The organism is Curtobacterium sp. MCLR17_040 (genome assembly GCF_003234735.1).
Lineage (GTDB): Bacteria > Actinomycetota > Actinomycetes > Actinomycetales > Microbacteriaceae > Curtobacterium > Curtobacterium flaccumfaciens.
This window is the reverse complement of the sequence record NZ_QKTE01000014.1, coordinates 54,725-101,871: the sequence shown is the minus strand read 5'-3', so window position 1 is coordinate 101,871 and position 47,147 is coordinate 54,725. Positions and strand designations below refer to the sequence as shown.

General features: G+C 68.8%; 38 protein-coding genes and 1 rRNA gene (1 of these 39 cut by a window edge). 16 read left to right on the top strand and 23 right to left on the bottom strand.

Features of this window, described 5'->3' with window-relative positions:
* The 4 genes from rrf to DEJ01_RS12725 all read left to right on the top strand — a co-directional run.
* Positions 1-104: ribosomal RNA gene (gene rrf, locus DEJ01_RS12740) — 5S ribosomal RNA — on the top strand; the annotation flags it as partial.
* Positions 105-232: 128 nt separating this feature from the next.
* The gene (locus DEJ01_RS12735; protein ID WP_111055610.1) at positions 233-1,363 is read left to right on the top strand and encodes an ROK family transcriptional regulator; all 1,131 of its coding nucleotides are present in this window, start codon (positions 233-235) and stop codon (positions 1,361-1,363) included.
* A gap of 105 nt (positions 1,364-1,468) precedes the next feature.
* On the top strand, positions 1,469-3,484 hold the full coding sequence (locus DEJ01_RS12730) for a beta-galactosidase (RefSeq protein WP_111093193.1): 2,016 nt from the start codon (positions 1,469-1,471) through the stop codon (positions 3,482-3,484).
* Entirely contained in the window at positions 3,481-5,640 is a 2,160-nt protein-coding gene (locus DEJ01_RS12725; protein ID WP_258375713.1) for an alpha-galactosidase, read from the top strand. The genes DEJ01_RS12730 and DEJ01_RS12725 overlap by 4 nt, the downstream gene beginning before the upstream one ends.
* 491 nt (positions 5,641-6,131) lie before the next feature.
* Here the strand turns inward: DEJ01_RS12725 and DEJ01_RS12715 are convergent, their stop codons facing one another.
* A complete protein-coding gene (locus DEJ01_RS12715; protein ID WP_111093191.1) occupies positions 6,132-8,681 on the bottom strand; it encodes a glycoside hydrolase family 2 protein in 2,550 nt (849 codons plus the stop codon).
* A gap of 116 nt (positions 8,682-8,797) precedes the next feature.
* On the opposite strand from DEJ01_RS12715, the gene DEJ01_RS12710 reads away from it, so the two are divergent.
* The 6 genes from DEJ01_RS12710 to DEJ01_RS12690 are packed head-to-tail and all read left to right on the top strand — an operon-like array spanning position 8,798 to position 16,540.
* On the top strand, positions 8,798-10,483 hold the full coding sequence (locus tag DEJ01_RS12710) for an ABC transporter substrate-binding protein (RefSeq protein WP_111093190.1): 1,686 nt from the start codon (positions 8,798-8,800) through the stop codon (positions 10,481-10,483).
* Positions 10,484-10,517: 34 nt separating this feature from the next.
* Positions 10,518-11,507 carry an ABC transporter permease gene (locus DEJ01_RS12705; protein ID WP_071247140.1) on the top strand — a complete coding sequence of 330 codons (990 nt, stop codon included), beginning with the start codon at positions 10,518-10,520 and terminating at the stop codon, positions 11,505-11,507.
* Positions 11,508-11,521: 14 nt separating this feature from the next.
* On the top strand, positions 11,522-12,562 hold the full coding sequence (locus DEJ01_RS18210; RefSeq protein WP_181438446.1) for an ABC transporter permease: 1,041 nt from the start codon (positions 11,522-11,524) through the stop codon (positions 12,560-12,562).
* Positions 12,559-13,515: an ABC transporter ATP-binding protein gene (locus DEJ01_RS18205; RefSeq protein WP_111031005.1), complete on the top strand. Its 957-nt coding sequence runs from the start codon at positions 12,559-12,561 to the stop codon at positions 13,513-13,515. The genes DEJ01_RS18210 and DEJ01_RS18205 overlap by 4 nt, the downstream gene beginning before the upstream one ends.
* Positions 13,512-14,405 carry an ABC transporter ATP-binding protein gene (locus DEJ01_RS12695; RefSeq protein ID WP_111023915.1) on the top strand — a complete coding sequence of 298 codons (894 nt, stop codon included), beginning with the start codon at positions 13,512-13,514 and terminating at the stop codon, positions 14,403-14,405. The genes DEJ01_RS18205 and DEJ01_RS12695 overlap by 4 nt, the downstream gene beginning before the upstream one ends.
* The gene (locus tag DEJ01_RS12690; protein ID WP_111093189.1) at positions 14,402-16,540 is read left to right on the top strand and encodes a glycoside hydrolase family 36 protein; all 2,139 of its coding nucleotides are present in this window, start codon (positions 14,402-14,404) and stop codon (positions 16,538-16,540) included. Before DEJ01_RS12695 ends, DEJ01_RS12690 begins: the two co-directional genes overlap by 4 nt.
* A 205-nt stretch (positions 16,541-16,745) precedes the next feature.
* On the opposite strand, the gene DEJ01_RS12685 is transcribed toward DEJ01_RS12690, so the two are convergent.
* From DEJ01_RS12685 to DEJ01_RS12660, 6 genes are all read right to left on the bottom strand, one after another.
* A complete protein-coding gene (locus DEJ01_RS12685; RefSeq protein ID WP_111093188.1) occupies positions 16,746-18,350 on the bottom strand; it encodes an MFS transporter in 1,605 nt (534 codons plus the stop codon).
* 79 nt (positions 18,351-18,429) lie between these two features.
* Positions 18,430-19,062 carry a response regulator transcription factor gene (locus tag DEJ01_RS12680; protein WP_111093187.1) on the bottom strand — a complete coding sequence of 211 codons (633 nt, stop codon included), beginning with the start codon at positions 19,060-19,062 and terminating at the stop codon, positions 18,430-18,432.
* Positions 19,059-20,261, bottom strand: a complete 1,203-nt coding sequence (locus tag DEJ01_RS12675) for a sensor histidine kinase (protein WP_181438445.1) — start codon at positions 20,259-20,261, stop codon at positions 19,059-19,061. The genes DEJ01_RS12680 and DEJ01_RS12675 overlap by 4 nt, the downstream gene beginning before the upstream one ends.
* A gap of 29 nt (positions 20,262-20,290) precedes the next feature.
* Complete coding sequence (locus DEJ01_RS12670) at positions 20,291-21,088, bottom strand: ABC transporter permease (protein ID WP_111093185.1); 798 nt, start codon at positions 21,086-21,088, stop codon at positions 20,291-20,293.
* Positions 21,085-21,924: an ABC transporter ATP-binding protein gene (locus DEJ01_RS12665; RefSeq protein ID WP_181438444.1), complete on the bottom strand. Its 840-nt coding sequence runs from the start codon at positions 21,922-21,924 to the stop codon at positions 21,085-21,087. The genes DEJ01_RS12670 and DEJ01_RS12665 overlap by 4 nt, the downstream gene beginning before the upstream one ends.
* Positions 21,925-22,088: 164 nt before the next feature.
* Entirely contained in the window at positions 22,089-22,661 is a 573-nt protein-coding gene (locus DEJ01_RS12660) for a hypothetical protein (RefSeq protein ID WP_111093183.1), read from the bottom strand.
* Between the two features lie 139 nt (positions 22,662-22,800).
* Here DEJ01_RS12660 and DEJ01_RS12655 point away from each other — a divergent pair, with 139 nt between their 5' ends.
* Positions 22,801-23,733 carry an NADP-dependent oxidoreductase gene (locus DEJ01_RS12655; RefSeq protein WP_111093182.1) on the top strand — a complete coding sequence of 311 codons (933 nt, stop codon included), beginning with the start codon at positions 22,801-22,803 and terminating at the stop codon, positions 23,731-23,733.
* A 91-nt stretch (positions 23,734-23,824) separates the two neighbouring features.
* Positions 23,825-24,028 carry an HTH domain-containing protein gene (locus DEJ01_RS12650; RefSeq protein ID WP_042541158.1) on the top strand — a complete coding sequence of 68 codons (204 nt, stop codon included), beginning with the start codon at positions 23,825-23,827 and terminating at the stop codon, positions 24,026-24,028.
* Between the two features lie 105 nt (positions 24,029-24,133).
* Here DEJ01_RS12650 and DEJ01_RS12645 read toward each other — a convergent pair whose 3' ends face one another.
* Positions 24,134-25,399 (bottom strand): hypothetical protein, encoded by a 1,266-nt coding sequence (locus DEJ01_RS12645; RefSeq protein WP_111093181.1) that lies wholly within the window; start codon positions 25,397-25,399, stop codon positions 24,134-24,136.
* 138 nt (positions 25,400-25,537) lie between these two features.
* On the opposite strand from DEJ01_RS12645, the gene DEJ01_RS12640 reads away from it, so the two are divergent.
* Positions 25,538-27,664, top strand: coding sequence for an AAA family ATPase (locus DEJ01_RS12640; RefSeq protein ID WP_181438443.1), 2,127 nt, complete (start codon positions 25,538-25,540; stop codon positions 27,662-27,664).
* The gene (locus tag DEJ01_RS12635; RefSeq protein ID WP_146247615.1) at positions 27,645-28,838 is read left to right on the top strand and encodes an McrC family protein; all 1,194 of its coding nucleotides are present in this window, start codon (positions 27,645-27,647) and stop codon (positions 28,836-28,838) included. The genes DEJ01_RS12640 and DEJ01_RS12635 overlap by 20 nt, the downstream gene beginning before the upstream one ends.
* A gap of 1,164 nt (positions 28,839-30,002) precedes the next feature.
* On the opposite strand, the gene DEJ01_RS12630 is transcribed toward DEJ01_RS12635, so the two are convergent.
* The 14 genes from DEJ01_RS12630 to DEJ01_RS12570 all read right to left on the bottom strand — a co-directional run bounded on the left by DEJ01_RS12630 (position 30,003) and on the right by DEJ01_RS12570 (position 43,055).
* A complete protein-coding gene (locus DEJ01_RS12630; protein WP_111093179.1) occupies positions 30,003-30,182 on the bottom strand; it encodes a hypothetical protein in 180 nt (59 codons plus the stop codon).
* 366 nt (positions 30,183-30,548) lie between these two features.
* Positions 30,549-31,691 (bottom strand): DNA methyltransferase, encoded by a 1,143-nt coding sequence (locus DEJ01_RS18580; RefSeq protein ID WP_181438442.1) that lies wholly within the window; start codon positions 31,689-31,691, stop codon positions 30,549-30,551.
* Complete coding sequence (locus tag DEJ01_RS17935; protein ID WP_146247614.1) at positions 31,681-32,886, bottom strand: site-specific DNA-methyltransferase; 1,206 nt, start codon at positions 32,884-32,886, stop codon at positions 31,681-31,683. The genes DEJ01_RS18580 and DEJ01_RS17935 overlap by 11 nt, the downstream gene beginning before the upstream one ends.
* Before the next feature lie 889 nt (positions 32,887-33,775).
* Complete coding sequence (locus DEJ01_RS12615; protein WP_111093176.1) at positions 33,776-35,284, bottom strand: PTS transporter subunit EIIC; 1,509 nt, start codon at positions 35,282-35,284, stop codon at positions 33,776-33,778.
* A 44-nt stretch (positions 35,285-35,328) separates the two neighbouring features.
* Positions 35,329-36,252, bottom strand: a complete 924-nt coding sequence (gene murQ, locus DEJ01_RS12610) for an N-acetylmuramic acid 6-phosphate etherase (protein ID WP_111093175.1) — start codon at positions 36,250-36,252, stop codon at positions 35,329-35,331.
* A gap of 8 nt (positions 36,253-36,260) precedes the next feature.
* Positions 36,261-37,166: a MurR/RpiR family transcriptional regulator gene (locus DEJ01_RS12605; protein WP_181438441.1), complete on the bottom strand. Its 906-nt coding sequence runs from the start codon at positions 37,164-37,166 to the stop codon at positions 36,261-36,263.
* A gap of 56 nt (positions 37,167-37,222) precedes the next feature.
* Complete coding sequence (locus tag DEJ01_RS17930) at positions 37,223-37,810, bottom strand: hypothetical protein (RefSeq protein WP_146247613.1); 588 nt, start codon at positions 37,808-37,810, stop codon at positions 37,223-37,225.
* A complete protein-coding gene (locus DEJ01_RS12600) occupies positions 37,807-39,099 on the bottom strand; it encodes a hypothetical protein (protein WP_111093173.1) in 1,293 nt (430 codons plus the stop codon). The genes DEJ01_RS17930 and DEJ01_RS12600 overlap by 4 nt, the downstream gene beginning before the upstream one ends.
* Positions 39,099-39,842, bottom strand: coding sequence for an ATP-binding cassette domain-containing protein (locus DEJ01_RS12595; protein ID WP_220038691.1), 744 nt, complete (start codon positions 39,840-39,842; stop codon positions 39,099-39,101). The genes DEJ01_RS12600 and DEJ01_RS12595 overlap by 1 nt, the downstream gene beginning before the upstream one ends.
* Positions 39,843-39,929: 87 nt before the next feature.
* Positions 39,930-40,544, bottom strand: coding sequence for a hypothetical protein (locus DEJ01_RS12590; RefSeq protein WP_111093172.1), 615 nt, complete (start codon positions 40,542-40,544; stop codon positions 39,930-39,932).
* Positions 40,541-41,143, bottom strand: a complete 603-nt coding sequence (locus DEJ01_RS12585) for a hypothetical protein (protein ID WP_111093171.1) — start codon at positions 41,141-41,143, stop codon at positions 40,541-40,543. The genes DEJ01_RS12590 and DEJ01_RS12585 overlap by 4 nt, the downstream gene beginning before the upstream one ends.
* Positions 41,144-41,246: 103 nt before the next feature.
* Positions 41,247-41,726, bottom strand: a complete 480-nt coding sequence (locus DEJ01_RS12580; RefSeq protein WP_111093170.1) for a DUF4395 domain-containing protein — start codon at positions 41,724-41,726, stop codon at positions 41,247-41,249.
* Positions 41,723-42,211: a thioredoxin family protein gene (locus DEJ01_RS12575; protein ID WP_111055039.1), complete on the bottom strand. Its 489-nt coding sequence runs from the start codon at positions 42,209-42,211 to the stop codon at positions 41,723-41,725. The genes DEJ01_RS12580 and DEJ01_RS12575 overlap by 4 nt, the downstream gene beginning before the upstream one ends.
* Before the next feature lie 91 nt (positions 42,212-42,302).
* Positions 42,303-43,055, bottom strand: coding sequence for a hypothetical protein (locus DEJ01_RS12570; RefSeq protein WP_111093169.1), 753 nt, complete (start codon positions 43,053-43,055; stop codon positions 42,303-42,305).
* A 91-nt stretch (positions 43,056-43,146) separates the two neighbouring features.
* Here DEJ01_RS12570 and DEJ01_RS12565 point away from each other — a divergent pair, with 91 nt between their 5' ends.
* Positions 43,147-43,374 carry a DUF1653 domain-containing protein gene (locus DEJ01_RS12565; protein ID WP_258375712.1) on the top strand — a complete coding sequence of 76 codons (228 nt, stop codon included), beginning with the start codon at positions 43,147-43,149 and terminating at the stop codon, positions 43,372-43,374.
* 18 nt (positions 43,375-43,392) lie between these two features.
* Here DEJ01_RS12565 and DEJ01_RS12560 read toward each other — a convergent pair whose 3' ends face one another.
* Positions 43,393-45,456 (bottom strand): nuclease-related domain-containing DEAD/DEAH box helicase, encoded by a 2,064-nt coding sequence (locus DEJ01_RS12560; protein ID WP_181438440.1) that lies wholly within the window; start codon positions 45,454-45,456, stop codon positions 43,393-43,395.
* A 326-nt stretch (positions 45,457-45,782) separates the two neighbouring features.
* Between DEJ01_RS12560 and DEJ01_RS12555 the strand changes: the two genes are divergently transcribed.
* On the top strand, positions 45,783-47,147 hold the 5' portion of the coding sequence (locus tag DEJ01_RS12555) for a TM0106 family RecB-like putative nuclease (protein WP_111093167.1). It continues 2,145 nt past the right edge of the window; 1,365 of the gene's 3,510 nt are visible here — the first part of the coding sequence; its start codon is at positions 45,783-45,785; the stop codon falls past the right edge of the window.

Genomic DNA, 47,147 nt, shown 5'->3' with positions numbered 1-47,147 from the left:
GCGAGAGGGAAACGCCCGGTCACATTCCGAACCCGGAAGCTAAGCCTCTCAGCGCCGATGGTACTGCAAGGGGGACCTTGTGGGAGAGTAGGACGCCGCCGGACTTAACGTGGAAGAACCAGGGAACCCCTGACCATTCGTGGTCAGGGGTTTTCTGCGTTCTGCGGCCCGTTCCGGGCCCTTGTCGACGGGGACCGGTCAGGCCGTAGGATCAGCCGACGACGGAGGAACGATGACCGAAGCCTGGCCGGCCCTGCCCGACGGCTCCCGACTGGCGTTGCGGGAGATCCTCATCCACGGGGTGCTCTCCCGTGCAGAGATCGCTCGGTCACTCGGGCTCTCACGGGCGAGCCTCACGCGGGCGATGCGCATCCTCGTGTCACAGCGGCTCGTGGTCGAGGTCGGGACTGACGTGCGCGGTGCCACCGGTCGTCCGTCGGAGCTCCTGCAGGTGAGCAGTGGGCAGTGGGAGTTCCTCGGCGTCAAGCTCACGAAGGACCGCCTGTACGCCGCGGTCACGGACCTGGGCGGACGGGTCCTCGCCCTGCACGAAGAGGCGATCGACGACACCGCCGCCGAGTCCCTCGCGGAGCAGATCGCCCTGGTGCTCGAGCGGCTCCGGGATGCGCACCCGGCCATCTGTGCGATCGGGGTCTCGCTGCCCGGAGACGTCATGGTCCGCGCGGGGGAGTCCGTCGTCGCGGCGTCGGTGTTCCTCGGGTGGCACGAGGTGCCGTTCGCCCGGATGCTCGAGGAGCGGACGGGCATCGCCACGTTCACCGCGAACGACGTCCACGCGCTGACGGCGAAGGAGCACTGGTTCGGTGCGGGCGCCGGCCGTGGGTCGATGGTGCTCGTGACGGTCGGTGAGGGCCTCGGCCTCGGGCTCATCGCGAACGGGCAGGTCTCCACCGGGGAGCACGGGCGACTGGGGCGCATCGGGCACCTTCCCGTCCTCGGAGGCGGTCCGGACTGTGGCCTCGGTCACGCCGGGTGCGCCTCGAGCTACCTTCCCAGCCCGGTCATCGTGCGGAACGCCGGCCACGAGGGGAAGACCTACGACCAGGTGGTCGAGCTCGCGCGGGACGGCGACGAGGGTGCCCTCGCTGCGTTCGAGGATGCCGGCCGCGCCCTCGGGGTCCTGCTCGCCACCGCGGTGCACATCGCGGACCCCTCGGCGGTCGTCCTGACGGGCGACGGGCTGCCCGTGTACGACCTGGCGCGGGCGACCGTCGACGAGTCGATGCGAGCCGCACTGGCGCCGTACACCGAGCCGGTGACGGTGGAGGTACAGCCGTTCGAGTTCTCGGAGTGGGCACGCGCCGGGGCGGTCCTCGCCATCCGTCGGCTGCTGGGGGAGTGAGCGGCCGAGGCATCAGGCAGAGGTCTCGGCGCGTTAGTTACACACGTTGACAAACACGGACGCAGACGGGAGGCTTGAGCGGTCCACACCATCGAAGGAGATGCCGTGACCGCAGCCCCCACCGTCCCGTGGCCGACCGACGGCCTGTCGTTCGGCGGCGACTACAGCCCCGAGCAGTGGCCCCGGGAGACCTGGCTCGAGGACGTTCGCCTGATGCGTGAGGTCGGCGTGAACCTGGTCACCGTCGGGGTGTTCTCGTGGGCACTGCTCGAGCGGTCGCCGGGGGACTTCACGTGGGAGTGGCTCGACGACGTCCTCGCGCTGCTGCACGAGCACGGCATCGCGGTGGACCTCGCGACGCCGACCGCTGCACCGCCGAACTGGCTGCTGACCGCACACCCGGAGATCCTCCCGGTGGACGCCACGGAGCGGCGAGAGCGACCGGGTGGACGACTCGGGTGGTGCCCGGCCTCCGAGCTGTTCCGGGAGTACGCGCTCCGCATGGTCGACGCGCTGGCCGATCGGTACGGCCGGCACCCCGCGGTGCGGCTCTGGCACGTGAGCAACGAGCTCGGCGGCGGCAACGGCCGGTGCTATTGCGAGGAGTCGGCAGCGGACTTCCGGCACTGGCTCGTCGCGAAGTACGGCGACGTCGAGGCCGCGAACGACGCGTGGGGCACGGCCTTCTGGGGGCACACGTACACCTCGTTCGACGAGGTCTCGCCGCCACGGGGTGTGGGCGGGGCACCGAACCCCGGGCTCGCGCTGGACTTCGAGCGGTACTCGTCCGACGCCCTGCTCCGCCAGTACGACGCCGAGAAGGCCGTGATCGAGCAGCACTCGGACGTGCCGGTCACGACGAACTTCATGGTGGGCGCCGGGTCGCAGGTCGTCGACTACGCCGGGTGGGCCAAGCACGTGGCGATCGTCGCGAACGACCACTACACGCTCGTCGACGACACCCGCCGCGAGCAGGACCTCGCGCTGGCCGGTGACCGGATGCGCGGGATGTCGGCGGACCGCCGCCCCTGGCTGCTGATGGAGCACTCGACGGGCGGCCCGAGCTGGCAGCAGCGCAACCGCGCCAAGGAACCCGCGGAGCTCGTCCGGAACGCCCTGGCGCACGTCGCGCACGGGTCCGACGGGGCGCTGTTCTTCCAGTGGCGGGCCTCCACCGCGGGTGCGGAGCAGTTCCACTCCGCGATGCTCCCGCACGCCGGCACCCGCACACGCATCTGGGGCGAGGTGCTCGCTCTTGGCCGGGCGCTGCAGGCCCTCGCACCCGTGCAGGGCACCCGCGTCGAGCCGGCCCGGGTCGCGATCGTCGTGGACGAGGCCTCCGGCTGGGCTGTGCAGTCGGGGCTCAAGCCGCACCGGGGCCTGCGCTACGGCCGGGAGCTCCGCGCCTGGCACCGCGCGTTCCACGACCGGCAGGTGCTGACGGACGTGGTCCCCGCCGACGCCGACCTGGACGGCTACGACGTGGTCGTCGTGCCGACGATGCTCATCGTCGACGACGCGACCGCCGCGCGGTTGTCCGCCGTGGTGGACCGCGGCGCGACCCTGATCGTCACGTACCTGTCCGGCGTCGCCGACGAGACAGCCCGCATCCGCACCGGCGGCTACCCGGGCGCGTTCCGCGAGGTGCTCGGCGCCTGGAGCGAGGAGTTCACCCCGCTCCAGCGCGATGAACGCTGGACCCTCGACGACGGCGAGGTCGTCACCGACTGGGCCGAGGCGGTCGTCCTCGAGGACGCCGAGTCCGTGCTCCGCTACACCGACGGCCCGCTCGCGGGCCGGCCCGCCGTCACGCGCCGCGCCGTCGGCGGCGGCGCCTGGTACGTGTCCGCGATGCTCGCGGACGACAGCATCCAACGGCTCGTGGACGGGGTGATCGCGGAGCGGGGGATCCTGCGGACGGTCACCGGGCCTCCCGGCCTGGAGGCGGTGCGTCGCGTCGGCGACGACGGTTCCGCCTTCCTGTTCCTCGTCAACCACCGTGCTGACGACGTCACGGTCGTCGCGTCCGGCACGGACCTGCTCGACGGGTCCGGCCACGGGCCGGACACCGTCGTGCCGGCCGGACGCGTCCGCGTGCTGCGCGAGGAGCGGGTCTCGTGACCGTCGTGGAGCGCGAGTCGACAGCCGTCGGTGCCGGCGATCGACGTGTGTACGTGCTGCGATCGGCCGGGGTGTCGCTGGTGCTGGCGTCCGCGGCGGACGGGCTGCCCGAGGTGCTGCACTGGGGTCGGGACGTCGGGCCCGTCGCGCCGGACGATGCGGCCGACCTGCTGCTCGCACTCGGCCGGCCGCTCGGGCCGAGTGCGCTCGACGCGCGGTGGCCCCTCACGGTGCTGCCGACCGAGCGCGACGGGTGGGAGGGGCGACCGGGGATCGCGGGGCACGTGGACGGGATGCCGCTCGTGCCGCGGTGGCTCGACGTGGTGGTGATCGGTGACGACGAGCGGATCGTCGTGACCGCCGAGTCGGACTCGTTGGCGCTCCGGAGCGAGTTCGCGCTCGACTCCGCGGGGGTGCTGCGGGTGCGGCACACGGTGACGAACACCCACGCCGAGCCCGTGCACGTGCAGGCGCTCGAGGCGACACTGCCGGTGGGGGAGCGGATCACCGAGGTGCTCGACCTGGGCGGACGGTGGACCCGTGAGCGCACCCCGCAGCGCCGGGCAGCGACCGCCGGGAGCCACGCGCGCGAGAGCCGTCGCGGGCGGACCGGCCACGACTCGCCGACGTTGCTCGTGCTCGGGACGCCCGGGTTCTCAGACGCCGAGGGTGAGCTGTGGGCGGTGCACCTGGCCTGGAGCGCCGACTCCGTGTACCGGTACGACCAGCTCGCCGAGGCGAGACCATTGCTCGGTGCCGGAGAACTGCTGCGCGCCGGCGAGGTCGTGCTCGGCGAGGGGCAGTCGTTCACCGCCCCCGACGCCGTGTTCGTGTGGAGCGACACCGGGATCGACGGGCTGTCCGACCGGCTGCACGACTCGTTGCGCAGCCGCCCGGGGCACCCGCGACGACCCCGGCCCGTGGTGCTCAACACGTGGGAGGCCGTCTACTACCGGCAGGAGCTCGAGCCCCTGGTGGCGCTGGCCGAGACGGCGGCGGACATCGGCGTCGAGCGGTTCGTGCTCGACGACGGGTGGTTCCTCGGCCGGCGGTCGGACTCGACCTCGCTCGGGGACTGGCGCGTCGACCCGTCGGTGTGGCCGGACGGGCTGGCACCGCTCGTCGACCGGGTGCGTGCGCTCGGCATGGAGTTCGGGCTGTGGTTCGAGCCCGAGATGGTCAGCCCGGTGTCCGAGCTGGCGGAGGCCCACCCCGAGTGGATGCTGCAGCGCCCCGAGGACGACGTCCGCACGTGGCGGAACCAGTACGTGCTCGACATGGCGAACCCCCTGGCCCGGCACCACGTGCTCGAGAGCATGTCCCGCGTGATCGGCGAGCACCACGTCGACTTCGTGAAGTGGGACCAGAACCGGGACATCGTGCACGCGGTGCACGCGGGACGCGCCGGCATCGACGCGCACACCCGCGGCGTGTACGCGTTGATGGACGAGCTGCGTGCGCGGCACCCGTGGCTCGAGATCGAGGCGTGCGCGAGCGGCGGTGCCCGGATCGACCTCGGCGTGCTCGAGCGCACCGACCGGGTGTGGCCGTCGGACTCGAACGACGCCTTCGAGCGACTGCCGATCCAGCGGTGGACCGAGGCACTGCTCCCGCTCGAGCTGATCGGCTCGCACGTCGGGCCGGAGATCTCGCACACCACGGGCCGGCACCTCGACCTGGACTTCCGGATGGCGGTGTCGCTGTTCGGCTCGGCCGGCATCGAGACCGACATCACGAAGCTGTCGCCCGAGGAGCTCGACCGGCTCCGGGCCTGGACGGCGCTGTACCGACGGGAGCGCGGGCTGCTGCACTCCGGGCGGCTGCGGCACCTGGACCTCGGAGACCCGGGAACGGTGGCGACGTCGGTCGTGGCCACCGACCGTTCGCGGGCGCTGGTGCGGGTGGCGCGGACGGAGACGGGGCCGAGGTCGTTGCCGGTGCCGCTCCGGGTGCGCGGACTCGACCGGTCGCGGCGCTACCGGCTCGCCCCGGTGACCGGGCTCGCTGTCCCGCGCGGGCTCGACATGGTGCCGCCGGAGTGGCTCGTGCGCGGACACCTGGAGCTGACCGGCGCCGTGCTCGAGGACGTCGGCGCGCGGCTCCCGCTGCTCGCACCCGCGACCGCGATCGTGCTGGAGCTCCGCACGATCGACTGAGCGCCGTCAGCCGCGCTGTTTCGGCGGGGGAAGCGTTTCCTGATCGGCGACGTGACGGTTCTGGTTCGCGATCCTCGGCGATCGTGAACCAGAACCGTCACGCGTCGAGAGGAAATGTCCGTCCCGGGGCGCTCGGCGGGGTGCCGCGCGGTGAACGAGGCGGCGGTGCGGGACGGCCGCTCCGTCCGTGGGCTGCGGTGTTGCGGGCTGCGGGCTGCGGGCTGCGGGCTGCGGTATTGCGGGTGGGAGTGGTGCCGGTGCGAGCGACGGTGCTGCCGGGTGCCGGGTGCCGGGTGCCGGGTGCCGGGTGCCGGGTGCCGGGTGCGGGGTGGCGGTGCTGCGGGTGGTGCGGTGTGGGTGGCGGTGGTGCGGGTGCAGCGGAGGTGTGCGGGCGTGCTCGGGTGACGGTTCCGGTTCGCGAACCCGGGGGATCGTGAACCGGAACCGTCAGCGGCGCGAGGGAACGTCGCCGTCCCCCTAGGGCGCCCGGGTCAGGGGAGGAGCGAACCTGCGTGGCGGAGGACGAGCGGGTGGACGAGCTCCTGTGCAGCGATGCCCGGCGCGCCTGTCACCGTGAAGGTCACCGACTCGCCGGGGAGCAGGGACACCAGGCCGTCGTCGACGCGGGCGGCCGAATCGACGCGGTCGGGGAACAGCGAGACGTCGCGCGCGTACGCCGTCGCCGTCACGGTGACCGTCGCGCCGTCCTCCGTCGCCGACACCACCGTGGACAGGGGCGAGGGCTCGAGTGCCTGGTCGACGACCTCGGCGAAGTCGTGCACGGTGCGGGTGCCGGCTCCCGTGACGACGAGGACCTCGGAACCGGGGTCGCCCGGCACCGCGAGCGACGACGGCAGCTGCACCCGGTCGGCATCGGCGGGAGCGGCCGCGAGCGTGAACGACGACGACTCGAGCACGGTGCCGTCGAACGCGACGCGGGAGACCGTGACCTCGTCCGCGACCGGCGCCCCGGACGCATTGACGAGGACGACGTCGAGGCCTCCGTCGCCGTCGTCACCCTGGGCACCGGACGACGGCTGGACGGTGAGCAGCACGGGCTGGTAGGCCTGCCGGACGGCGTACCAGACGGGCTTCCGGATGCCGGCGTGGTCGACCAGGGCCCAGGACACCACGGGCCAGTCGTCGTTGAGCTGCCAGACGACCATGCCGGTGTTGTCGGGCGTGCGGGAGCGGAACCACTCCATGCCGAAGCGGATCGCGTGCGCCTGGTTGAGCTGCGCGGCGAAGTGCCAGTCCTCGATGGAGGTCGGCTCGGGCAGGTGCCCCCGCATGCCGTCGGCGAGCTTCCGGTTGCCCTGGTCGGCCTTCTGGTGCACGAGCATCTCGTGGCCGTCCGGGTCGAGGGGCTCGTCGTGCACCACCGCGGTCAGGGTCGACCACGCCGGCGGGCCCTGGAACCCGAACTCGGCGACGAACCGCGGCTCCCAGTCGGCGTAGGCGCGGTAGTCGAGCCGGTTCCACACGTCCCAGATGTGCACGCTGCCGTTCCGCTGGTCGTTCGGCGTCAGGTACTCGTCGAACGAGAACGGGCTGCCCGGCGTGTACGGCCGGGTCGGGTCCAGCTCGGCGACGACCGACGGCAGCAGGGATCGGTAGTAGCCGTTGCCCCAGGTCCGGCCGACGAGCGACGGCCGCCAGCCCCACTCGGCGTAGGCGACGAGGTTCTCGTTGTTGCCGTTCCACACCACGAGTGACGGGTGCGGGCTGAGTCGGGTGACGGCCTCGCGGACCTCGGGCTCGACCTCGTCGGCGAGCCAGGGCTCCTCGGCGTAGGCGGCACAGGCGAACAGGAAGTCCTGCCACACCAGGACGCCGAGCTCGTCACACCGGTCGTACAGGTCGTCGGACTCGTAGATGCCGCCGCCCCAGATGCGGAGCAGGTTCATGTTCGAGTCGATCGCGTCCTGGATCCGGTCCGCGTACCGCTCGGGCGTCATCTCGGTCAGGTACGCGTGGTCGGGGATCCAGTTCGCCCCGCGCACCATGACCGGACGGCCGTTCACGCGGAGCAGGAACGGCGCGCCGCCGGCGTCGGCAGCGGTGTCGAGCGTGACGGTGCGGAAGCCGACGCGGCCGGTCCACACGTCGTCGCCGACCTCGACCCGGACGTCGTACAGCGGCTGGTCGCCCTCGCCGCGGGGCCACCAGACGTCGACGTCGGGGACCTCGAGGCGGACGGTCGCGGCGCCGTCGACGACGGGACGTGCGCCGACGACCCGGCCGGCGGTGTCGGAACCGGTGTGTCCTGCGGACGCGGGGTGCGGGGCCAGGGTGATCCGGGCCTCCAGGCCGGTGCCCGCGGAACCGTCCGCGGACGCGACGGGCGCGCTGCCGATCGCCTGCGAGAAGGACCCGGTGGAGCCGGCGTGCTCGACGTCGACGTGGGCCGTCAGCACCCCGGTGGTGCCGTCGAGGTCGACGAGCGGGCGGACGGCCGCGATGCGGACGCCGCTCCAGGACTCGATGCCGATCGACTTCCAGATGCCGCTCGTGGCGACGTCGACGCCCCAGTCCCACCCGAAGTTCGACGCGTTCTTGCGGAGTGCGTTGTAGGGGTGGTGGTTGACGTGCGGCAGCTCGCCGCCGTGCAGGGCGGACAGACGCTCGGCGGCGGGGACGGGCGCGTCGAACGTGACGACGAGCTCGTTCGTACCCGGTCGGAGCAGGTGCCCGACGGGGAACCGGTACGAGCGGTGCTGGTTGGCGGTGGTCGCGACGATGATGCCGTTGAGCTCGATCGTGGCGAGGGTGTCGAGACCCTCGGCGACGAGGTCGTGGCGGGTCTCGTCCGGTGCGGTCCACTCGAACGTGCGGCGGTAGCGCCAGACGGTGTCACCGATCCACTGGGTGGCGGCCTCACCGTCGCCGTCGAACGGGTCGGGGATCCGGCCGGCCCGCAGCAGGTCGGTGTGCACGCAGCCGGGGACCTGCGCCTCGACCGGTTCGCGGTGCTCCGCCGACTGCTCGGGCCCGGTCACCGCCTCGAGGGTCCACGTGCCGTCCAGGGTGGTCCGCTCCATTGCGTCTCCTCATCGTTACGGGGCCGTGACCCGACCCCTTGACCGCCTTAGTTTACGCGTGTAACAATCACGCTCACAACGTGGACCCTGCGACGACGCAGACCGAGAGGACAACGATGTTCAACCCAACCCGTTCACGGCTCGCCATCGGCGGCGCCGTTCTCCTCGCAGCCGGCCTCGCGCTCAGCGGCTGCAGCTCCAGCGGCACCGCCAGCACGAACGACGCCGCTGCCTCGACCCTGGTGGCGTACACCGGCCAGTCCGGCGACTACCAGATCAACTTCAACCCGTGGTCGCCGTCCAACATCGGCGGCGTCGGCACGATCTACGAGTCGCTCTTCTTCATCACCAACGTCAACACGAAGGACCCGAAGCCACTGCTCGGCAAGTCCTACGAGTGGAACGACGACGGCACGCAGCTCACCATCACGCTGCGCGACGGAGCCACCTGGAGCGACGGCGAGCCCTTCACCTCGAAGGACGTCGTGTTCACGCTCGACATGCTCAAGAAGCAGAAGGCCCTGAACTCGATCGGCTACGACGGAACCGCGAAGGCCGACGGCGACGACAAGGTGGTCGTCTCGTTCGACAAGCCGTCGTTCGTGCTCGGCCCGAACCTGCTCGGCAAGACCTGGATCGTGCCCGAGCACCTGTGGAAGGACATCGACCCGACCACCGACGTCGTGCGCGAGCCCGTCGGCACCGGCCCGTACACGCTCGGCACCTTCAAGGCGCAGGCGTTCACCCTCGAGGCGAACAAGAAGTACTGGGACGGCGCCCCGGCCGTGAAGACCATCCGCTACCTGTCGCTCTCCGGCAACACCGCCGGCGCCGACGCGCTGAAGCAGGGGTCGATCGACTGGCAGACCGGCCCGGTGCCGAACATGGACGACATCCCCGCCAACTACAACGGCTACGACGGCATCACCGTCGGCCAGAACCAGATGGCCCTGCTGACCTGCGCGAACACCGACCTGGGCTGCGCCGGCCCGCAGACCGACCCGGCCGTCCGCCACGCGATCGCCGACGCCATCAACCGCAAGCAGCTCAACTCGCTGGCGTTCGAGAACACCGCGAGCGAGATCTCGCCGACCTTCGCGCTCACCACGACGCAGAAGGACACCATCTCGAAGGACATCGAGCCGGCCGTGATGCCGGAGACCGCCGACACCGACGCGGCCGCCTCGACCCTCGAGGACGCCGGGTGGGAGAAGGGCTCCGACGGCATCTACGCCAAGGACGGCAAGAAGCTGTCGCTCACGGTCGAGGTCGTCACCGGGTGGACCGACTACATCACCGCGATCGACACGATGACGCAGCAGCTCAAGGCCGCGGGCATCGAGCTCAAGGCGCAGCAGTCGTCGTGGAACGAGTGGACCGACAAGAAGACCAAGGGCAACTTCGAGCTCGCGATCGACTCGCTCGGCCAGGGCCCGACGGCGAACCCGTACTACCTGTACAACAACTACTTCACGACGGCGAACACCGCGAAGGTCGGCGAAGCGGCCCCGATGAACATCTCGCGGTACAGCAACCCCGACGTCGACAAGGCCATCGCGAAGCTCGCCACGATCAACCCCGAGGACACCGCGGCGACCCAGCCCGAGCTCGACACGATCCAGGAGCACATCGTCGAGGACCTGCCCTACATCCCCGTGATGACCGGCGGCACGACGAGCGAGTTCCACGCGGCGAAGTTCACCGGCTGGCCGACGGAGGACGACCTGTACGCGTTCCCGGCGGTCTGGGCGAGCCCGGACAACGCCGAGATCTTCAAGGCGCTCAAGCCGGCGAAGGGCTGACACCGATGGGATCGCGACCGAGGAGCACTCGACGATGACCTACTTCCTGCGCAAGATCGGCTTCTACGTCGTCGCACTGTGGGCGGCCCTGACGCTGAACTTCATCATCCCCAGGCTCCTGCCCGGCAACCCGGTGGACATCCTGCTCGCCAAGCTCCAGCAGCGCGGCGGCCAGGTGACCCCGGCGACCCGGGAGGCGTACGAGCTGCTCCTCGGTGGCGATTCCTCGGAGCCGCTCATCTCCCAGTACGGCCACTACCTGGTCAACGTGTTCCGCGGTGACCTCGGCGTGTCCGTCAGTTACTTCCCGGCACCCGTCACCGAGGTGATCGGCAGTTCGCTGCCGTGGACCATCGCCCTGGTCGGCATCGCCACCATCGTGGCCGCGATCATCGGCGTCGGCCTCGGGGCCTTCGTCGGGTGGCGGCCCGGCACCTGGCTCGACTCGTTCGTGCCGGCCACCACCCTGCTCGCCGCGGTGCCGTACTTCTGGCTCGCGCTGATCCTGGTGTACTTCTTCGCCACCGGGCTCCACCTGTTCCCGGCGCAGGGCGGCTACGACGTCATCCTGACGCCCGGGTTCAACTGGGACTTCATCGTCTCGGCGGTGCAGTACGGGGTGCTGCCGGCGGTGACGATCGTGCTCGCGTCACTCGGCGGCTGGCTGCTCGGCATGCGCAACATGATGGTGTCGACGCTGTCCGAGGACTACATCACCACCGCGCAGGCGAAGGGCCTGTCCGACGGCAAGATCCTGCGGAACTACGCCGCCCGGAACGCCGTGCTGCCGTCCGTCGCCGGGTTCGCGATCTCCCTCGGGTTCATCGTGTCCGGCTCCGTCGTCACCGAGCAGGTGTTCTCGTACCCGGGCATCGGGTCGAAGCTGCTGTCCGCCGTGACGAACAACGACTACGCGCTCATGCAGGGGATCTTCCTGTTCATCACCCTGGCGGTCCTCGGCGCGAACCTCGTCGTCGACCTGCTGTACGGACTGATCGACCCGCGCACGCGGGCCCGGAGCTAGGGGAGGAGACGACCATGACCAACATCCAGCAGGAGACCGAGCCCACCATCGGCGCACTGACCGAGGAGGCCGACAGCACCACGTCGATCGCCACCCGCCGCGCGTCGAAGGGCGGCATCCGTCGGTTCCTCCCGACCCTCACCCCCTGGCTCGTCACGGGCATCGCGCTCGTCGCCGGCGTCACGCTGTTCGGGGTGATCGGACCGCTGCTCGTCGGCGACCCGACCACCATCCGCGACACCGGTCTGCAGGGACCGAGCGGCTCGAACGTCCTCGGCACCACCCAGACCGGTCAGGACGTCCTGGCGCAGCTCGCCTTCGCCACCCGGGGCAGCCTGCAGATCGGCCTCATCGTCGGCGTCCTCGCCACGGTGCTGTCCGCGTTCTTCGGCATCCTCGGCGCGTACCTGGGCGGGATCATGGACGAGGCGTTCTCGCTGTTCTCGAACGTGTTCCTCGTCATCCCCGGCCTGCCGCTCGTCATCGTCATCTCCGGCCTGGTGCCGCGTGAGGCCCGCGGGCTCTGGACCATCGCCGTCGTCCTGGCGATCACGTCGTGGGCCGGGTCCGCCCGGGTGCTGCGCGCGCAGACGATGTCGATCCGCAACCGCGACTACGTGTCCGCCGCCCGTGTCGCCGGCGAACGGCCCTGGCGGGTCATCGCCGTCGAGATCCTGCCGAACCTGCTGCCGGTGCTCGCGTCGCAGTTCGTGTTCGCGGTGATCGCCGCGATCCTCGGAGAGGCGGGGCTTTCGTTCCTCGGGCTCGGGGCGTCGAACTCGTCGACGCTCGGCACCATGCTCTTCTACGCCCAGAACGGCTTCGCGCTGGCGAACGGCGCCTGGTGGTGGTTCGTGCCGCCGGGCCTGCTCATCGCCCTGCTCGGCATGGGCCTGTCCCTGGTGAACTTCTCGATCGACGAGGTCATCAACCCGCGACTCGCGAACGTGCGTGCGCAGGGACGGCGCGACCGTCGTGCGAAGCGTGCGGCCCGCTCGGGAGGCCCGACCCGCGTCGCCACCGCCGGTCACGACACGAAGGGGGTCGCCCGATGAGCGCCACCGACACCGCACGACCGGTCACCTCCGGCGCCACGGGCGACGGCCGCCGCCCGGCCGTGCTGACCATCGACCACCTCGACGTCGTGTACGAGACCGAGCACCCCGTGCACGCCGTGAAGGACGTCTCGCTCACCCTGGCGCCCGGCGAGATCCTCGGACTCGCGGGGGAGTCGGGCTGCGGCAAGACGACCCTGGCGTACGCCATCACCCGGCTGCACCGGCCGCCGGCGAAGGTCACGTCGGGCAGCATCACGTTCCACGACCGCGACGGCACCGACGTCGACCTGCTCGGCCTGCCGCACGAGCAACTCCGGGCGGTGCGGTGGTCGAAGCTGTCGATGGTGTTCCAGGGGGCGATGAACGCGCTCAACCCGGTCACCACGATCCGCGCCCAGCTCGACGACGCCCTGGTCGAACACCGCAAGGGCCTGCCGCGCAAGGAACGACGGGCCATTGCCGAGGACGCCCTGCGCCGCGTCGGCGTCGACCCGTCCCGCATCACCGCGTACCCGCACGAGCTGTCCGGCGGCATGCGGCAGCGCGTCATGATCGCGATGGCGATGCTGCTCGAACCGCAGATCATGATCATGGACGAACCGACCACCGCGCTCGACGTCGTGGTGCAGCGGGAGATCCTGCGCGAGATCGTCCGACTGCGCGACGAGCTCGGGTTCGCCGTCGTGTTCATCACGCACGACCTGCCGCTGCTGCTCGAGATCAGCGACCGGATCGCGATCATGCTCCGCGGCGAGGTCGTCGAGTGCGACCGCGCCAGCGTGATCCAGCACGACCCGCAGCACCCGTACACGCGGAAGCTGCTGCAGTCGTTCCCGAGCCTGTCCGGAGCCCGCGGCGCGTTCATCCGCACCGGGGTCGAGGACGGCGCCGAACCCGAGACCGACACCCGGGCCGTCGTGGTCCAGGCAGCACAGGAGACGGACCGATGACCAGTGTGACCGTCAGCCACCTCGGCAAGGACTTCCACACCCGCAAGGGCCTGAAGCGCACCACCCTGCGGGCCGTCGACGACGTGTCGTTCGACCTGCTGCCCGGCCGGACCGTCGCACTGGTGGGGGAGTCCGGCTCGGGCAAGTCCACCATCGCGCGGATGCTCGCCAAGCTCGAGACCCGGACGCGCGGCTCGATCGACGTGCGGCTCGAGGACGGCACCCCCGTCGAGGGCAGCATGTACCGGCGGCACGTGCAGATGGTGTTCCAGGACCCGTTCGCCTCGCTCAACCCGTTCCACTCGATCGAGCACCACATCGCCCGACCGCTGCAGCTGCACCACCGGGCCCGCGGCGCCGACGAGACCGCCGACAAAGTGCGGGAACTGCTCGGCCGGGTGAACCTCGACGAGGACTTCGCGTCGCGGCGGCCGCACGAGCTCTCCGGCGGGCAGCGGCAGCGCGTCGCCATCGCCCGCGCGCTCGCCCCGGGCGCCCAGGTGCTCATCGCCGACGAACCGGTGTCGATGCTCGACGTCTCGATCCGCCTGAGCGTGCTCAACCTGCTCGGCCGGCTGCAGCGCGAGGACGAGCTCGCCGTGCTCTACATCACGCACGACCTGGCGACCGCGCGGCACTTCTCCGACGAGATCCTCGTGCTCTACCGCGGCCGGGTCGTCGAGCGGGGACCGTCGGACGCCGTCATCCTCGACCCGCACCACGACTACACCCGGCTGCTCGCCGAGGCCGCCCCCGACCCGGAGCGCACCGAGCGCCGGATCACCGCGGGGCCGCCGCTCGACCGGACGAAGATCGACAACACCACCTGCTACGACCACACGGTCGGGGACTGGGTGTCGAGCGAGCCCGCACCGGTCGGGGCGCGATGAGCGACGGGTCGACGTTCGTCGACTGGGTCACCGACGGGTTCGCGGCACGGTTCCGGGTCGGTGCGGACCAGCCTGCGGCGCTCGTGTCGTTCGTGCCGGCCGGCGGAGCGTCGGCTGGCGGAGCGCTCGCCGGTGGCACGCTCGCTGACGGGCCGGACGACCCGCAACCGCTCGTCGAGCTGACGACGATCGGGCACGGGCGGTTCCCGGGCGGTTTCCGGCACGTGGACTCCACCATCGGGGCGCGACTGCGCCCCGTGTCGCACCACGTGCGCGACGACGGGACCGACCTGTGGTTCCGGATCGTGCAGGCGGACGCGGCCACGGGCCTCCAGGCCGAGTCGGTGTTCCGGGCGCGCGCCGGCGTGCCCGCGTTCCAGACGTGGACCGAGGTGTCGGCCGAGCACGGTGAGCACGTCGTGGACTCCGTGTCGTCGTTCGCGACCGGGGCGTTCCTGACCGACTCGGGCGCCACCGTCGACGAGCTCGCCCTCGTGCACGCCGAGAACGACTGGGCAGCGGAGAGCCGGTGGCGGACGGATCCGCTGCGGTCGATCGGGCTCGCGCGGATCGACCGGGAGGCCCAGCACCACCCGCCCCGCAGCCGCGCCGTCGTGCAGAACCGCGGCTCGTGGTCGACCGGTGAGGCGCTGCCGATCGGGGTGCTGCGGGCGGAGGACGCTGTGTCGCTTCCGTACGCGCTCGTCTGGCAGGTCGAGCACAACGGGCCGTGGCTGTACGAGCTCGGGGAGACCCGACGGCACGCGTACCTGCTGCTGAGCGGCCCCACCGACCAGGAACACCAGTGGACCACCGTCGTCACACCGGAGCAGCCGTTCACCTCGGTGCCGGTGTCCGTCGGGATCGCCGGGTCGATCGACGACGCCTTCGGGGTCCTCACCCGGCAGCGACGGGCGTTCCGGCACGTGCGGGAGGCCGACCGTGCCCTGCCCCTGGTGTTCAACGACTACATGAACACGCTCATGGGCGACCCGACCACCGAGAAGCTCCTGCCGCTCATCGACGCTGCAGCCGACGCCGGAGCGGACCTGTTCTGCATCGATGCCGGCTGGTACGCCGAGGGACACTGGTGGGACACCGTCGGAGCGTGGGAGGAAGCAGCGTCGCGGTTCCCGACGGGGCTCGGGGCCGTCATCGACCACATCCGTGCGCGCGGCATGCTGGCCGGCCTCTGGCTCGAGCCCGAGGTCATCGGCATCCACTCGCCGCTGGCCGGGACCCTGCCGTCGTCCGCGTTCGTCGAGCACCACGGGGTCCGGGTCGCGGAGCACGGGCGGCACCTGCTCGACCTGCGCTCGCCGGAGGCCCGCACACACCTCGACTCGGTGGTCGACCGGCTCGTCGGGGAGCTCGGCGTGACGTTCTTCAAGATGGACAACAACACGATGACCGGGCCGTTCGCCGGGATGCTCGACCACCAGCGGGCCCTGCTCGACTGGCTCGACGCGGTGCAGGAGCGGTACCCGGCACTGCTCATCGAGAACTGCGCCTCGGGAGCGATGCGCGCCGACTGGGCCATGCTCTCGCGCCTGCACATGCAGTCGACGTCGGACCAGCAGGACCCGGTGCTGTCCGCCACGATCGCCGCCGCCGCTCCCGCCGCGATGCTGCCCGAGCAGGCCGGGAACTGGGCGTACCCGGCGCCGACGATGGACCCGGAGCTGTTCACGCTGTCGCTCGTGAACGGGGTGCTCGGCCGGATGTACCTGTCCGGGTACCTCAACGAGATGTCGTCGTCGCAGCGTGCGGTGATCGGTGACGCGATCGCCGCGCACCGGCAGGTCCTGGACGTCGTCGAGGCGTCCGTCCCGGTCTGGCCCCTCGGGCTGCCCGCCTGGGAAGACCCGTGGGTCGCGCTCGGCCTGCGCGCCGCCTCGGGCGAGCTGTACCTGTCAGTGTGGTCGCTGCCCGGTGCGTCGGCGTCGGTGTCGTTGCCGCTGCCGGCGTTCGCCGGGCAAGCGGTGGTCGTCGAGCCGCTGTTCCCGACGACACTCGGGTCGTGGTCCGTGGCGTGGGACGCCGCTTCGGGCTCGCTCGAGGTCGCGAACGGTGGATCGACCCCCACAGCGCGGGTGCTCCGCGTCCGGTCGCAGGAGGCGGACGCGGGGGCCTGAGCGGGCGCGCGTCGCGATGGCAGGGCGCGCGCTGGAGCGGACGGGAGGCACGGTGCGGGCAGGCACCGTGCCTCCGGTTTCGTCGGTGGTCGCGTCCACGGCGCGGGGGACGCGGATTCGTGTCCGCGCGGTGACGGTTCTGGTTCAGGATCCTCGGGGATCGTGAACCAGAACCGTCAGGAGCGCTGCAGAACGGGGTCTCCGGTCACGCCTGGTCCTCGTTGTCGGGGCGTCGCGGAGCCCGGAGGCGCAGGGTCGCACCGAGGCCGATGACCAGGAAGCCGGCGGCGGAGAACGCGGCGGCGCGGGTGCCGTCGGAGAACGCGTCGGCGGCGTCGGCGCGCGTGGCCCCATCGAGGCCGGAGATGGCTCCGCCGGATGACTGCACCACGGCGTCGGCGATCTTCGTCGCGGTGGCGGCCGGGGTGCCCGCGTCCTGCAGGCGGTGCTCCAGGATGCTGCCGGTCGAGGTGAACAGGACGGTGCCGAGGACGGCGATGCCGAGCGCCGAGCCGATCTGGCGCGCGGTGCTCTGGGCGCCGGACGCCTCACCGCTGCGTTCGACGGGGACGTCCTGCAGCACCACACCGGTGAGCTGGGCGGTCGCGAGCCCGACGCCGAAACCGTAGACGAACAGACACGGCACGATCGCCCACCACGGCGTCGACGACGTCACGACGAACCCGATCGCGGCGACCCCGACGATCTCGGCGCCGATGCCCATCCGGACGATCGGCAGTGCTCCGACGCGTTGCCCGACCGTGGCGGCGAACCCACTCGCGACGAACGACCCGATCGCCAGTGCGAGCAGCACGAAGCCGGTCTGCAGGGCGGAGTACCCGAGCACGTTCTGCAGCCAGAGCGGCAGCGACAGGATGATGCCGAACTCGCCGAGCGACACGATGAGCGCGGCGACGGAACCGTTCCGGAACGAGCCGATGCGGAACAGGTCGAGTGCGATCAGTGTCGAGCGTCCGGCCCGCTGCCGGCGCAGGGAACGGACCACGAAGGCGGCTCCGGCAGCGACCGCGATCACGAACGCGACCGGGATCGGGGAGACCGGGCCGTCCCACGACCACGAGCCGATGGTGAGCGGCGTCGACGACGGGGTCCACCAGCCGTAGGTGCGGCCCTCGATGAGCCCGAACACCAGGGCGGCACTCGCGATCACGGACAGTAGCGCTCCGACCAGGTCGATGCGGCCGGTGTGCCGGGCATCCCGCGACTCCCGCACGGCGACGGCGAGCCCGACGAGGATGACCGCGACGATCGGGACGTTGATGCCGAAGGCCCACCGCCACGAGAAGTCCGTCGTCAGCCAGCCGCCGAGCAGCGGGCCGACCGCGACCATGCCGCCGATCGTCGAGCCCCACACGGCGAACGCGATGCCACGCTCCCGGCCGGTGAACGTCGCGTTGAGGATCGAGAGCGTGGTGGGCAGGACCATCGCGCCGCCGATGCCCTGCAGCACGCGGGACACGACGAGGAGCTCACCGGTCGGCGAGAGCGCGGCGAGCACCGACGCCACCGCGAACACGATGACGCCGGTGGTGAGCAGGCGTCGGCGGCCGAACCGGTCGGCCACGGACCCGAAGACGAGCAGCAGGGCGGCGAACACGAGCGTGTAGCTCTCCTGCACCCACTGCACCAGGGTCGAGCCGATGTCGAGGTCGGCGACGATGCTCGGGATCGCGACGTTGACGATCGTGGAGTCGACGATGATGAGCGCCACGGCGAGGCTGATCACGACCAAGCCGAGCCAACGACGACGGTCCGGCGTGGTGGCTGGTGCTGCGGCGGGAGCGCTCATTCCGGTGGTTCCTCTCAGATGGTCAGCATGCTGACGACCTGACGCTACACCCGCTTCCGGTGACCGGCGGACCGGGGACTCACGGCAGGAGCTGGAGCTCCATCGCGCGGGTCACGGCGCGGGTGCGGTCGTTCACGCCGAGCTTCTCGAAGACGTGGCCGAGGTGGGTCTTCACCGTGGCCTCGCTGAGGAACAGCGCGCGGCCGATCGCCGGGTTGCTGTTGCCCTGAGCGACGAGGCGCAGGACGTCGAGCTCGCGCGGGGTCAGCGACGGGCCGGCCGCGGCGGGGAGCGAACCTGTTGCTCGACGGACGAGTGCTGCGGCTGCCGACGGTGCGAGCGCGGTCTCGCCCCGTGCGGTCGCCCGGACGCCGGCGAGGATCTCGGACTCGGGGGCGGCCTTGAGCAGGTAGCCGGTGGCGCCGGCCTCGATGGCGGCGAGGATCTGGTCGTCCGACTCGTACGTGGTCAGGATCAGGACGCGGACGCCGGGTTCGGCGGCGAGGATCTCCGCCGTCGCCGCATCGCCGTCGAGCACGGGCATCCGGAGGTCCATGAGCACGACGTCGGGGCGCTCGGCCAGCGTCACCGTCACCGCGGCGCGGCCGTCGCTGGCCTGGCCGACGACCTCGACGTCGTCGGCGTCCTGCAGGAGGGCCACGATGCCCGACCGGACGATCGGGTGGTCGTCGGCGACCACGACGCGGATCACCGGGTCACCTCCGCCACGGGGTCACGATCGACGGCCGGGAGGCTCGGCTCGGGTCCGGTGGGCAGGCTCGCGTCGACGACGGTGCCCTGGCCGGGGCTGCTCGTGATCGTGCAGGCACCGCCGGAGAGCGCCAACCGTTCGTGGAGGCCCCGGAGACCGTGCCCGGCCGTCGGGACGCCGGTGTCGAACCCGACGCCGTCGTCGATCACACGGACGCCGACCCGTTCGGGCGCGTGCTGCAGGACGATGCGGACGGAGTCGGCATCGGCGTGCGCACGGATGTTCGCGAGGGACTCCTGGACGACCCGGAGCAGCACGACCTGCGCATCGCGGTCGAGCGGGCCGTCGGTCGCGTCCACGGCGACGGGCGTGCCGGTCTCGCGGGTGTAGCGCTCGGCCAGGCGGTGCAGGGCCCCGGCGAGGCTGCCGCTCGTGGCACCGGCGACCCCGGCGGCGATGAGGGCGCGGGAGTCCTCGAGTGCCGCTCGTGCTGATTCTTCGAGGACCGCCAGCCGTTCGTCGAGCGCAGCACCGCGGTCGTTCGCCAGGTCCTTGCGGGCACGTTCGGTGAGCATGACGATGCCGGCGAGGTTCTGCGCGACGGTGTCGTGGATCTCGCGGGCCAGGCGCTCCCGTTCGCTCGCGACGCCGGCGCTGCGGTGGGCATCGGCGAGGGACTGCTGGGTGGCGCGGAGTTCGTCGAGGAGCTGGCGGCGCTCCTCGGACAGGCCGGCGACGCTCGAGATCCACACGCCCATCGCGCAGGCACCGATGACGCTGATGCCCTCGATGAGCAGGGAGCTGACGAGGGCGTCCGAGCCGCCGGAGACCTGCAGGCCGATGCCGCTCGCGACGCCGACCGCGACCGAGAGCAGGACGGCGGTGCGGACCCGTTCGGACTGCACCCACACGAGGGGGAACGCGATGCACTGCACGAACGCGGTACTCGGCACGACGGCGGGCAACACCAGGGCCGCGACGAGGACCAGCGGCAGGAAGGCAGCGGCGGCACGGGGGCTGTCGTAGCCGCGGTGGCCGAACACGGCGTAGGCGACGACGAGCACCACGACCGCGGTGAATGCTGGCCAGCGGGTACCCCACGGTGACCAGCCGAACACGGTGATCACGGCGGTGAGGAGCATCGTGCCCGCGAAGAAGACGTGCAACCACCGGTTGCGCATCCACGTCTCGCCGTTCATGTGCCCAGCATCCCACCAGCGGGGCGCCATCAGGCGTCCTTGCGGTTCCACCGGAACGTCAGCAGGCAGGCCACCGTGCCCAGGACCAGCCACGCTGCCAACACGAGGGCTCCGAGGCCCAGGTGCCACGCGCCTCCCGGCTCACCCGACTCGAACGCACCGGGCAGGAAGACGGACCGCATGCCGGACGCCATCCAGCGCAAGGGGAAGACGGAGGCGATGTCCTGCAACCAGCTGGGGAGCTGCGTGAAGGGCAGGTAGACGCCGGAGATGAACTGCAGCACCAGCACGATCGGGACGATGGTGGCGGTGGCTCGGCGGCCCTCGCGGGGGAGCGCCGAGACCGCGATGCCGAGGACGCAGCTGGTGGCGATGCCGAGGACCATCACCCCGGCGAAGACACCCCAGTTGCTCGCGTCGGTCGGCAGGTCGACGCCGAACACCAGGCTCGCGATCGCCAGCAGCAGTGCGGTCTGCACGAGCGTGGTGACGAGGACCATGCCGATCTTGCCGACGAAGTACGACAGGACGGGCAGCGGTGTGCCGCCGAGTCGCTTCAACGTGCCGTCGCTGCGCTCGGTGGCGATGTCGACGCCGAGGGACTGCGTGCCGGAGAGCAGGATGCCCGTCGCGACCAGGCCGGGCAGGTAGTAGGTGGCGTAGTCGACGCTGACGTCGGGGCCGGCCTGGATGTCGGCGGCGCCGGAGAACGCCACCGAGAACAGCGCCAGCATGATGATCGGGAACAGGAAGGTGAAGAAGACCGCGTCGGGAGCGCGGAAGTAGGTGCGGATCTCGTACGAGATGCGGCTGGTCGCTGTCTTCATTTCTGTCCCACCATGTCGAGGTAGACGTCCTCGAGGGACGGACGGATGACTTCGAGGTCGTGCATGAGCGTCGTGCTGCTGCGGATGAGCGCCGTCGGGTCGGTCGTGCGCTCGTCGTGGTGTCCGCCGTCGTCGTCACGCCAGCGGACCCGGGGCGTGCGGGCCTCGGCGCCGCCGATCTCGTCGATGGATGCGAGGTCGAGGAGCTTCCCGTCGGCGATGACCGCGGCCCGGTCGGCGAGCTGTGCGGCTTCGTCGAGGTAGTGCGTGGTGAGCAGGATCGTCGTGCCCTCGCGCTGCACCTGGCGGAGGAGGTCCCAGAACTGCCGGCGGGCCTCGGGATCGAAGCCCGTGGTCGGTTCGTCGAGGAACAGGACCTCGGGGCGGCCGATGATGCCGAGGGCGACGTCCACGCGGCGGCGCTGGCCACCGGAGAGTCGGGCGATGCGGGTGTTGCGCTGCGTCTCGAGCCCCGTCGCGGTGAGGAGCTCCTCGACGCTGCGGTGCTTCGGGTAGAGCGTCGCGAAGTGGTTCAGCTGCTCGGCGACGGTGACGTTCGGGGACTCCGCGCTGGTCTGCAGGACGATGCCGATGCGTGCGTTGTGGCTGCGGCTCGTCCGTGCCGGGTCGTGACCGAGGACGCGGACCTCGCCGGCGGTGCGGGAGCGGTACCCCTCGAGGATCTCGACCGTCGTGGACTTGCCGGCACCGTTGGGGCCGAGGAGGGCGAAGGTCTCGCCCCGTTCGATCGTGAAGGAGACGTCGTCCACGGCGCGTTTGCCGGTGGCGTACTGCTTGCCGAGGTGCTGGACCTCGATGGCGGGGGACTCGGGCATGGGTCCAGCTTCGCCGCCCGGTGGCCGTGGGGGATCGACCGGGGCGGTGGTCTCGGCATCGTCCGATCGGGGGATGGTGCCGGCGGGGGAGGTGGTTCGGTTTCCGGCCGGTGACGGTTCTGGTTCGCGATCGTCGGGGATCGTGAACCGGAACCGTCACCGTCTCAGTACTGCGGGCGGATCCAGTCCGTCGGCTGCACGAAGCGGGCACGGGGCAGGACCTCGTCCGGCTCGGCGGTCCGCACGCTCGTGACGATCGTGTCCTCGCCGTACTCCGACAAGCGGCGGGCGATGCCGTCGCGCTCGTCGATCACCAGTGTCGCGCGGGTCGCCGGGTTCCCGCGGTGCTCGAAGGTCACCAGGATCGAGTGCTCGCCGATGTGCTGGACCAGGATCGGGTGGAAGCTCTCGGGGCCGCGACCCCATCGGAGCATCAGGTCGGGCACGGCCATCCGGACGACGGGATCAGAGACCATGCTCCGGGCGAACGAGATCTCGTCCGGACCGTCGTCGGGGTCGTGCAGCACGCCCTCGCGGTAGGAGACCGGCTTGGCCCGCTGGCGCACGAGAGTCCAGGTCTGCGCGGCCTCGTCGATGTCGACGCGGAACTGCCAGTACTTGTGTCGGGACTCCTGGTGGACGCCCTCGAGGACGTACCGGGCGGGTCGACGGAGGGCGGCGAGCTCCTCGGCGATCGCTGGACCGTCGGACCGGGTGAGGAGTTCGTCGAGACGCACGGTGCCAGCATGGCGCACCACGTGCCGTGGACCGCACCCCCTGACGGGCGGGAGGCGCGGGGCGGGGTGGTGCCGGGCCTCCAGGCCGTGGGGTGGTCGCGTCAGGTTGCGTCAAGCAACGTGCGCGTAGACCGGGAGGATGCAGGTCGTCGGAGTCGAACAGTTCGGAGGGCCCGAGGCCCTCGCCGTCCACGAGGTGCCGGAGCCGCACGCCGGTGCGGGATCCGTGCGGATTCGGGTGCAGGCGTTCGCCGTGAACCCGACCGACACGGGGGTGCGTGCCGGGCAGCGGGACAGCTCGCAGGCCTCGCCGCCGTACGTGCCGGGGATGGACGCCGCCGGCGTCATCGACGAGGTCGGGCCCGACGTCACCGGCTGGCAGGTCGGCGACGAGGTCATGGCCATGGCGTTGCCGCTCAGCGCCCACGGTGGCGCCTACGTGCAGGAGCTCGTCGCGCCGGTGGGGTCGTTCACGCGGATTCCTCGTGGGACGTCGATCGAGGCTGCGGCGACCGTGCCCATGAATGGGCTGACGGCGTTGCAGATCCTGTCGCACGCCTCGCTCGCGCCGGGTCAAACGCTCGCCGTGACCGGGGCCGCTGGGCTGCTCGGGAACTACGTGGTGCAGCTGGCGAAGGCCGCCGGGCTGACGGTGATCGCGGATGCTGCTCCGGCGGACGAGGCTCTGGTCCGGTCGCTCGGGCCGGACCACGTGGTGCCGCGTGGCGCTTCCTTCGCTGTGTCCGTGCGCGAGCTGGTGCCGGACGGGGTCGATGCGCTCGCCGACGCTGCCGTGCAGCGCGACGAGGTCGTGGACGCCGTTCGTGACGGGGGAGTGTTCTTCGACGTGCGGGGGTGGCAGGGCAACGGGGCTCGGGGGATCGAGTTCGTGCAGGTGATGGTGTTCTCGGAGTACCGGTCGTTCGACAAGCTCGAGCAGCTGCGGCATGCGGTGGAGAGTGGGACGTTGACGCCGCGGGTCGCCGAGGTGCTGCCGGCTGCGCGGGCTGTGGAGGCGCATGAGCGGTTGGAGGCTGGGGGGACGAGGGGGCGGCTCGTGCTGACGTGGTGAGTTGACGCTGGTGTGATGGACGGGAGGCGCGGTGCGGGTTGGTGCCGTGCCTTCCGTTGGCCTTGGGTGTTCAACGCGCGATGATGGCCATGTGACCCTGCACGAAGCCATGATCGAGGTACTCCGTGAGAACGGCGCGCCGATGACGAGCCGTGAGATCGCGGACTCCATCAATGCTCGAGAGCTGTACCGACGGAAGGACGGCCGCTCGCTGCCCGCCGGGCAGGTGAGTGCACGAGCGCGGAACTACCACCAGCTCTTCCATCGAACCGCGAGCCACATCGCTGTGCGGTGACGTGCAAATCGCCCGTGACCGCCAGCCCCATCGGTGACGGCCTGGGCGCGCCTGCCACTGCAATGGCCATGGCCCGCCGGCGCCTCAAGGGCGTTGTGTCCGACTTCAGCGAGCGTCGCCGGCGTCTCCGTCATCGGGCTTACGACGGAGCTTGCTTGCCCAACCCCCGAGACGAGCGGACACAGCCTCTGCAGCGTTGCCCGCCTGCTCCAGCGCGCTCCCTCCGAGTTTGCGCGCCACCTCGACGCCGTCGGCGCCACCTTCTACGATTCGGTCCCGGGCATCCTCGGCCGCGTCCCCGAAAGCGGCACGCCATCGCTTCGACTCCAGCTCTGCCCGTGAACCCTCGATGCCCATCCCGCCGTGGAACGCGATCACCTGGCCGGCGACAGCGTTCGTCGAACGAACGACTGTGCGGCAGTCGAGAGGATGCATCACCACCGAGACGTCTCCTACACGTGCTGCCGCGTCGATCCGACCCAGGAGCGTCTCCGTGCGCTGCGTGATGGCGGTGCGGCGTGACCGGCGGGTGTCGCGGAGTGACTCCCGGTGGTGATCGAGGTCCTCCGGAGCGGTCAGCTGCACGTGATCGAGCTCGAGGATCGCGACGCCTTCCTGGAGCTTGAAGGACTGCGCCAGGACTGCCAACCACTCATGCACGGTTCGCTCGGCGCTCTCCGTCACGTCGGCAAGTTCTCCGACCTTGGAAGTGCGTTCGAGCTTCTCCGCCAGGGCGTCGAGTTGCAGGAGCGCGTACGACTGCGCGCGAGCGATGGTGAACTCCGTCCCGTTCACCTTCGACCACGTCACCGCGTTCACGTGACCGACACGGTCGCGGACGCGCAAGGCATCGTTGATGATCAGCTCGACTCCGATGAGGTCGGCGACGGCGGCGTCCTTCTGCGCCCGGAGCACGTCGTCGAGCTTCGCGTCGATCTTCGCGAGGTAGTCGGTGATCTCGTCCATCGCCTGCTGCATGGCCAGCTGCGCCATGATGCCGGCGACCCCGGTGAGCATCGCGGGACTGGTGAGCATCGAGCCCATCTTGGTGAACTCGAGGATGTTCTTGATCTTCCCGTTCTCGGTGACGATGGCGCGGCTCACGCCTGCACTCGACCCCTTCATGGCGGAGAACTTGTCGAGCGCTTTCGCGGACTCCTTCGTCAGCTTGACCCATCGGCCAGACCCCGCCGCGACCTGTGCGGCAGCGTTGGCTGCGCCGGACGCACCGCTGAGTGTCTGACTCAGGCGGGGCAGATCGAACTGGCGCGAGGGCAGGTCGTTCGCGGAGAGGAAGCGCTCGATGGCCGTGTCTGATCCGAACAACGTCACACCGTCTTCGTCGCGCACCACGTCGATCTCGTCGGTCATGTGTGCTCCGTGTTCGTCGCAGGTCGGGTGAGCTGATCATAAGGGGTGACGAATGCTCTCGAAACGCCGTCGTGTCGAGTGCGACCGGCAGAATGGCGTGCGAGCGGCACCGCAGCCGTGACGATGAGGGGAACAGCAGTGTCTCGAGCAGAGAACCGACTCCGGCGACTTCAGGAAGCACTCCGCTACCTCGACAGCAATGGTGGAGAAGCCCGACGCCTGGACGTGTGGAACGCCGTCCTCGAGCGCATCCCCCTCGAAGACGAAGAGCTGGCGCCGAACACGAAGGGCAAGCCGGTCGGTGACTCCGACTTCTTCTGGGGATCGTCAACGATGGTGAACGCGGGCTTCATGGAGAAGCCACGCCGCGGTGAATGGCGCGTGACCGACCTCGGTCGGCAGCACAGTGCGTCCGACGTTCCGATTGAGGAATTCGGCGCGGTCCTCAACACGCGCCAGCGTGACTTCGACCGGCGGCGCAAGGCGGACCTCCAGCTCCGACTCGCCACGGAGATCGTCCCGCCTGACTGGCGAGCCGAGACGATCCGCTCGACCAGCGCGATCTTCGTCGACCGAGGCCTCCGCCAGCTCGATTCGGTCTTCGCTCCGGGACGTGGTGTCTGGCGCAGCGAGGTCGTCGCAGAACTCCGCGAGCGCTTCATCGGACGACCCGAGGTCAACGGCGACGTCTTCCTCGAGAAGCTCGCGACCCAGTTCGACGGCGCGAGCGACGACGCGAAGCTCCTCATGGCGGAACTCCTGTGCTGGCAGGTCCTGCCACTCGAGCAACCGGGGGAGCGGAGGAAGCGGGAGCGCGTGACGTTCCTGCTCGACCGGATGGAGCACCCCGTCACCATCCCGGCCGAGATCGACGAGGCATTCCGCTCGTGGTCCTTCAATCCCGGGCAGGGCATTTCCGGGCACATGTTCGCAGCGACGTCCATCCTCATCGAGTGCGTCGACGCGTGGCTCCAGCTCGGTGAGGAAGAGCGTGACCACGCGCTCGACGACCCCACGGCGTGGCGAGATGTCGTCTCGGCGCTGCCAGGAACACCCCTGCCCATCCAGCGCAATGAGCTGCTCCTGCTCGTGCACCCCGGGTTCTTCGGGGAGGTCGTCTCCAGTGACGACCGCGAGGCGATCCGCAGCGCATTCGCCGGCGAGGTCGAGGGACAGATGGAGGATGACCCGGACGAGGCTTTCCAGCGGATCACGATCGCGCTCCAACAGAAGGCGAAGGGGCCGGCGCTGTTCTACAAGGAACCGCTGGCGCCGCGATGGCGGCACAAGATCTCGACGCCGCCGAAGCCGGTGCCGTTCACGGTCCCGGGTCCCGGTCCCGTCATCCCCGACCCGAAGCTCAATGTCCGCGTGCCGTTCACCCGCGTGGACGATGAGCTCGCGGCCGAGCTTCACATGCCCGAACCTTGGCTGCAGGACACCCTCGATCTCATCGAGCGCCGCAAGCAGGTCATCCTCTACGGACCTCCGGGAACCGGTAAGACGTTCCTCGCCCAAGCGTTGTCGAAGCACGTGACCGACGGCACCGACGGCGAGACGACCATCGTGCAGTTCCACCCGACGTACTCGTACGAGGACTTCTTCGAGGGCTTCCGCCCCGTCGCGAACGACGACAGCGGCAACCTCGCCTTCAGCCTCCGGAAGGGGCCGCTCCGACGCCTCGCCGACAGCGCCGCCGCCAACCCCGAGGCGAACTACTTCCTCGTCATCGACGAGATCAACCGCGGCAACATCGCGAAGGTGTTCGGCGAGCTGTACTTCCTGCTCGAGTACCGCGACAGCGAGATCTCCCTGCTCTACAGCGACGAGCCGTTCACCCTGCCGAGCAACATCTTCGTCATCGGCACGATGAACACCGCCGATCGCTCGATCGCGATGCTGGACGCCGCTATGCGGCGCCGCTTCGCGTTCATCGAACTGCACCCGGAACGCGCGCCCGTGCAGAACGTGTTGACGCGTTGGGTGGCGACCAAGGGCCTCCAGGACGATCGCGCCGACCTGCTGACGCGACTCAACGCGCAGATCGAGGACCACGACGCGAAGGTCGGGCCGTCGTTCCTCATGCGCGATCTCGCCGGGACCGGCCTGCAGGACGTGTGGCGGTACGAGATCCTTCCGCTCCTGGCGGAGCACCACTACGGCGAAGGCGTTGACCTGGAGGCGCGGTACGGCCTGGCAACGCTGCGTCGTCGGGCGACGCGCGACGCTGCGGACGGGGCCGAAGGTGCTTCCGTCGACGATTGAGCTTCGGGAAGCAGACCAGCCGGTGGTACACCGGCTGCCGCGCGCGGTGGCGGTCGGTCTTGCGTCGGCGAACATCGCGACGGTCGCGCCGACGCTCGGCGCGGACGAGTACCGTGTGAGCGGTGTCCGGAAGGTCGGCGTCGTCCGGATCGCCGGGCACACGGTGTGGCTGAAGCCGAAGACGCCGGTGCGGCGGCTGTTCGCGATGCTGGGGTACGCCCGCGCCGGGAGTGCGATCTGGGCCGAAGACGACTTCGGGTTCGAGGAAGACGATGACCTCGTGCCGGCGTTGGCGCACGCGTTCGTGCGGCAGGCCTCGCGGGCGTTGGCCGGAGGACCGCTCCGCGGGTACGTCACGCGCGAGGACGCGCTGCCGCTCGTGCGTGGCCGGTGGCGGATCGGGGACCAGCTGACCCGGCGGGGTGGGCAGCCGTTGCCGGTCGAGGTGTCGTTCGACGACTATGTCGAGGACATCGCCGAGAATCAGTTACTGCTGACCGCAGCGACGCGGTTGTTGCGACTGCCGGGTGTGCCTGCCGATGTGCTCGGGGCGCTGCGGCGGATCGTGCGGGTGCTCGATGGGGTGTCGGTGATCCCGGTCGGGGCGCCGGTGCCGGTCGTCCGGCCGGATCGACGAAACGCGCGGTACTCGTCGGCGCTGGCACTGGCGTCACTCGTGCTGTCGGGGTCGTCCGTCGAGCAGCGCGCCGGGTCAGTCGTCGCGTCGGGATTCCTCGTCGACATGTGGTCGGTGTTCGAGGACTTCGTGTCGGCTGCCCTGCGCGAGGCTTTCAAACCGTACGGGGGAGTGCTGGTGTCGCAGTACCAATTGACGCTCGACGTCGAGGAGACGGTGAAGATCGCGCCGGACCTCGTGTGGCTCGTCGACGGGGAGGTGCGGGCGTGCATCGACGTGAAGTACAAGGTCGAGAAGCACGGGCAGTACCCGAACGCTGATCTGTACCAGATGGCGGCGTACTGCCGGAGGTTCGGCCTGCGCGAAGGTTGGCTTCTCTACGCCGGAACATCGACCGTAACGCGTCGTCTGCAGCTCATCGGGGGCACCGCGCTCATGAACGCGAGACTACAAACAGACAGCGAATTTAGCTCTTTGCTCTGCCAGCTCGGCGCTCTACCGGGGGCGATTTCCGGGCATTCGCTGAGGAGGCTCTGAATGGGCAAGGAGCTGAGCTCTAATTCCGATCGAGGTTGACTAGGAGTGTCACCACTAGCATGATCGTTGAACGCAACGCGGAGCCCTGACCTAACGAGTATAGACAGACCGGCTTGAGATGGTTGATGAGTACCAGCCGATTGACCCTGCAACATCGAAGTGGGCCCTTAAAGCAAGAGGAGGTGACCGATGCCAATCAGATTGTCAAGCATATACGAAGGCGGACGCGCTAGCTTGCGTCTGAAGATCGGAGGAAGTGTTTGCGACTCGGCGCTCTACTCCTGAACCCGACACCTGCTGGAGGCATTACCCGGCAGCGGCTTGATCTCGTTCGGGAGATCCTTCAGATGACCGAGGTTGTGGTCGGTAATTTGCTCGAAGTTGAGACGCGCGGCGCGGTGGAACTGACAGGACGAACGCTAACTCCGTGCGACTGGGCGACGGGGAGGGTAGGTCTAGCACGCGTCATTTGGAGTTCTGACGCGCTCATGGTTGGCTGGGGGGTTGGTGTTCTTTCCGGTCATCAGCGGCGGGCGCATCTTGCGCAGATGGAGTTTGCGCTCCAAGAGGCAACTCGGGCTGGGCATATCGGTTATTGGACTATGTCACACGAAACGAGGCATCCTTCGCGCTGGCATCGGAGAAACGCGGTGTTGGATGAGTATAATCCGAAGGAACCAATCGAAGCTCGGATTTCACGATCGCTTCGATTCAAACTGATCAAAGGAGACGAATATGGTTCGGCGTGAGACAAGAATTCGAGTGGAGAAAACCAACCAACAGAGGTCAACGAGGTCGAGCGGGAAAGGGGACGTTGAGTATCGTGCATTCGAATGCCCCGCTCCGGAATGTGGTAATTTCATCGTGATTCCCGCGAGCAATTTGTTGAGCCAGGCGTTCTCATTCTCTTGTAGTAGCTGTGCCAGAACGTACGGCACGGGCGACGTCGTGAAACTATTCGACTGGACATTGACTGAAAGCGGGCAAAACCTCGAAGAAGGGACGTTTGAGCTTTCCATTGACGACTATGTAGCCGAATCGGGAAAGTACAAATATTGCGTCCTATGCAACGTGTTGAAGCCGTTCGATGCGTTCGGGATGCATGCTAGTCGCAGGACCGGGCGACAAGGTGAATGCCGGGACTGTAAAACTAAGTACAACCGCCTAAAAAATCCAACCCGTACCCCGGATCAGCATCGAGAGGCCGCCGAGCGCCGGCGAATCTTCGTTGAACTTGGCGGTACGACTCACTTCGACCAGCATATCGTACGGCGTCGCTTCGATAATAAATGCTTTCAGTGTGGCGCGGATGTAGGTGCCGACGGTCAGGCTCAATTCGATCACACTTTGCCAGTCGTATTCCTTTGGCCCATGACTTCGCAAAATGCTACGTTGCTTTGCGCTTTCCATAATGGAGCGAAGGGAGCGCGCTGGCCCTCCGAGATATATACAGAACGACAGCTTCGTGAGCTTTCGGTACTGACCGGATACGATTTCGACCTTCTCGCTGGAACGCCCCGATTCAATCCTTCAGCAATCGATGCACTCAAGGACCGATCAAAGGTTCAGGAGCTCCTGACTCGTCACGCCCACTACCGTGTCAATGTTCTAATTCTTCGAAACAGGATCTTACAAGCAGAAGAATATGACTTTTTTGACGCGGTACCCTCGATATCACAAGACTGGAAAGTCGCGGCAGATCGACTTTTGCTACCGTCTGATCAAGAATAGGTAGTTGTGGGCTTGAGTAGAGCCGTGGTCCCGGAGGCCAAGGGTCTCGCCACCTTGCACTGATTCGCTTCCCAGGTAGACAGAGTCGAAGTGCTCCGAGATGTAAGGCACAATCGCGTCTGCCATGGACTGGTTGGGCCCGGCTCCTAAGTGAAGAATCATGAGGCCACCGGGACGCAACTTATCCGCCATTGCTGAGAAGAAGGTCGAGTAAACTGAAAACGAAGCCTTCTGCTCTGATTCCAAGTAAGCGCCAGGTTCGGAGCGAAAGTCCTCTGGTTCCCAACCAGCGAACCACAGACGCAACCAGTTGGTACTCCAAAACCGGAAGCTGTCCGAGAAGGGTGGTGACGTGATTACGCAGTCTACAGAGCTATCGTCTATATCAATTCGACGAAAGTCAGTCTGAATAGCCCGGCCTTCGGGCGTGCTATTGCCGAGTTCAATTGACAGAGGGGCGAGTCGCGCTATCCGTTTAGATAGGTGCTGCATCACGCTTTTGTATTCGAACGGCCCGCTTGGACTGTAAGGGGTTAGGGGGTGGGACCGCCGGGAAAGGGCATACGGCCTATTTCCGTGCAGGATGTGAAGAAGATTGGCTTCTACGAACGCATCGGCGCCCACGAGAGAATCGTCGCTCCTGAGCCTGAGGAAATGATGCCGGGCGGTTGCTATCTCTGTCAACGTGTCCTCATGAAAGTATGACGACACCGGGCCGTTGAGGCCAAAACCGTCAGGGATCTCCGGTGCTACGAGATCAGAAAGACTCTCGCTTAACCTTCTCATGCTGGCGTCGACGGCTGACTGGGTGAGGTTTGCGACCTTAGCAAAAGAGACGATGTAGGCTAAAGGGCTAAGGTCGCTGGCGATCGCGTTTCTGCCTTGCAGTCTCGCTTCCAGGGGGATTGTACCTACCCCCGAGAAGGGATCAAGGACAACTTGGTCTCTGTCGGTAAACTCTCGGATTAAGAAGTGAGCAATCGACGGCTTGAGTTTTCCTCGATAACTACAGAGCGAGTGAAGCGGTGTGCCCCAGTTGCGTTTGCTGAAGGGCGTTTGCTGGTGCGGAAGGGTCGCGATAAAGCGTGCCGCCGCTTCCCTGATTTGCTGATCAGTGCGCAACAAAGTTCAAAATCACCTGCTTGAGTGGGGTCCCGTCGAATGAGCGCCGGGCGCGCAACTGTTCCTCGGAAGTCAACTCCCAACCGAGTTGAGATCCAATCATTGCGATTATCGTGTGAACGGGAATCGTAACGCCAGAGTATCGACTGTCTCCGATGTCGAACACGAGTGACGCTCCAGGCCTCGCATTTGCTCGCATCGACTGCAACACCCGTTCCATGTCTCGGAAGTAGGCGGCGACCATGATCGGAATCCGATGATCATACGTGGTGTCGACGAGTGCATCGTAGCTCGAGCGCGCGGCTTCGGGCACATCGCCGACCTCGTTTCGAGTTACATTGTTTATACCTGCGGTAATCTCTCGGCGGCGCAGGGGGGAAAGATCTGCCTCCGACGATATGAATCCGAGAGTAAGCAATTCCAATTTTGTATTCCTGCCGTAATTTGTTCCGTTCAGGTACGGCGGGCTGGTGATGAATCGGTCGATGGGGACAGGGGTCTCGTACATGCGGGCATCGTTCGAAACGCGTCTCACCTCGCCGAAGGTGCCAGGATCGTCTACCTCAAGGTCCTCCGCTATTTGCACAAGCTTGGATGCAAACGTAGCGCGGAAATCAGCTGGCTTTGGGTCCCTTATTGTTCGCCTGCGGAGGTCTGTTCGGCGAATCATGTTGCTCGACGGAACTAGGGCAGCGGCAATCGCAAGCAGGGCGTGTGATTGGAGATGTTCCGGGAGGGCATCGCTGATTCGTTCCTTTGTTGCTTCGATTGCCGACATATTTGACGATGGGAAATAATCTCGCAACTCATTGATTTTGCTAATTGCCGAATCGGCATGCTTTTGCTTCCGTGTGCGTGAGCGAACTTCGTGTGCAAACTCTCGCAATAGCTCGATGCCGTCTGAGTCTCCGAGAATTGGTTGAGTCAGCGTGGTTTTGACGGTTGTTACCCAGGCCATGAAGGGGTTTGCCTCGGCGTAGAACGCAGAATGCCCTGCTTCGGCGGCCGCGAGCAGCGTTGTTCCGCTCCCTGCAAACGGGTCCATGACAACTTCGGACCCAGCTGCCCCCAGCAAAGATCGCTCAATCAGCTGTCGACTGTAGCCTTCGACGAAGGGGTACCAGCGGTGTATCGGCGCTAGTCGATTAGGTGAGAAGACGCCTAAATGGCGCTTGGTCGTCTCTGTTGCGGGCACCGCGCAAGTCTACGGGGCCGGTCCGACGTTCGAGCGGCAAGGTCGGTGAGGGTTTGAGGGTCAATCAGGTTTCGGTTTCTGTAGACCCGCTTAGATGATGGATCTGTTGAGTGCGCCAGTTGCTGGGAGACTGTCGTTGTCCTGCCGGTGATCTTGGAAGACGTCCTGGGCAGCGCGTGGGTACCGATTCGACTCCGCATCCGCTGGCCCCGGGTGCTCATTTCTCTGACGTGTGCTTCACGCCGATCGACCTCACAGGCCCGTGGTTCGGGGGCGGGGTTCTACAGCCATCGATCAGCCGTAGGCGCACGTGTCATCAGTTGGGAGGCGCGAGCGTGAACGCGTCTGACCCTCCCGCGCGGTGCGGGCCTGCTGGGTGCTGCGGCACCGGCGCACGGTCCGCGCAGATCGATGATGTCGTAACGCCGCGGTTCTCCGAGGCCGAAGCCACGGTGCTTTGGACCACTCGAACTGTCTGCGATCCGAGAGGCGTCTGCGATAGAACCGCGGAGTGGGCTAGGGAGGCTGGCTCCGTCGTCACGCGCGCGATGGATGACCTTGTTCCACTTGGCGCTACTGCGCCGATCCCGCGATCTCGAAGGGAGAACAACCAGAGCGGACTCGCGCCGTGCCACCCGAATCGTCCGCAGAAAGCTCAACGGCGGGTCAGTAAGTAGCCAGGCGGTGTTGGGCGCGACATAGCGGCGATCGACAGCCCTTAGGACGCAGTGCCCGGTGGCATCTCGGTCTCAGTGCTTTGGGCACGGGTAGGAGAGTCATGCGCCCCACGGGACGATATGCGGGAGGCGTCGCACGTGCAGCTTCGGCTGCCGCAAAGGTCAGGCCGAGCGACTTCGTACGCGCTGGGTGTTCTCTGGGTGCAGCCTCGTCAGTGCGAAGCTCCTGCGGAGTCAGCCGGCTTGACCGGCACATCGAGCTGCGCGTCCGGAGCGACGGGGTTGCCGGACGGCGCAGACGACTGCGCCTCGAGGTCCGCCCGCACCGAGTCCGACACCCCGAACAACAGCGTCGCCACGAATCCCACGACGTACGCCACGATGAGCCCCGACCCGTATCCGAGCAGTGCCCACCCGTACCCGGATGAGCCGTTCAGCAGCGGGATGAGCGACAGGTCCGAGGCCCCGATGGCGATCGCCCCGACGGAGTGCCCGAGCTGGTCGAACAGTCCCACGACCCCGCCACCGAACGCCCCACCGATGCACGCGGTGATGAACGGCCGACCCAGGGGGAGCGTCACGCCGTAGATCAGGGGCTCGCCGACACCGAGGAACCCGGCCGGCAGCGCACCCCGAATGGTCCGCACGAGCGAGGCGTTCGACCGGAACCGCACCCACAGCGCGATGCACGCACCGATCTGCCCGGCACCACCCATCGCCAGGACGGGCAACAGCACGGTCCACCCGGTCTGGTCGATCAGGGTGGTGTGGATCGGGATGAGTCCCTGGTGCATGCCGGTCATGACGAGGGGCAGGAACAGGCCTCCGAGCACGAAGCCGGCGAAGGCCCCACCGTTCGCGAGCAGCCAGGTCGCAGCGGTGCCGATCGCGACGGAGACGACCCCGGCGACGGACATGAGCACGCCGACGGTGATCGAACCGGCGACGAGGACGGTCACGGTCGGCACCACGATGAGCGCGATGACGTCCGGCGTGACCCGGCGCATGAACCGCTCGACGTAGGCGGCGAGGATGCCGCCGGCCAACGCGCCGAGCACACCGCCCTGCCCGGGGGCCAGGGTCTCGCCGAACACGGTGACGTTCGCGACGCCGGCCGCGACGATGATGCCGCCGACCGCACCGCCGAGGATGGGCGTGCCGCCGAACTCCTTCGCGGCGTTCATCCCGACGAACACGGCGAGCAGGGACAAGAAGCCGGACGAGAGCACCCCGAGGAACGGCGTCAACGCAGGCACCCACCCCAGGTTCGTCAGGATGCCGTTGATCCCGGCGATCAGCCCGCAGGCGATCAGCGCGGGGATGAGCGGGATGAAGATCGCGGAGATCTTCCGGATCGCGCGCATGGTGCGGCCGTCGGAACGGGACCGCGCGGTCGCCTTGATGGACGCACCGCGAGCAGCGAGCTCCTCGGGCGACGCACCAGGCCCGCCAGCCGCAGCCGGCGGGGCGGCCGCGCGCAGGGCCTCCAGGCCGTCGGCCACGCGGTCGACGAGACCCGGGCCGAGCACGATCTGCAGGTTCGAGCCGGCCGCGATGGCGGCCATGACGCCGTCGGTGGCCTTGAGGTTCTCGAGCGCGACGGAGGAGTCGGACACGACCTCGACCCGCAGGCGGGTCATGCAGTTCTCGACGTCAACGATGTTCGCGGAACCGCCGACGGCGTCGAGGATCTGCTGGGCGAGTTGCTGTGCATCGGGCATTGCTGTGCTCCTCGGGGGAAAGGAAACGAACGGGGGAACGGGGTCTACAGCACGGCGCGCAACGAGCCAGCAGCAGCATCGAGGCGCTCACGGGCCGAAGCAGCCGAGGCGCCGGTCAGGATCACGGCGATGGCGGTCTTCACCTCGCCGTCCGAGGCATCGAGCGCCGCCTGGACCTCGACGGGGGGAGCGCCCGTGACGTCCTGCACGAGCGAGAACGCCCGCGCGACGAGCTTCGCGTTCGTCGCCCGCACGTCGACCATGCGGTTGCCGTACGTCTTGTGGCTGCGCACCATCGCGAGCGTGGTGAGCATGTTCAGGACGAGCTTCTGCGCGGTGCCCGCCTTCAGGCGGGTCGACCCGGCGATGAACTCGGGGCCGACGACGACGTCGATGGCGAGGTCGGCTTCCCGCCCCGCGGCCGAGTCGGGGTTGCACGCGACGGAGACCGACAGGGCGGACCGGCGCCGGGCCTCCAGGATGGCTGCGATGACGTAGGGCGTCCTGCCGGACGCGCTGATCCCGACGACCACGTCATCGGCTGTCAGGCCGAGCGCGTCGAGGTCGCGGACGGCGGCTGCTTCGTCGTCCTCCGCGCCCTCCACCGCGGTGGTCAGGGCGGGGTCGCCGCCGGCGATCACGCCGACCACCTGACTCGGGTCGGTACCGAAGGTGGGCGGGCACTCGCTGGCGTCGAGGACGCCGAGCCGGCCCGGCGTGCCGGCGCCGACGTAGACGAGTCGGCCACCACGCGCGAACGCTGCGGCGATCGAGTCCGCCGCCAGGGCGATGGCCGGGAGGCACGGCTCCAGTGCCGCAGGCACGCTGCGGTCTCCGGCGTTCATGCGCTGGGCAGCTTCCAGCGTGGAGATCGTGTCGATGTCGTCCAGCGAGTGGTCGGTCGCCTCGGTGGTGAGAGCTGCGAGTTCGTCGCGGAGGGCGTCGTGGGTTTCGTGCGTCTGGTTCATGGTGGTGCTCAGTTCCGGTGGTGGGTGCGGACGGCGTCGCGGCTGCGGGCGAGGAGCGGCTGGGAGCGTTCGTCGGTGCGCTGCGCGACGACGATGAACAGGGTGTCGACGATGGCGAGCTGGCTCATCCGGCTGCCCATGGCGGCGGGGCGCAGGGCACTCTCGGCACCGGCGACACCGAGCAGGACGTGGTCGGCGGTGGTGGCGAGCGGGGCGGAGGCGTGGCCGGTGATCGCGACGATCGTGGCGTGTTGGGCTCGGGCGGCGTGGGCGACCTCGAGGGTCTCGACGGTGGAGCCCGAGTGGCTGACGAGCACCAGGACGTCGTGCTCGCCGATCACGCTCGCCAGGGTCAGGGCGTTGTGCGGGTCATCGGCGATCGAGCTCACGATGCCGATGCGTTCGAGCTTGAGGTGCAGATCTCGGGCGACGATGCCGCTCGCGCCGACGCCGTACAGGACGACGCGGCGGGCGTCGGCTAGCTTTCGTGCTGATTCGTCGAGCGCGTGCGGGTCGAGTGCGGCGCGGGTGTCGGCCATCACCGCGCGGACGTCCTCGGTGACCTTCGCGATGACGGTGGCGACGTCGTCGTCGACCGCGACCCCGGCGTGGATCTCGGTGGACTCACGCTCGTGGATCCCGCGTTCGACGGCCCGGGTCATGCTGCGCTGCAGGGCGGCGAAGTTCGCGAAACCCAGGTGCTGGGCGAAGCGGGAGACCGTGGCGGGGGAGACCCCGGCTCGGCCGGCGAGGTCGGTGGCGTTGGTGGTGGCCGCGGCTGCCGGGTCCTCGAGGACGGCGTCGGCGATGGCGCGCATGCTCGACGGCATGCTCGCCGACTGGGTGCGGACGAGGGCGAAGGCGTCGGCGCGCTCGGATCGCTCGGATCGCTCGGGCCGCTCGGTGATCGTCATCCCGCCATGAAAGCGTCTTTCGCAGGTTAGCGCCAGTGCGGAAAGTAAATTGCGTGTTACGTCGTTCTGCCCGACCTGTGTGCCAGCGGACTGACGGTGGCGGCGATCACCAGGGGGAGGACGAACGCCCACGACGCCGGGTCGGTGTTCGTCGACACGACTCCGGCCCATCCGGCTGGTTGGTCCGGGGTCCCCCGACCGAACAGCGCTGCGACGAACAGGTAGAGCACGCCCGGCACCGACTGGTACCGGTCGCCGAGTACCGCTCGGCTGACCAGTGCGAGTGCGCAGAACGCGATCGTGTTCCGGGCGGTCGCGACCGCGGCCTCGGGTTCGGCGCCGACCGCGAGGCCGATGCTCGCGGTGGCTGTCACCAGCGCGACCACCGCGATGACGGCGGCCAGCTCGAGCAGGTCCGTCCGCCGAGTGGGCGCGGGGAACGGTGCGCGGGTGATCGAAGCGCTCGTCGCGATGGCGATCACAAGCGGGAGCACGGCCGCGACGGGGATCAGTGCGAACGGTGCGCCGCCGCCGAACGAGGGGAAGAGCATGCCGATCGGGCCGAGCGCGATCGAGAGCACCGTCAGGGCGGTCGTGAGTCCGAGCAACGGCAGGGTGCGGTGGACACGCAGCCACCAGATCACGAGGACGGCACCGTGATGTGGCCGACCGAGCAATCCGTCAGCCGGTCGACCGTCGCGGTGACCCACGCGGCCTGAGCGGGGTCCGGAGCACGACGGAGGGCTCGCAGAACGTCGGGGTCATCCAGCTCGAGGGCGGGTTCCACGTGGTCGGCGTTCACGATGCCCTCGGCGGCGACGTCGATGAGCCATCGGTTGGCGACAGCGGCATCGTTGAGGCGTTCGGCGTCGTCCTCCTCGGTGCCGCAGTACGCCACCTCGGCATCGCCGAGCAAGGAGGTGGTGATGCTGTGGAGCAGGTCGGCGTCGGTCATCCGGACCTGGACGATCATGTTCAGGACGTCGAGCGTCGACGGCGCGTTGCTCGCGCGGATGGTCGACGGCACCGTGATGCCCGAGCGGCCGAGGTTCTCCACGGCCTTCCGGATCACCGACTGCGAGTCGTCGGTGGCGCGTTGCTCCGGGAAGAGGCAGATCGTCGGCGCCGCGCCGCTGCAGATCGCTTGCGCTTGCGGGCGGTCGACGATCGGTGCCGCGCCGAGGCCGGAGCCGGCGGTCAGCGCGATGAGGGTGATCACGACGAACGCGCTCGCGCCGATCTGGAGTCCGAACCGGCGCGCACGGTCACCACTCGAGCGTCGGGCGACCGCGATGACGAGCAGACTGCACCCCGCGAGCAGACTGAACGCCGTCGCGATGACCGGAGCCCGGATGTCGAGCGCGGTCTCGACCGAGCAGCAGTCCGCCATCACCAGACCGGCGAGGTACCGGAGCGGGAAGTAGTCCACGGACCAGGTGAAGCCGAGCCAGCTGTAGGAGACGAGCAGGCTCAGCGGGATGGACACCACCGGCGGGAGCCACCGCCCCAGTGCGAATCCGACGCAGCTGTGGAGGAACAGGATTCCCGCGAATGCCAGGCCGACGAGGGGCGACGGGCCACCGGGAGCGCCCCAGGTGTCCCGACTCATGAGTGCGACCGCGACGAGCTGGAGCAACAGCCCGGCGGCCAGTGGTGTCCACAGGTGATCGGTGACGACTGCTGTGCTGGATCGGCTGCTGGACTCGATCACCGGCGCCGCAGCTCGGAAGCGCTTCCCTTCCCAGGCGCCGGCCGTGGCCGCCACTCCGCACGAGAACACCAGGTAGATCGCGGAGCCGGCCATCGCGGCGGGCCAGTAGCCGGCGACGGTCGTCTCATCTGCGAACTGCACGCTGTACGCGACGACGCCGAGCAGCCCTGGAATGAGGAGCCACACTGCGGCTCGGCTGCGCCACGGGATGATCGGGCGCATCAGTCGTCCTCACTCGTGAACCGCGCGTACGAAGCGGTGATCGCCTCGGCGGGCGAGAGGTCTGCGAACGGCTCGGTGAACGACGCGACCGAACCAGCGAACGGCACCCGGCCGTCGACGAGGACGGTCACGTGGTCGTAGGTCGCGGCGACGTCCTCGGTCTGGTGCGTCGAGACGACGACGGACACTTCCGTCGGCAGGTTCTGGATCACCCGAGCGAACCGCGCGCGCTGTGCCGGATCGAGTCCGGCCGTCGGTTCGTCAAGCAGGATCCACTGCGCGCCGGACACCAGCGCGCCGGCAACGCCGAGCCGCCGGATCTGGCCGCCCGACAACGAGGACGCTCGTGCGTCGGCTCGGGTGGCGAGATCGACGGCGGTCAGGGCGGCCGTCGATCCATCCCAGGCGTCGGCGCGCGACAGGCCCTTCAGCCAACCGCAGTATGCGACGTGCTCCCGTGCGGTCAAGCCGGGGAAGGCGCCGCTCCGCTGCGGAAGCCATGCGACCCCGCGGCGGTACAGTCGGTGGTCTCCGCGCGTCCCCGGTTCCCCCAGTCCCTCGATGCTGATCGTCCCGGCGCGGGGGCGGAGCGTGTCGGCGACGAGCCCGAGCAGGGTCGACTTGCCAGCGCCGTTCGGCCCGAGCAGGACGCTCGCTCCGGTCGGGAACACCGTCGACAACCCGGAGAGCACCGTGTGGTCCCGCCGGTACCCGAAAGTCAGTTCGTCGATCTGTATGCCCACTGCGACCCCTTGAAACCTCGTACTGGTGTTTCACCGTACAGGGTGGAGGATCACCTCAGGACTACGAGGTGCGGCAGGCCTACTGAGTCAGCGCTGGCGGGCGGCTGCTTCGGTGGCCGCCTGCACGTAGCGCCGGCAGCTTCGGGACCGGTGGAGGAAGAGTGGCGTGAAGACGACGGCCGCAACGAGGAGCGTGCCGCAGAGGATCCGACTGAAGACGGCAGAGAAGGGGTCGTCGCCGACGAGGTTCGGGAGCTGCGGACCAACGACGCCGAGGCAGAGCAGCAGGAACTGACCGAGGGCGATCGGCTGGTAAGCGGCGCGGAGACGGGCGAGGTCGAACGCCCGTTGTGCGAGGTCAGAATCGGCCGGTTCGATCGGGGCTTGCTTCGCGATCGCCTGCGCGAGGGTCTTCCGGCCGAAGCGCGAGAGCCCTTCGAGGGGCGCCTGCATCTGCGGAGTCAGCCGGAGTGTGGTGGCGACGAGCGAGAACGCCCCCGCGAGTCCTCCGGCCGCCACCGTGCACCCGATCACCACGAGGGGCCATCCCGGGCCTCGGCGCGCGTCTCCGAGCAGGATGACGACCACGACGCCCACCATCAGGCCGACGATTCCGCCGGCCAGGATGATCCAAGCCGTCCTGCGCCAGGCTCGGCGGGCGATCACCTCCGGTGTCGAGTGCATCTCCGTTGCGGTGGTCATACGACGGAGACCGGAGTGTCGGTGCGGCGATCGTTGTCGGCAGTGGCGGCATCCGCGTAGCGCCGCGCTCGGCGGCCTCGGACGACCAGCAACGGCACGACGAACACCATTTCGATGACGAAGAGCGCGAGGAAGATCCGGCTGATGATCGCATTGCCATCGCCGGTGACGACCCGGGCGAACTGGGGAGCTGCGGCTCCTGCGAACAGCAGGAGGTTCTCGACGAGGATCAGCCCGTTGAACGCGGCGGTCGCGCGGGCGAGGGTGAGCGCACGGTGCTGCAGTTCCGGGCCTGCGTCGTCCGCGAGCGGAACGCCCGAGCGGATGGCTCCCTTGATGATCTTGCGACGGTCTCTCGTCAGGTCCTCGGTCGCCTGCGTGATGATCGACGACGCGCGTGCCGTGGCTGGGAGCAACGAGAGCATCCCGGCCAAGCCTACGAGCACGGCGACGCACGTGCAGATCGCCAGGGCGACGGTCCAACCGTCCTCGTCCCGCGAGGTTGCCCAACCGGCTACTGCCCCCGCGACCGCGGCGATCGACACGACCAGGGCGGTGCGACGCCACGCGCGCCGGATGATTCGTTCGTCTTCCCCCACTCGCTCACCCTACGGGGCGGGGCAGAGCCGTGTTCTGGAGCCGAGCACCTGTCGGACGCTGGCGGTGCGGTCGAGGTGGGGCGGGCCTCCAGGCCGGACGCCGTCAGGCGACGCCGCGCCGCGGACGGAAGACGCCCGCCCGGACCAGCCACACGTAGAGCAGGCAGCCGATGCACACGTCGAAGACAGCGTTGAGGAACGCGGCGACCAGGGCGACTGCGGCACCGATCGGAGCGGCGTACGGCACGCCGAGCAGTGCGAGGAGCACCGAGACCGCGGTCACGAACAGGCCGACCTGCTGAGCGAAGGTCGGGGGTTCCGGGGCCTCGAGTTCGGCGGGCGGGGCGAGGCGTGGGCGGACGGCTCGTCGGAAGAGTGCGCCGTAGGGGTGGCGGCGGATGCCGGCGATGCCTCCGACGGCGAACAGCACGACGATGACCGCGAGCAGCACGATGCCGGCGACCCACGTCTCGGGGATCAGCGTGAGGACGATCGTCGCGGCGAGGAGCACCGTGGTGATGGCGGCGCCGAAGCGTGGGGAGCGCGGGTCGATGCCGCGTGTGGGGTCGTTCGTGGTGGTCATCGGGACTCCTGGGTGCCGGTCGTGTCTGCGGTGCCGGTGGTGCCCGCGGTTCCTGCGGTCAGGACAGTGGCGAGGGCTGCGGCGAGCTCGGGTGGGCGGGGTGGGCCTCCGAAGCGGGTGTGGACCGAGCGGTCGGCGTCGAGCAGCAGGACCGTCGGGGTCTGCAGGACTTCGAAGCGGCTCGCGAGTTCGGGTCGCTCCGCGAGGTCGATCTCGATGCGGCGAACGCCCTCGTGTTGACCGGCGACGGCGGCGAGCAGCCGGCGCGTGGCCGGGCAACGAGCACACGTCGGCGTCGAGAACTGGACGAGGGTCGCGGCCGCGCCGTAGTCGTTGTCGAGCGCGAGGCCATCTGCGTCCTGCCTCGACGACGTGGCGGTGCCCACCGGTCGGGCTCGTCCGGTCCGGTGGCGGAGCAGGAGACCGAGGACCGTCGCGAGCGCGAGGACCCCCACGAGCACGGCCACTGCGGTTCCGACGTTCACACGGCGACGATACGCCCGGCTGACGAACTGCTGTCGAACGTGACCGGATGTGACCGCGAGGTGTGCGCGTCTCGCCGGGCTTGGCGGGTGCTCAGCCCTCGGGGAGCGTGCGGACCCACTGCTCGAACGCGGCGGCGTCGTCGTTGCTGAAGACGGCGGAAGGCCGCGACTCGTCCTTCGCCGAGTGCAGGAAAAGCATGCCGTCGGCGATCCCCGGCGTCGCGTCGTCGAGGACGGACGACTTCGCCGCGACGCCCTTCCTGGTGAGGAAGGTCAGCTGTTCGCCGTTCGTCGATTCTGCGATCGCCGATTCACCGTCGAAGAACGAGGCGAGCTCCATCACCAGGAACGCGGTGGCCCCGTCCTGCGTGGTGAGGGCGACGGCTGGCTTCGTCCGGCTCTTGCCGAACGGATGCTCGACCACCGTGGCCGTGACTCCCGACCCGGTCCACGGTTGCACCTCGGTCAGGGGGAGCCTGGCGGCGACCCGCGCCGCGGGTCGTTTCCGCGGGAGGGCGGCCTGGAACAGCAACGACCCGATCACGACCGCGAGGAACCAGGCGTACGGCGAGAACGTCTTCGTCGCGATGAGGACGAGGAATCCACCGAGGAACCCCGCCCCGACCAGGTTCGGCCACCACCTCGACTCCTGACGCAGGCCGAGCGGCCACACCACCGCGCCGTACACGAGTCCGACGACGGTTGGGACCCAGAAGGCCGAGGGACGGATGGCGCCGGCGTGGAAGTGCAGCCAGACGTCCGCGACCGCCATGACGACCGCCATCACGACGAAGAAGACGCGCTGTGCGCGACGGTCCCGCTCTCGAGTGCTCAGTGCGGTCATGTGGTTCCCCCGTGGTGCTCGTTCCCCGTGCTGCTCAGTCAAGCAGAACGCGTGGTCATGGTCCGACCGCTCGGGCCGTACCCTCGGTCGCGTGACTGACGACGTGACCGCGGGCCGCTACCGACACTTCAAGGGCAACGACTACGAGGTGCTGCTCGTCGCCCGGGACGTCGAGACCGAGGAGCCCGTGGTCGTGTACCAGGCGCTCTATGGCGAACGCGGGCACTGGGTTCGCACGCTCGCCGACTTCACAGCACACGTGACACGTGACGGGTACGACGGGCCGCGGTTCGTGCAGCGACCGTCATCACACGAGTGAACGTCGCCGGGAAGGCGTTCAGTTGCTGACGCCGACCCACAACTCATCACGTGCCCTGGTCATCCCGACGTAGAGCTCCCGGAGATCGAGGCGCCGTCGTTCGAGCGCGCTGTCCGGGGCGTCCTCGGGAGGGTCGACCAGCAGCGCCGAGGGGATGTCGGTGAGGAACACGTGCTTGAACTCCAAGCCCTTCGCGCGTTTGATCGTGCCGACCTTGATCGCATCTGAGGTCTGCCCGCGGTAGGACTCGACGGAAATCGCGGCGAGTTTGTCGCGGCGAAGCATCTTGAGGAGCCGATCGGCGCTGGCGTTGCTCGGTGTCAGGATGCCGATGTCGCCGGTGCGCGCCCGACCACGATCGATCGCTGCACGGAGCGCCTCGAGCAGGAGCCGGTCGAGCTCACGGTGGTCCGACGACCGGTGGAGCACCGGCTTTGGCCCCGACCGGGTGATCGCCGCCACGGTGTCCCCGGGAGCGTCTGTACCCTCGATGTCGGTGACGATGTCGTCGGCGACCAAGCGGCGCGCGAACTCCGCAATCTCTCGTGTGTTCCGGTGATTGACGTCGAGGACGACGCCGCGGCCCGCCAACGAGATCCCGACCTCACTGAGCGTGTAGCCGCCGGGGTAGATGGACTGTTGCCCGTCGCCGATGAGGGTGAGGCCGTCCTGACGATCACCGACAAGGGCGTGCAGCATGCCGACGGAGAGGGATGTCAGGTCCTGCGCTTCATCGATCAGGACAGCGTCGTACCGGTCGAGCGGCCGCTCGAGAAGCTCATCTCGTGCTGTTCGGATGAGGTCGGCCCAGTCCATGACCCGAAGGCTTCGCAGGTTTCGGTCGTACGCCTCCGCGAGCCCCCAGACGTGCTGCCTGAGTTCGACCGGCAGCCGGTACTTGCGGCCGACCCTGGCGACGGTTGCGTACTGGTCGAAGTCGAGCAGTCCGCGACCCTTGATCACGTGGTCGACCTCGTCGCGCCAGTAGTCGACGGAGAACTTGGAACTCCGGAGGGGATGGGACTCTGGAAGATCTCGCCAGGCGCGCCACCAAGCGCTGTTGACGAGGCCCTGATCGACCCGGAACGGGACCTTGCGCTCGGTCAGGATCCCGTGCGCGAATGCGTGGACTCCCGCGAACTCGACCTTCGCTGCGTGTGCCGGTTCGAGCCGCCGCAGGAGAGATTCGAGCACGGCCGGGAACGTTCTGACGTAGGTCGTGACCAGGACCCTCTTCCGGCTCCGGCGCGCGAGGTGGGCGGTGCGGTGCAAGCCGACGACTGTCTTGCCCGTCCCTGCCGCGCCGCGGATCCGCGCAGGTCCGTTGAAGCTCCGCCGGGCGATCCGTGCTTGAGCCGGATCGAGGTACGACATCCACGTCTCGATGGGTGCATCGTCCAGGTGAAGGAGTCCTTGGTGGAACGTCGCGAGGTCGAAGAGTGGAGCTTGTTCTGGTCGTTGTTCGATGAGGAGCGCCGAGGGAGTGGGGTCCGGGCTCGGAAGGAGCGCGAAGTAATCGCGTGCGACGGCAGCGACTCGTTCTGCGTCGGCCGGCGTGAGCCGCGCGCCGCGCCGGCGGATTTTGTCCACCAGTCGATCGACACCGATGACCTCGATGACGCCGACCTGCGCGGTAATTGTCGGCTGGAGGGTCATCGCCGCGATGCAGTGCACCTCGCTCGGAGGAAGGCCGACCTCGGCAAACGCCTCCTGAGCCCCGTCGAGAAGCGAGCCGAGTGAGTCGAAGGTGTCAGCCACGTCTTCATCGCCGCGGTGTGGCCGACCGTTCTCGATCGAGAACTCCCGCCAGGCCTTGGTGTCGACGATGAAGACGCCGGCACGACCGACCAGGATGAGGTCGACCTGAGCGTTCTTCGAACCGGGCCAACGTCGATCAGTCAGGAAGTGGAAACCGTCGGCGGTCAAGTCCGAGAGGAGTTGCAGGGTCTGTGCCTCCGTGCGTTCCGCCACCGCAAAGCGGGCAGCCTCTGCTCGGAGTGCAAGCGCGCCGGGCGGATCGGCAGCCGCTTCGGCCAACAAGTGCCGTGCTCGTGCTCCGGCCGATGCGCCCGCGACGCTCATGCTGAAAGTCCCTCCACGGGGCGAACAGCTCGATGGCCAGCCGGGTCCCCGTCCCTGATCAGCCACGAGCCAGTCTCGCGGGTGAGGCGTGCTCGCAACAGGCACCCATTCGGGCGACGCGATTCGATACGAGAGTGCGTCTTGCACCGCGGCGCGGACCGTTTCGGGACGACGGCGTGCTCGATGATCATGCTGCCTCCGCTGAGCGACCTCCGGACCGAAGATGCACACCAACATGTCAGATGATCGGTTGCCGGGCAAGGGGGAAGGGTGAACGTCGGCGCCCACCCCTAGGCTTTCAGCGCACCATAGAGACGGGGGAGCGCATGCAGATCGGCGTCGACGGGCACGTGCTGCTCAGCCCGAGCGACCTGAGCACGTGGTCGGCCTGCGAGTGGGCATTCCTGCGCCGCCTCGACGCCAAGCTCGGTCGCGGGGAAGCCCTGCCCGATGTGCACGACGACATGCTCGAGCGCACCGCACGGCTGGGGGACCAGCACGAGCTCGACTACCTCGACATCCTCAAGCAGACCCGCGACGTCGTCGAGTTCGACCGCCCCGCCCCGCCGGACTACGTACGCGCCGCAGCCGAAGCACGACAGGCCTTCGCCGACGGTGCCGACGTGCTCTACCAGCCGACGTTCCACACAGCGCCGACGGCAGACGCCCCCGGGTTCATCGGCTTCGCGGACTTCATCATCCGCAACGACCGCGGCGAGTACGAGGTCTACGACACCAAGCTCGCCCGGCACGCCAAGATCAGCGCCCTGCTGCAGCTCGCCGCGTACGCCGAGCAGATGCAGGCGCACGGCATCCCCACCGGGCAGCAGGTGCACCTGGTGCTCGGCGACCGGACGACCACGACGCACGACCTCGCCGACATCGCGCCGGTGTACCGCACACAGCGCGCCGAACTGCAGCGGGTCATCGCCGAGCGCATCGCCGCCGACGAGTCGCTGCAGTGGGGTGACCCGCGGTACTCCAGCTGCGGGCGCTGTGCGATCTGTTCGACCCAGGTGGCCGAGCACCGCGACCTCGTCCTCGTCGCGGGCATGCGCCTCGACCAGCGGGCGAAGCTGATCAAGCACGAGGTGCGGACGATCGACGACCTGGCGGTCCGCACCCGGGCAGTGCCGGGCTTGTCCCTCGCGACGCAGGATCGGCTGGTACATCAGGCGAGCCTCCAGATCGAATCGGAAGACGCCCGACGGGCGGGCGCCGACGGGCCGGGCCAGCCCGTGAAGCCGCGCTTCGAGGTCCTCGACGCCCGTGCGCTCGACGCGATCCCGGCGCCCGACCCGGGCGACGTGTTCTTCGACTTCGAGGGCGACCCGCTGCACACCGAGGACGGCGTGCACTGGGGCCTCGACTACCTGTTCGGCCTGGTCGACGACCGCGCTGAGTTCACCGCGTTCTGGGCGCACACCCTCCGCGACGAACGAGTTGCGCTGGAGCAGTTCCTCGCGTTCATCGAGGCCCGGCGGCAGCAGTACCCGGGGATGCACATCTACCACTACGCGGCCTACGAGCGGACGCACCTGCTGTCGCTCGCCGCCCGGCACGGGGTGGGTGAAGAGGCCGTCGACGACCTGCTGCGCGCCGGCGTCCTGGTCGACCTGTACCCGATCGTCCGCAAGGCCCTGGTCGTCGGCAGCCACAGCTACTCGATCAAGAAGCTCGAACCGCTGTAC

Excerpts from the sequence above, each read along its gene's own strand:
- DEJ01_RS12570 (WP_111093169.1), bottom strand. The coding sequence starts at position 43,055 with ATGACCGCACTGAGCACTCGAGAGCGGGACCGTCGCGCACAGCGCGTC.
- DEJ01_RS12605 (WP_181438441.1), bottom strand. The coding sequence starts at position 37,166 with ATGACGATCACCGAGCGGCCCGAGCGATCCGAGCGATCCGAGCGCGCC.
- DEJ01_RS12715 (WP_111093191.1), bottom strand. The coding sequence starts at position 8,681 with ATGGAGCGGACCACCCTGGACGGCACGTGGACCCTCGAGGCGGTGACC.
- DEJ01_RS12665 (WP_181438444.1), bottom strand. The coding sequence starts at position 21,924 with ATGCCCGAGTCCCCCGCCATCGAGGTCCAGCACCTCGGCAAGCAGTAC.
- DEJ01_RS12695 (WP_111023915.1), top strand. The coding sequence starts at position 13,512 with ATGACCAGTGTGACCGTCAGCCACCTCGGCAAGGACTTCCACACCCGC.
- DEJ01_RS12655 (WP_111093182.1), top strand. The coding sequence starts at position 22,801 with ATGCAGGTCGTCGGAGTCGAACAGTTCGGAGGGCCCGAGGCCCTCGCC.
- DEJ01_RS12690 (WP_111093189.1), top strand. The coding sequence starts at position 14,402 with ATGAGCGACGGGTCGACGTTCGTCGACTGGGTCACCGACGGGTTCGCG.
- DEJ01_RS12735 (WP_111055610.1), top strand. The coding sequence starts at position 233 with ATGACCGAAGCCTGGCCGGCCCTGCCCGACGGCTCCCGACTGGCGTTG.
- DEJ01_RS12685 (WP_111093188.1), bottom strand. The coding sequence starts at position 18,350 with ATGAGCGCTCCCGCCGCAGCACCAGCCACCACGCCGGACCGTCGTCGT.
- DEJ01_RS12645 (WP_111093181.1), bottom strand. The coding sequence starts at position 25,399 with ATGACCGACGAGATCGACGTGGTGCGCGACGAAGACGGTGTGACGTTG.
- DEJ01_RS12560 (WP_181438440.1), bottom strand. The coding sequence starts at position 45,456 with ATGAGCGTCGCGGGCGCATCGGCCGGAGCACGAGCACGGCACTTGTTG.
- DEJ01_RS12590 (WP_111093172.1), bottom strand. The coding sequence starts at position 40,544 with ATGACCACCGCAACGGAGATGCACTCGACACCGGAGGTGATCGCCCGC.
- DEJ01_RS12675 (WP_181438445.1), bottom strand. The coding sequence starts at position 20,261 with ATGAACGGCGAGACGTGGATGCGCAACCGGTGGTTGCACGTCTTCTTC.
- DEJ01_RS12710 (WP_111093190.1), top strand. The coding sequence starts at position 8,798 with ATGTTCAACCCAACCCGTTCACGGCTCGCCATCGGCGGCGCCGTTCTC.
- murQ (WP_111093175.1), bottom strand. The coding sequence starts at position 36,252 with ATGAACCAGACGCACGAAACCCACGACGCCCTCCGCGACGAACTCGCA.
- DEJ01_RS12705 (WP_071247140.1), top strand. The coding sequence starts at position 10,518 with ATGACCTACTTCCTGCGCAAGATCGGCTTCTACGTCGTCGCACTGTGG.
- DEJ01_RS18210 (WP_181438446.1), top strand. The coding sequence starts at position 11,522 with ATGACCAACATCCAGCAGGAGACCGAGCCCACCATCGGCGCACTGACC.
- DEJ01_RS12600 (WP_111093173.1), bottom strand. The coding sequence starts at position 39,099 with ATGCGCCCGATCATCCCGTGGCGCAGCCGAGCCGCAGTGTGGCTCCTC.
- DEJ01_RS12580 (WP_111093170.1), bottom strand. The coding sequence starts at position 41,726 with ATGACCACCACGAACGACCCCACACGCGGCATCGACCCGCGCTCCCCA.
- DEJ01_RS12670 (WP_111093185.1), bottom strand. The coding sequence starts at position 21,088 with ATGAAGACAGCGACCAGCCGCATCTCGTACGAGATCCGCACCTACTTC.
- DEJ01_RS12615 (WP_111093176.1), bottom strand. The coding sequence starts at position 35,284 with ATGCCCGATGCACAGCAACTCGCCCAGCAGATCCTCGACGCCGTCGGC.
- DEJ01_RS18205 (WP_111031005.1), top strand. The coding sequence starts at position 12,559 with ATGAGCGCCACCGACACCGCACGACCGGTCACCTCCGGCGCCACGGGC.